50 protein-coding genes (2 of these 50 cut by a window edge) are annotated in these 57,671 nt (G+C 28.8%); 9 read left to right on the top strand and 41 right to left on the bottom strand.

The window, feature by feature from the left end; genetic code table 11:
* From XO11_RS03280 to aspS, 24 genes are all read right to left on the bottom strand, one after another.
* Nucleotides 1–982, bottom strand: the 5' portion of a protein-coding gene (locus XO11_RS03280) for a PQQ-binding-like beta-propeller repeat protein (RefSeq protein ID WP_175418157.1). Its footprint begins 2,384 nt before the window's first position; only the first 982 of its 3,366 coding nucleotides appear in the window; its start codon is at nucleotides 980–982; its stop codon lies off the left edge, out of view.
* Between the two features lie 105 nt (nucleotides 983–1,087).
* A complete protein-coding gene (locus XO11_RS03285) occupies nucleotides 1,088–2,299 on the bottom strand; it encodes a 6-phosphofructokinase (RefSeq protein ID WP_175418158.1) in 1,212 nt (403 codons plus the stop codon).
* 127 nt (nucleotides 2,300–2,426) lie between these two features.
* Nucleotides 2,427–3,599, bottom strand: coding sequence for an inorganic phosphate transporter (locus tag XO11_RS03290; protein ID WP_083635706.1), 1,173 nt, complete (start codon nucleotides 3,597–3,599; stop codon nucleotides 2,427–2,429).
* A gap of 56 nt (nucleotides 3,600–3,655) precedes the next feature.
* Nucleotides 3,656–4,333 carry a DUF47 domain-containing protein gene (locus XO11_RS03295; protein ID WP_014296158.1) on the bottom strand — a complete coding sequence of 226 codons (678 nt, stop codon included), beginning with the start codon at nucleotides 4,331–4,333 and terminating at the stop codon, nucleotides 3,656–3,658.
* Between the two features lie 11 nt (nucleotides 4,334–4,344).
* A complete protein-coding gene (locus XO11_RS03300; protein WP_014296159.1) occupies nucleotides 4,345–4,839 on the bottom strand; it encodes a J domain-containing protein in 495 nt (164 codons plus the stop codon).
* A 92-nt stretch (nucleotides 4,840–4,931) separates the two neighbouring features.
* Nucleotides 4,932–5,534 carry a CPBP family intramembrane glutamic endopeptidase gene (locus XO11_RS03305; RefSeq protein ID WP_175418159.1) on the bottom strand — a complete coding sequence of 201 codons (603 nt, stop codon included), beginning with the start codon at nucleotides 5,532–5,534 and terminating at the stop codon, nucleotides 4,932–4,934.
* Between the two features lie 7 nt (nucleotides 5,535–5,541).
* Nucleotides 5,542–7,125 carry a CTP synthase gene (locus XO11_RS03310; RefSeq protein WP_014296161.1) on the bottom strand — a complete coding sequence of 528 codons (1,584 nt, stop codon included), beginning with the start codon at nucleotides 7,123–7,125 and terminating at the stop codon, nucleotides 5,542–5,544.
* A gap of 86 nt (nucleotides 7,126–7,211) precedes the next feature.
* Nucleotides 7,212–7,466: an acyl carrier protein gene (acpP, locus tag XO11_RS03315; RefSeq protein ID WP_014296162.1), complete on the bottom strand. Its 255-nt coding sequence runs from the start codon at nucleotides 7,464–7,466 to the stop codon at nucleotides 7,212–7,214.
* Nucleotides 7,467–7,578: 112 nt separating this feature from the next.
* Entirely contained in the window at nucleotides 7,579–8,433 is an 855-nt protein-coding gene (locus tag XO11_RS03320) for a hypothetical protein (RefSeq protein WP_014296163.1), read from the bottom strand.
* A 4-nt stretch (nucleotides 8,434–8,437) separates the two neighbouring features.
* Entirely contained in the window at nucleotides 8,438–9,703 is a 1,266-nt protein-coding gene (gene hisS, locus XO11_RS03325) for a histidine--tRNA ligase (RefSeq protein WP_014296164.1), read from the bottom strand.
* A 10-nt stretch (nucleotides 9,704–9,713) separates the two neighbouring features.
* A complete protein-coding gene (locus XO11_RS03330; protein WP_014296165.1) occupies nucleotides 9,714–11,219 on the bottom strand; it encodes a TrkH family potassium uptake protein in 1,506 nt (501 codons plus the stop codon).
* A 6-nt stretch (nucleotides 11,220–11,225) separates the two neighbouring features.
* Nucleotides 11,226–11,909: a TrkA family potassium uptake protein gene (locus XO11_RS03335; RefSeq protein WP_014296166.1), complete on the bottom strand. Its 684-nt coding sequence runs from the start codon at nucleotides 11,907–11,909 to the stop codon at nucleotides 11,226–11,228.
* Complete coding sequence (locus XO11_RS03340; RefSeq protein ID WP_014296167.1) at nucleotides 11,906–12,337, bottom strand: NAD(P)-binding protein; 432 nt, start codon at nucleotides 12,335–12,337, stop codon at nucleotides 11,906–11,908. Before XO11_RS03340 ends, XO11_RS03335 begins: the two co-directional genes overlap by 4 nt.
* Nucleotides 12,327–13,013, bottom strand: coding sequence for a response regulator (locus XO11_RS03345; RefSeq protein ID WP_014296168.1), 687 nt, complete (start codon nucleotides 13,011–13,013; stop codon nucleotides 12,327–12,329). The genes XO11_RS03340 and XO11_RS03345 overlap by 11 nt, the downstream gene beginning before the upstream one ends.
* A gap of 26 nt (nucleotides 13,014–13,039) precedes the next feature.
* On the bottom strand, nucleotides 13,040–14,434 hold the full coding sequence (hslU, locus tag XO11_RS03350) for an ATP-dependent protease ATPase subunit HslU (protein WP_014296169.1): 1,395 nt from the start codon (nucleotides 14,432–14,434) through the stop codon (nucleotides 13,040–13,042).
* A 130-nt stretch (nucleotides 14,435–14,564) separates the two neighbouring features.
* Nucleotides 14,565–17,456, bottom strand: coding sequence for a polysaccharide biosynthesis/export family protein (locus XO11_RS03355; protein WP_014296170.1), 2,892 nt, complete (start codon nucleotides 17,454–17,456; stop codon nucleotides 14,565–14,567).
* A gap of 20 nt (nucleotides 17,457–17,476) precedes the next feature.
* A complete protein-coding gene (locus XO11_RS03360; protein ID WP_175418160.1) occupies nucleotides 17,477–17,935 on the bottom strand; it encodes a tetratricopeptide repeat protein in 459 nt (152 codons plus the stop codon).
* The gene (locus tag XO11_RS03365; protein WP_014296172.1) at nucleotides 17,925–19,679 is read right to left on the bottom strand and encodes a hypothetical protein; all 1,755 of its coding nucleotides are present in this window, start codon (nucleotides 19,677–19,679) and stop codon (nucleotides 17,925–17,927) included. The genes XO11_RS03360 and XO11_RS03365 overlap by 11 nt, the downstream gene beginning before the upstream one ends.
* Nucleotides 19,679–20,275, bottom strand: coding sequence for a glycerol-3-phosphate 1-O-acyltransferase PlsY (plsY, locus tag XO11_RS03370; protein ID WP_014296173.1), 597 nt, complete (start codon nucleotides 20,273–20,275; stop codon nucleotides 19,679–19,681). The genes XO11_RS03365 and plsY overlap by 1 nt, the downstream gene beginning before the upstream one ends.
* Before the next feature lie 13 nt (nucleotides 20,276–20,288).
* Complete coding sequence (der, locus tag XO11_RS03375; protein WP_014296174.1) at nucleotides 20,289–21,620, bottom strand: ribosome biogenesis GTPase Der; 1,332 nt, start codon at nucleotides 21,618–21,620, stop codon at nucleotides 20,289–20,291.
* 15 nt (nucleotides 21,621–21,635) lie between these two features.
* Nucleotides 21,636–23,195, bottom strand: coding sequence for a S1 RNA-binding domain-containing protein (locus tag XO11_RS03380; protein ID WP_014296175.1), 1,560 nt, complete (start codon nucleotides 23,193–23,195; stop codon nucleotides 21,636–21,638).
* Nucleotides 23,188–24,039 (bottom strand): 4-hydroxy-3-methylbut-2-enyl diphosphate reductase, encoded by an 852-nt coding sequence (gene ispH / locus XO11_RS03385; RefSeq protein WP_014296176.1) that lies wholly within the window; start codon nucleotides 24,037–24,039, stop codon nucleotides 23,188–23,190. The genes XO11_RS03380 and ispH overlap by 8 nt, the downstream gene beginning before the upstream one ends.
* Nucleotides 24,040–24,044: 5 nt before the next feature.
* The gene (gene cmk / locus XO11_RS03390) at nucleotides 24,045–24,713 is read right to left on the bottom strand and encodes a (d)CMP kinase (RefSeq protein WP_014296177.1); all 669 of its coding nucleotides are present in this window, start codon (nucleotides 24,711–24,713) and stop codon (nucleotides 24,045–24,047) included.
* An 11-nt stretch (nucleotides 24,714–24,724) separates the two neighbouring features.
* Nucleotides 24,725–26,485 carry an aspartate--tRNA ligase gene (gene aspS, locus XO11_RS03395; protein ID WP_014296178.1) on the bottom strand — a complete coding sequence of 587 codons (1,761 nt, stop codon included), beginning with the start codon at nucleotides 26,483–26,485 and terminating at the stop codon, nucleotides 24,725–24,727.
* Nucleotides 26,486–26,694: 209 nt separating this feature from the next.
* Here aspS and XO11_RS03400 point away from each other — a divergent pair, with 209 nt between their 5' ends.
* Nucleotides 26,695–27,876 (top strand): S-layer homology domain-containing protein, encoded by a 1,182-nt coding sequence (locus XO11_RS03400; RefSeq protein ID WP_014296179.1) that lies wholly within the window; start codon nucleotides 26,695–26,697, stop codon nucleotides 27,874–27,876.
* Between the two features lie 23 nt (nucleotides 27,877–27,899).
* Here XO11_RS03400 and XO11_RS03405 read toward each other — a convergent pair whose 3' ends face one another.
* Nucleotides 27,900–29,645: an HD-GYP domain-containing protein gene (locus XO11_RS03405; RefSeq protein WP_175418161.1), complete on the bottom strand. Its 1,746-nt coding sequence runs from the start codon at nucleotides 29,643–29,645 to the stop codon at nucleotides 27,900–27,902.
* Nucleotides 29,646–29,705: 60 nt separating this feature from the next.
* Here XO11_RS03405 and XO11_RS03410 point away from each other — a divergent pair, with 60 nt between their 5' ends.
* The 4 genes from XO11_RS03410 (at nucleotide 29,706) to glgB (ending at nucleotide 35,672) form a co-directional block, all read left to right on the top strand.
* Complete coding sequence (locus XO11_RS03410) at nucleotides 29,706–31,166, top strand: alpha-amylase family glycosyl hydrolase (RefSeq protein WP_175418162.1); 1,461 nt, start codon at nucleotides 29,706–29,708, stop codon at nucleotides 31,164–31,166.
* A 9-nt stretch (nucleotides 31,167–31,175) separates the two neighbouring features.
* Nucleotides 31,176–31,766 carry a transglycosylase SLT domain-containing protein gene (locus XO11_RS03415; protein ID WP_014296182.1) on the top strand — a complete coding sequence of 197 codons (591 nt, stop codon included), beginning with the start codon at nucleotides 31,176–31,178 and terminating at the stop codon, nucleotides 31,764–31,766.
* 68 nt (nucleotides 31,767–31,834) lie between these two features.
* Nucleotides 31,835–33,085 (top strand): glycerate kinase, encoded by a 1,251-nt coding sequence (locus XO11_RS03420; RefSeq protein ID WP_014296183.1) that lies wholly within the window; start codon nucleotides 31,835–31,837, stop codon nucleotides 33,083–33,085.
* Between the two features lie 388 nt (nucleotides 33,086–33,473).
* A complete protein-coding gene (glgB, locus tag XO11_RS03425; RefSeq protein ID WP_014296184.1) occupies nucleotides 33,474–35,672 on the top strand; it encodes a 1,4-alpha-glucan branching protein GlgB in 2,199 nt (732 codons plus the stop codon).
* Between the two features lie 37 nt (nucleotides 35,673–35,709).
* Here glgB and rbsK read toward each other — a convergent pair whose 3' ends face one another.
* Together rbsK and XO11_RS03435 are read right to left on the bottom strand one after the other, a co-directional pair.
* Nucleotides 35,710–36,630, bottom strand: coding sequence for a ribokinase (gene rbsK / locus XO11_RS03430; protein WP_014296185.1), 921 nt, complete (start codon nucleotides 36,628–36,630; stop codon nucleotides 35,710–35,712).
* Nucleotides 36,627–37,691, bottom strand: a complete 1,065-nt coding sequence (locus XO11_RS03435; RefSeq protein WP_075780383.1) for a hypothetical protein — start codon at nucleotides 37,689–37,691, stop codon at nucleotides 36,627–36,629. Before XO11_RS03435 ends, rbsK begins: the two co-directional genes overlap by 4 nt.
* Nucleotides 37,692–37,933: 242 nt before the next feature.
* Here XO11_RS03435 and argF point away from each other — a divergent pair, with 242 nt between their 5' ends.
* Together argF and arcC are read left to right on the top strand one after the other, a co-directional pair.
* Nucleotides 37,934–38,914 carry an ornithine carbamoyltransferase gene (gene argF, locus XO11_RS03440; RefSeq protein ID WP_175418163.1) on the top strand — a complete coding sequence of 327 codons (981 nt, stop codon included), beginning with the start codon at nucleotides 37,934–37,936 and terminating at the stop codon, nucleotides 38,912–38,914.
* Nucleotides 38,915–38,938: 24 nt separating this feature from the next.
* Nucleotides 38,939–39,880 carry a carbamate kinase gene (gene arcC, locus XO11_RS03445; protein WP_014296188.1) on the top strand — a complete coding sequence of 314 codons (942 nt, stop codon included), beginning with the start codon at nucleotides 38,939–38,941 and terminating at the stop codon, nucleotides 39,878–39,880.
* A gap of 115 nt (nucleotides 39,881–39,995) precedes the next feature.
* On the opposite strand, the gene XO11_RS03450 is transcribed toward arcC, so the two are convergent.
* From XO11_RS03450 to XO11_RS03480, 7 genes are all read right to left on the bottom strand, one after another.
* A complete protein-coding gene (locus tag XO11_RS03450; protein ID WP_175418164.1) occupies nucleotides 39,996–42,065 on the bottom strand; it encodes a metallophosphoesterase in 2,070 nt (689 codons plus the stop codon).
* A 5-nt stretch (nucleotides 42,066–42,070) separates the two neighbouring features.
* On the bottom strand, nucleotides 42,071–43,273 hold the full coding sequence (locus tag XO11_RS03455) for an NAD(P)/FAD-dependent oxidoreductase (RefSeq protein ID WP_014296190.1): 1,203 nt from the start codon (nucleotides 43,271–43,273) through the stop codon (nucleotides 42,071–42,073).
* A 54-nt stretch (nucleotides 43,274–43,327) separates the two neighbouring features.
* Nucleotides 43,328–44,026, bottom strand: a complete 699-nt coding sequence (locus tag XO11_RS03460) for a metal ABC transporter solute-binding protein, Zn/Mn family (RefSeq protein ID WP_014296191.1) — start codon at nucleotides 44,024–44,026, stop codon at nucleotides 43,328–43,330.
* 93 nt (nucleotides 44,027–44,119) lie between these two features.
* Nucleotides 44,120–44,452, bottom strand: coding sequence for a hypothetical protein (locus tag XO11_RS03465; RefSeq protein ID WP_014296192.1), 333 nt, complete (start codon nucleotides 44,450–44,452; stop codon nucleotides 44,120–44,122).
* A gap of 56 nt (nucleotides 44,453–44,508) precedes the next feature.
* Nucleotides 44,509–46,722 (bottom strand): AAA family ATPase, encoded by a 2,214-nt coding sequence (locus XO11_RS03470; RefSeq protein WP_014296193.1) that lies wholly within the window; start codon nucleotides 46,720–46,722, stop codon nucleotides 44,509–44,511.
* Nucleotides 46,723–47,205: 483 nt separating this feature from the next.
* A complete protein-coding gene (locus XO11_RS03475) occupies nucleotides 47,206–47,889 on the bottom strand; it encodes a hypothetical protein (protein WP_075780386.1) in 684 nt (227 codons plus the stop codon).
* A 153-nt stretch (nucleotides 47,890–48,042) separates the two neighbouring features.
* Nucleotides 48,043–49,236, bottom strand: coding sequence for an FprA family A-type flavoprotein (locus tag XO11_RS03480; protein WP_014296195.1), 1,194 nt, complete (start codon nucleotides 49,234–49,236; stop codon nucleotides 48,043–48,045).
* A 230-nt stretch (nucleotides 49,237–49,466) separates the two neighbouring features.
* On the opposite strand from XO11_RS03480, the gene XO11_RS03485 reads away from it, so the two are divergent.
* Nucleotides 49,467–50,114 (top strand): 4Fe-4S binding protein, encoded by a 648-nt coding sequence (locus tag XO11_RS03485; RefSeq protein ID WP_014296196.1) that lies wholly within the window; start codon nucleotides 49,467–49,469, stop codon nucleotides 50,112–50,114.
* A 34-nt stretch (nucleotides 50,115–50,148) separates the two neighbouring features.
* Here the strand turns inward: XO11_RS03485 and XO11_RS03490 are convergent, their stop codons facing one another.
* The 7 genes from XO11_RS03490 to XO11_RS03520 all read right to left on the bottom strand — a co-directional run bounded on the left by XO11_RS03490 (nucleotide 50,149) and on the right by XO11_RS03520 (nucleotide 56,828).
* A complete protein-coding gene (locus tag XO11_RS03490; RefSeq protein ID WP_014296197.1) occupies nucleotides 50,149–51,051 on the bottom strand; it encodes an MBL fold metallo-hydrolase in 903 nt (300 codons plus the stop codon).
* Nucleotides 51,052–51,077: 26 nt separating this feature from the next.
* The gene (locus XO11_RS03495) at nucleotides 51,078–51,965 is read right to left on the bottom strand and encodes a diguanylate cyclase (protein ID WP_014296198.1); all 888 of its coding nucleotides are present in this window, start codon (nucleotides 51,963–51,965) and stop codon (nucleotides 51,078–51,080) included.
* 22 nt (nucleotides 51,966–51,987) lie between these two features.
* Nucleotides 51,988–52,617: an N-glycosylase/DNA lyase gene (locus tag XO11_RS03500; RefSeq protein ID WP_041638477.1), complete on the bottom strand. Its 630-nt coding sequence runs from the start codon at nucleotides 52,615–52,617 to the stop codon at nucleotides 51,988–51,990.
* 10 nt (nucleotides 52,618–52,627) lie between these two features.
* Nucleotides 52,628–53,296, bottom strand: coding sequence for a DUF554 domain-containing protein (locus tag XO11_RS03505; RefSeq protein ID WP_014296200.1), 669 nt, complete (start codon nucleotides 53,294–53,296; stop codon nucleotides 52,628–52,630).
* Between the two features lie 22 nt (nucleotides 53,297–53,318).
* Complete coding sequence (locus XO11_RS03510; protein WP_014296201.1) at nucleotides 53,319–54,239, bottom strand: diacylglycerol kinase family protein; 921 nt, start codon at nucleotides 54,237–54,239, stop codon at nucleotides 53,319–53,321.
* Between the two features lie 68 nt (nucleotides 54,240–54,307).
* Nucleotides 54,308–54,952 carry an anaerobic ribonucleoside-triphosphate reductase activating protein gene (locus XO11_RS03515; RefSeq protein WP_075780390.1) on the bottom strand — a complete coding sequence of 215 codons (645 nt, stop codon included), beginning with the start codon at nucleotides 54,950–54,952 and terminating at the stop codon, nucleotides 54,308–54,310.
* A 4-nt stretch (nucleotides 54,953–54,956) separates the two neighbouring features.
* Nucleotides 54,957–56,828: a ribonucleoside triphosphate reductase gene (locus XO11_RS03520; protein WP_014296203.1), complete on the bottom strand. Its 1,872-nt coding sequence runs from the start codon at nucleotides 56,826–56,828 to the stop codon at nucleotides 54,957–54,959.
* 222 nt (nucleotides 56,829–57,050) lie between these two features.
* On the opposite strand from XO11_RS03520, the gene XO11_RS03525 reads away from it, so the two are divergent.
* Nucleotides 57,051–57,671, top strand: the 5' portion of a protein-coding gene (locus XO11_RS03525) for an amidohydrolase (RefSeq protein ID WP_014296204.1). Its footprint extends 513 nt past the window's final position; 621 of the gene's 1,134 nt are visible here — the first part of the coding sequence; the start codon lies at nucleotides 57,051–57,053; the stop codon falls past the right edge of the window.

Genomic DNA, 57,671 nt, shown 5'->3' on the forward strand with positions numbered 1-57,671 from the left:
GTTCTATAATAAAATAGTAAGTGTCAGACTCTGTTAATGCACCTCTGGAATCTTTTACCTGAATTCTCCAATAGTATTTTTTATTTTCTTTAAGATCTGATATTATTAAGCTTGTTGAATCATAATCCACTTTTATTAAAGAGGGTAAAGGAAAATCTCCAAAATATACATTATATGTTAATTTATCATTATCCGGATCTTTACTGTCCCAGATTATTTTTACTGTATTTGTACTTTCTAATGTTATATTATTTTCCGGAGATATTAAGTCTATAGCCGGCGAATGATTACCCGGAATTTCTACCTGTTTTGTATAAAAATATTGCGTTTTTGATTCCACAAATCCACCATCTTCACCATAAGATATTATTTTCCAATAATATCTCTTTCCAGGTTTTAAATGACTTAAATAAAAATATTTTTCTTTATAATGTTCTTTTACTAACGGTGGAATGGGATTATCTCCAAAATATATGCTATATTCTTTAACCTTAAAATCATCTTTATTCATTTTCCATTCCAAGGTTGCTTCATCTGTTTGAGATATTATTTGACCATTTTCTGGCGTCAAGAAAACGATTTCTAAGTTTTTATAAACATCATTTTCTTTTTCCTTTTCGCTTATTGTTTTAAAATACCATATTGGTCCTTCTGTAATCCCTCCTCTATTATCCTTTGCAACAACTTTCCATTTATATAATGTATCTGGATGTAAATTTGTGTATTTTATTTCAGTTTTTGGATAATCCACTTCTACTGGAGTTAAATTTCCATTGGATTCTGACAGATATACGTTATATAGTAATTTATCGTTATCTGAATCCTGGCAATTCCATTTTAATGTTATTTCCGTTGCAACATTTGTTGAATTATTTGCAGGAAATGGTTCATACGGTTTTAACGGTGCTGTATTTCTTAAAAAACATCCTGCTAATAATATCAATATCATACCCAGCCATACAATTTTATACAATCGTTTCATAATACCGCCCCCTAAAAATTATTAATACATCTTTAATTCAATTATATCACAAAATTAAAAAAATGGTCGATTTTTTATAATCGACCATTTTTTATTTATTATTTTTTAAATCCTATTTAATTTTAATCGTGCATATAATGGAATACCATTTAAATATGGTGGATAATATTCTCCTTCTATTAAAGGTAACGCATATTCAATGAATTTTTCATTTACAAACATTCCATCTTCTGTTATAAATTCTGGTGGAACAAGTTTTGTTTCATTTGCCACATTATCTAAAGGAATTAACTTTGTTGTGCTCATATATGGAGAATTCATTAATCTTTCAATTCCAACCATATATCCACTTTTGCCTTCTAATGCATATTTAACAGCCATTGCTCCAACTTCAATTGCTTCATTTACATCTACCTGACTTGAAATGTGTCTTCCACTTCTCTGTAAATAATCAGGCACTGCATAATGTGTTTTAATACCCAATTCGCTTCTTATAAGATTAGCAAGCGTTGAACCAATTCCACCTAATTGAACATTTCCAAAATTATCTTTATATCCTCGAGCTGCAACGAATGTTCCATCTACATATTTTATTCCTTCTGAAGCTGCAATTGAACAATAGCCGTATTTTTCAATTGTTTTTTCCACTTTTTCAAAAAACTTTTCTTTATTAAAAGGAACTTCTGGCAATAATATAATGTGTGGTCCGTCACTTTCATGCCTTTTGGCAAGCGCTGTAGAAGCCGCAACCCATCCTGCATGCCTTCCCATTGTTTCTAAAATAAATACTTTTGTAGAATCTGCAGCCATACTTTTTACATCTAATGTACCCTCCAAAATAGCGACAGAAAGATACTTTGCAATAGAACCAAAACCAGGAGTATGATCTGTTTCTGGTAAATCGTTATCTACTGTTTTTGGTACTCCCATTACTTTGATATCATATCCTATTTTTTGTGCATATTGATGGATTTTATTTGCTGTATCCATTGAATCATTTCCACCATTATAAAAGAAGTACTTTATGTTATACCTGTCAAATATTCTAAATATTTCCTCAAATTCACTTTCTTCTTTTAATTTTCTTCTACATGAACCAAAAGCACTTGATGGAGTAAACTTTAATAATTCTATTTGTTCTGGATCTTCTTTCCCCATATCTGCTAACTCTTCATTAAACACACCATTAATTCCATTGATTGCAACATAGATATTATCAATTTCTTCTGCATTTAATGCAGCTTTTATTACACCATATGCTGATGCATTTATTACACTGGTAACTCCTCCTGATTGTGCATATATAGCATTTTTCATACTAAAACCTCCCTCTCTATGTCAATAAAAATAATAGGCTCACCTTTAATGGTAAGCCTATTTTATCACATCTATAATTCAAAATTTTTAAACAGTATTAAAATTTGACGTCATATTTATTATGTATTTACATAAACATCGCAAATAATTTATACATCAAAAATGAAACTACTGCTGCCGCTGGAACTGTAAGGAACCATGAAACAAATATATCTTTTATAACTCCAAGATTTATTGAACCAACACCCCTTGCAAGTCCATTACCTATAACAGAACCAACTACAGTATGTGTTGTGGAAATTGGCATTCCCATGTTTGACGCTATTAATACTGTTGTTGCTGTAGAAAAGTCTATTGTAAACCCTCTTGAATTATTTAATTCTGTAATTTCTGTACCTACTGTTTTCATAACCCTCTGGCCCCAGATTGCAACACCAATTGCTATACCAAGCCCTCCCATTGCAAGTATATATCTTGGAATTTCTGCTTTTGCACCTACTGTTCCTGTTACAACAGCTGCATATATTGCAGCTACTGGCCCTATTGCATTTGCAACATCATTTGCGCCATGAGCTAAAGCAACATAACATGAAGTTACAACCTGAGATTTTCTAAATATTTCTTCGACATACTGATATGGATCATCTGTAACGTTTTTCATTTTGGCTATTATATAAATCATTATTATTACAGAAATAAATGCACCAAATAATGCGGCCCATATTATAGTTTTTAAAGTAATTGACATATGAAGGGTTTTTACAATAAATGAAAGTCCTATTATAAATGCGGCAAGGCCAAGAAAGAAAGGTATCCAGATTTTCGAATTTCTTTTTATGTCTTTACTGTGGAGAATAGTTGCAGAGATAGCTTTAAACATAAAGAAGGAAACCAGCAAACCAACAAGAGGTGAGATAATCCAGCTCAATGTAATGGTTACTATTTTACCCCAATTTACAACTGCTAGACCACCTGCGGCAATTCCATAACCCACCATACCTCCAACAATGGAATGAGTGGTTGAAACTGGCCATGAGAAATAGGTTGCTATCATTAACCATATTGTAGCCCCTATTAAAGCAGCCATTGACCCCCAGATAACCACTTTTGGATCAGCAAGTAAATCAAGGTGCAATATTCCCTTTCTTATTGTTTCAGTAACCTGTTTCCCAAAAAATGTAGCGCCAACAAATTCTAAAACCCCTGCAATTAATACAGCCTGTTTTGGTGTAATAGCCTTTGCACCAACAGCAGTAGCCATCGAATTAGCAACATCATTGGCACCAATTGCAAGTGCCATTCCAAATCCTATTAATAATCCTATAATTAATATTGTAGTCACGGATTTATCCTCCTTTACTCATTTATTAATATATGTACTCTATCACATACGTTTTGAGTAACATCAGCTATACGAGCAAGTAATAATATTAATTCCCTTAAGTAAAGGAAATCAATAGGATTCATTGTATTTTTCTGGGAATAAAGCCATTTCCCAAATTTAAATAATTTATTATCTACATCTTTTTCAAACCATTTCATTTCTTTTATATCCTGCTCTTCTATTGAAACTGTTTCTTTAGAAAAGTCAGAACTTAAGATTATTTTTAGATATTTTATGGTTTTTTTGAAATGATCAAGCATTTTTTCTATTTCATTTACAACAGAAAAAATAATTTCTTTATGTTCTTCTTCTAATTCTATTTGATTAAATGTCATTTTTTTCGCTACATCTTCAATGAGATCGATTATTGAATCCTGTAAATCTATAAATTCCAGGAGTTCAATACGTTCAAATCTGTAAAGATGCCCTTTTTTTAATAATTGCCTGAAATTTCTTTTAATGTCGTCTGCATCGTCCTCAAGTTTATCAATTTTTTCGACGAGATCTTCGATATTTTCCTGATTTAAATATCTTTTAAAAAGTTCAGGAAGATAATCCGATGCCTCTTCTACAATACGGGCATGTTTTATGATCTCATCAATAGGATTAAAACGTTGAAATACCTTTCCCCAGATAGTAATGGGAATCACCTCCTGTATGATTAATTATCTCTTGCATATTTAGACAGGAATTCATATGCTTCGTTAATCTGTTTAAACTTTTCTTCGCATATTTCTTTTCCATCTTTACATCTATCCGGATGATATTGCTTTGTTAAATCCCTGAATCTTTTTTTCAATTCATCTTTTGTGAAGTTTTCCGATAATCCAAATATATTTCTATAATAATCAAATTTTTGTCTTAATTCATAATAATTTTGAGAACCATAATATTGTCCTGAATCAGAAGAATTGCTGGTTTGTCTATATTGCCTGTAATTTCCGCCATATGTATTTCTCCTATACGGCCCATATCTATAGTATCTAACTCTTACATTTTTTGATAAAATATAGATCCCCAAAACAACAAAAAGCAATAATATAGGATTTCTCAGTATTAATACAAGAATTGATATGAAAAGTTTGAAAAAAATTGAAATTACAGAGAAAAAGCCTATTATTAATAATATTCCCAATATAAGCAGTATTCTGTCCATTTTTACCCTTCTTTCATAGTTCTTTTACAACAAGATAATAACATATAATTTTTGAAAGTTTATTGCTTTTATTTTTCAAAGAGAAAAAGGCATCAGAAAAATCTCTGATGCCTTTTATTATATATTCTGTATAATGCCGGAAAATCTATTAAAAAATGTAATAATATAGCATTTATAATTCCGTATTCAAAATAAATATAGGAAAAAAACAATCCAAAACCAAAACGCAAAGGAAAAGAAATAAAAAAATATTTTTTCTTTTCCATACCATTTATTACATTAAATATATGAACCATTGCAAATAAGAAAGAAGAGATTAAGACGCTATAAAATTCCATATTTAATATTTTTATTAAATATGTATTTAATATTCCTCTAAATAAAACCTCTTCTGTAATGGCTGCTGATAAAGGAATTAAAAAGACAAGATTTTTGTTTAAATATATTCTAAGTCCATCACTTTTTATTATTTTTTCTGGCAAAGTTATAATCGCTATTCCATAAACCACGAACACACTAAGCAATTTTAAATATTGCAGATTAAAAGTATATAATTTTAATCCCGCAATAGGAATTAAAATTAATGAAAATATTATTTTTATAGTCGAAGCTCTTTCTAACGAATACTTTTTTTCTATTAAGTATATAAATAAAAAGTATGCTGCTAATATTATTGCAAGAATTAGTATTTGCATGTATGAATTATTTCTCCTTCAATTTTATTATTGTTTCAACAAATGATTTAAATATTGGGTGAGGCACCCCAACTTTTGATTTTAATTCTGGATGATATTGAACGCCTATAAAGAATGGATGATTTTCTATTTCAACAGCTTCAACAAATTCAGATTTTGAGGATATTATTAATTTGTTTTCTTTGTTTTCTTCGTCTGGATATGCAAATAATTCTTTGAATTTTTCTAAATTAACTTCATATCTATGTCTATGTCTTTCGCTGATATTTTCTTTTTTATAAATTTCATATAATCTGGTATTTTTAAATACTTTTGTATCCTGAGCTCCCAATCTCATTGTCCCGCCTAATTTTAATACTTTTTTCTGTTCTTCCATTATGTCTATTACAGGATATGGGGTTTCAGGATTAAATTCAGAAGAATTTGCGTTTTCTAAATTTCCCACATTTCTTGCAAACTCAATTACAATAATCTGCATTCCAAGACATATTCCAAATAATGGTATTTTGTTTTCTCTTGCAATTTTTACCGCTTTTATCTTTCCTTCTATTCCTCTTTTTCCAAATCCACCCGGTATTATTATACCATCATATTTTAATAATAATTCCTTTGCTTCTTCTTCTGATAATTCTTCGAGTATTTGTGAATCTATAAGTTCAGGTTTTTCTGCTCCGCTTAAGAATATACTTTCTATTATGCTTTTATATGCATCATCTGTACCAAGATACTTACCAACCATGGCTATTTTTATTGGTGCAAATGTTTTTGGATAATTCCAGTTTAATGTGTCTTTTATTTTTAAATTTAATTTCTCTGCTATTATTTTTTGAATTCCCATGTAATATAATTTTTCCGGTACTTCATATACGTTATCTGCATCTGGAAGGTTTATAACATACTTTCTATCTATTCCAGCAAATAATGCTATTTTATCTAAACTCGGTGAATCTATTGTTTTTTCAGTTCTGATTATTAGCATGTTTGGATGAATACCTATTTTTCTTAATAATTGAACTGATTGTTGTGTTGGCTTCGTTTTAAATTCATTGGTAACTCTCAAATATGGTACAAAGGTTACATGAATAAAGAAAAAGTTTTCTATTCCTTCTTCAAGAGATAATTCTCTCACTGATTCAAGGAATATTTCTCCTTCAATATCCCCAACTGTTCCGCCTATCTCTATCATTAACAAATCAGCATCTATGCTTTTTATTCTATTTTTTATTTCTTCAGTTACGTGAGGTACCATCTGTACTGTTGCACCAAGATATTTACCTTCACGCTCTTTTTCTATTATTGATTTAAATATCTGTCCTGCTGTAATGTTATTAAAACGTTTCATATCAATTCCTAAAAATCTTTCATAATGCCCAAGATCAAGATCTGCTTCATATCCATCTTCAGTTACAAAAACTTCTCCGTGCTGATTTGGATTCATTGTTCCAGCATCAACGTTTAAATATGGATCAATTTTTAAGGAATTAACCTTTATTCCAGCATCTTTTAAAATTCTTCCTATGGATGCCGAAACAATTCCTTTACCTATTCCACTAAGAACTCCACCTGTTACTACAATATACTTTTTCGCCATTTTAAACCTCCTTCAAAATTTTATATTAATTTAAATTTTCTTTTACAAAAAAGAACAGGGGAAGCGACTGCTTCCCCTGTGAGGTATTATTCTTCGTCTATATTTAATTTTTCTGCAAGTGAGTTAACAACATCTTCTACAGTTCTTATATTTTCAAGTTCTTCGTCTTCGATAGATACTCCAAGTTCAGATTCAAATGCCATTGTTAAGTCAACAAGTTCTAATGAATCTGTATCTAAGTCGTCTGTAAAAGATGCATCGAGAGTTACGTCTTCTTCATCAACATTAAGTGTTTCAACTATAATTTCTTTTACCTTTTCAAAAAGTTCATCTCTTGTCATTTTTATACCTCCTTGATTGTTTTCACAAGACAGCCATTTTTTTAAGACTAAATCGGTATTATTATATTAATAATTTCAAAACATGTCAAGTAAATTTTTTGTAAATATAATTTTAAAATAATTTTTTTATCTTTTTAATATCTTCATCATCTATAATATCCTGATTTTTTAATTCTGATAATATTTTAAATTTCTCTGTTATATCAAGTTTTGAGATTTTTGAAAAGATATAGCTTAATAATTCATTTTTATTTTCAAATTTAATCTTCTTTATTTCTGAAACTATATCCTCTTTTTTACCTGTTGTTTTTTCATAATTATTATCTTCAATTGTTTTATTTTCAAATGATTCTTTTTTATATGTTTCACTTAATATATATAATGTGTTTGTTTCTTTTATTAAGGACAATAATAAAAACCATTCATAAAGATTAAAGGTTACTATTCTTAATATTACAACGGCATTGGCATCTCTATATTTTAATGGAGCTTTATCAATTAAGTTATGCTGAATCTCAAAGTTCTGCAATATAAACTGATCTCTTATTAATCTGTTAATTATTTTTATATAGGTTAGCCATAATAATAACAGAAATAAAACAAATAAAAATATTTCGCTATCAGGAATATATACATCTATATTTTTTAACTCTTCAATATTATGAACGCTTGCATACAATTTCTCAAACCTATTTGATATTTTTATAAAGATCAGTGTAAATCCAAGATAAGACAGTAGATATGCAATTAGATAAGATATAGAATTGTTTGTTTTTATTCTTTTTATATCTTCATTATCTATATTTGAGTTTTTAAAATATGCTTTTATTCTTTTTACATGTACATCCCTGTTTTTTAAAAGTATATGATATATAAACATTGTTATGGCAAAGCTTAATGGCCATAAGTATGGAATGATATACATTATCATCCCTAAAAAAACTATCATTGGGTTTAAAAGTATCATTGAATCACTCCATAGTATTTTTTTCTTTTAATATTTGAGGAACCCAATACCTTTCAACTTCAAATTGTTCCCCGGTTTTCATATTTTTTATTGAAACTGTTTCTTCATCTCTTTCTTTTTCTCCTATTATTGCTACAAATGTTGCTCCCATCTTATTTGCATGTTTTAATTGATTTCTTAAACTTCTATCTGAAATATTAAGGAAAACCCTCAAGCCTTCTTTTTTTAAGTTTCTTGAAAGTTTCAATGCTTCAATATCTGTATTTTCTCCGGAATATGCAACATATACATCGATTTCTTCTGGATTTTCGACTTCAACTTCTTCGCTTTTTAATGCAAGTATTATCCTTTCAACTCCCAGGGCAAATCCTATTGCTGGAGTTTCTTTTCCTCCTAATTCTTCAACAAGAGAATTGTATCTTCCACCACCAAGTATAGCAGATTGAGCTCCTAATCCATAATGAACAATTTCAAATGCTGTTCTTGAATAATAATCCAATCCTCTAACGATTTTTGGATCTATTTCATAACTAATTCCCATTTCATCAAGGTATTTTACTACACTTTCAAAATGTGATTTACATTCATCGCATAGATAATCTAAAATAGATGGTGCATCTTTTGATATTTCTCTATCTACTTTACAATCTAACAACCTCATTATATTGGTATCGTATCTAGTCTGACAATCCTTACACATATTTTCAAGATGTGGTTTAAAATATTTTTTTAATGCTTCCCTATATTTTGGACGGCATTTTGGACATCCTATACTGTTTATTTTTATTTTATAATTTTTCAACCCAAATGCTTTTAACAATTCATCAGCCAATATTATTGTTTCCGCATCAGAAATTGGTGTGTCTGTACCAAAAATTTCTACCCCTATTTGATGAAATTGTCTTTGACGTCCTGCTTGAGGTTTTTCATATCTAAACATTGGCCCCATATAATATAGTTTTATCGGTGAACCAAGATTTATCATGGAATTTTCTATATATGCTCTTACAACAGAAGCTGTGCCTTCTGGCCTTAATGTAACTGACCTTTTTCCTTTATCTTCAAATGTATACATTTCTTTTTTTACTATATCTGAAGTTTCACCTACACTCCTTGTAAATAATTCTGTTGGCTCTATTATAGGTGTTCTAATTTCTTTAAATCCATACTTTATAAATGTATCCCTTGCAATCTTTTCTATATAATACCAGTACTTTGTTTCATCACCAAATATATCCTGTGTTCCTTTAAACCGCTTATACTTCGCCATAAACTACCCTTTAAAAGGATTCACCTCCTCGAAATTCCTGTATCTTTATTTCTATTATATCTTTAATATCTCTTATCATTTTTATAATTGCAAAATATATTACAAAGAACTCAAGTCTACCTAAATACATACCTATTGTCTCAATCCAGATAACTCCAAGCGGAGAATCTGGAGTTGTTATTCCAATTGATAGTCCAACTGCTGATAATGCTGATGCATATTCAAAAAGAGAATCTTCCATTGAATAGCCGTATCCCAATAATACCATTACACCTATTGTATAAACAATAAAATACATAAATACAACCGCTATAACATCTTTTAATGTGTCATAGGAGATTCTTTTTTTGGATATTCCTTTGTAAACTTCTATATGAAATATGCTTCCTTCAGGTTTAAAGTATGTTTTAATTTGATGTACTATTATCTTCCATATAACAAATACCCTGAATAATTTCAATCCACCTGAAGTTGAATCCATCATACCACCAAGTATCATTAATATTGTCATAATCAATAATCCCATATTATTCCAGTTATTAAAGGTCACAGTTGAAAAACCTGTTCCCGTTAATGCCGAAATAGCCTGAAACGCAGAATGTCTTATACCATTTAAAGGGCCGTATAATTTATCTGTTGTAAAATAGGCTATCATGGGAATTGAAAATAATAAAATAAAAAACATTGTTTTGGGTTCCGGATTCTTTTTAAATAAATCTCCTCTTCTTAATGCTGCATAATGAACACCAAAGCCTGTTCCACCAGCTATCATTAATACCATTATTATTATTTCTGCAACAGGATTATTAAACTCTCCTACACTATCTATTTTTGTCGAAAATCCTCCTGTTGCTAAAGCTGTTAATGTATGATTAAATGCATCAAAGAAACTCATATGAGCTAAAATTGTTAATAATATTATTCCTATTCCAGCCCATGAAAGATAAATTCCAAAAATTATCTTTGCTGAATCTCGCAAATTCGGAACAACGTTATCCGTTCTTCCTTCCGCCTGGTATAAACCGACGCCAAGTGCTCCAGTTGCTATAACCATTATCAATGCAAAACCAGCACCACCAAAATATTGCATTAAACTTCGCCAGATAAGAAATATTTTGGGAATTTTTGTCACATCTACAAGGGTTAAACCTGTTGTGGTCCATCCGCTCGTAGATTCAAATATTGCATGATGTATATTTAATATTCCAGAAAATACAAATGGCAATGCTGAAAAGAATATTGATAATGTCCACACAAGAAATATTATTACTATTGCATCTTGAATGTTTATTGGTGCGTTTTCTGTTCCCCAGCTAAGCAATATAAAGAATGCACCTGTAAAAACAGTTATTAACCCTGTTTCAAAAAAACTATAAAATGATGGAAGATCTTTATATAAGATTATCGCTAATGTTCCAAATAACATCAAGGCTATCCCAAAGTATATTAGCATAGTGCCTGTGTTTTTAAATATTAATTTATATCTATGTTTTAGATTTGAAAGGTATTTTGGCATTTACTTTCATCCCTTCAAGAGTTTTAATTTTACTTCTGGAACTTTGTGTTTTAATGAGAATATAACAAGCTTATCTCCAGGTAATATTTCTGTATTTCCCTGAGGAACGAATATTTCTTCATTTCTTATTAGCATACTTACAATTGAGTTCTCTGGCAAATGAACATCTTTTAATTTTTTATTGGCTATATAATCCTGCTTTTTTATTCTAACTTCTATTATTGCCAGTTTATCTGCATATGGATTGAAGAAGCTTAAATTTGTTTGATACTCAATTGATGCCTCTATTAATTTTTCAATCCAATTTGTAATACTTACCGTTTCAATATGATTATTTAAAAATAGTTTTTCATTTTCTGGATAATTTACAAGAGATATTACTCTGATATCTTCATATAGGTTTTTTATTACCCACGAAACAACAAAATTAAGCGCATCATCATCAGATAAGGATATTACGCCTCCAACCCTATTTGGCGCCATATCAAGGCTTTCCAGAAAGCTAACTTCTGTTGGATCGTGCAAAATACCCTCAAGATTGGCATAATAGGCTTTTAAAGATAATATTCTATTAACATTTTGAGGTTTTGAGGATATATAATAAACGTTATGTCCCTGATATAAAAGATTTCTAACAATAGAATAGGCTATCGTATTTCCTTCAATTATATAAAAGATTTTGTTTTTCATAATGCAACACCTTCATTTCCTATTAATTCATCAACAGCATGTTCTATAGGACAGAATATATTGAGTCCTGCTTTTTCAAAAAGATTTTTTTTCTGCGGATCATTAACCCTTGCTATTATTTGAAGATTTGCATTTTTTGATTTGTATAATGTATTACATGCATTGGCAAGCATAAAGTTTAAATTATCATCAGGAGTTACTATATATATCAAATCTGCTTTTTCTGCTTTTACCTGTTCTAAAATAACTATATCAGAACTATCTACAACCATTGAAAATCCTGTAAAGTTGTATTTTTTTAATCTTTCCAATGCTTCTGGATCTTTGTCAACAACTATTACATTGTGTTCTTTAGAAAACTTTCTCGCTAATTCGGATCCCAATCTTCCACAGCCTATTATTATTATATATTTCATTTTATTTTTCATTTTCAAAATCCTCCAAAACACTTTCTATAGTATTTTGCAAATCTTTATCCTTAATAACCCCATCTGATAATGCCAATGCTGCTTTATAATGTTTTCTTAAAAGAGTTATGTTTTTCAATTTCTTCCAGTACAAAAAACCCAATAACATATGACTTTCATATCTATTGGGATTATCTCCCATTAATTTACTTATTTTATCTTCAAGGATAAAAAATTCAAGATTACTGTTTTCTGGAGAAAACTTCATTATTTCTCCTCTTAATTTTCTGTATTTCGATTCAAATGTTTCTCCTTGAAAGATAGATTCTGCCAGCATTATTGAAAATTCTTCGGGTACTATAGGCTTTTCTATCCAATCAACAACCCCTATTTTAAATGCCGATTTAATATAATTAAGATTCATTTTATTACTTACAACATATAATGGCGTTTTAGGTTGATATGCCCTTAATATTTCAAGGGAATTGACAATATTTTCACCGTGTAATTCTATTTCGCTAATTATAAGTGAAAATCTTTCTTTGAAATTTTCTTCTTCATTAATAAATTTGTTTAATTCTTCTGTGGTGTAAATTATCGTATTAATATATTCATCATCGCTTAAGAAGCTATGTATCATTTTTTCATACAACATAACAATTTCTGGCGAGTCGTCAATAATAAGAATTTTATGCATAATATTCCTCCTCTGGAATCATAAAACTATAAAACAAATTCGCTTAAATCCTTGTTATCTGCTAATTCTCCTATTCTCTGCCTTACATATTCTTTGGTTATCTGAATTTCAACTTCTGTTTCAAGTGGAGCTTCAAATGATACTTCTTCAAGCACTTTTTCAACTACTGTATATAGTCTTCTCGCGCCAATATTTTCAATTCTTTCGTTTAAATCAAAGGCAATTTTTGCAATTTCTTCAATTCCTTCTTCTGTAAATACAAGGTTCACTCCATCTGTTTCAAGCAATGCTTTGTACTGTTTTGTAATTGCATTTTCCGGTTCTACTAATATTCTTATAAAGTCTTTTTCTGTTAAAGCTTCAAGTTCTACTCTTATTGGAAATCTTCCCTGTATTTCCGGTATTAAATCAGATGGTTTTGCAACATGGAAAGCACCTGCTGCTATAAATAACATATAATCTGTTTTTATTGGGCCATGTTTTGTAATAACTGTAGTACCTTCTACTATAGGCAATAAATCTCTTTGAACGCCTTCTCTTGAAACATCGGGTCCTGATCCACCTGATCTTGCCGCTATTTTATCCATTTCATCAATAAATATTATACCTCTATTTTGAGCTCTATCTATTGCTTCCTGAATCATTTTTTCTTTATCTATTAATTTTTCTGCTTCAAGAGGTAATAATAATTTTCTTGCGTCTCTTATTTTTACTTTTTTTCTTTTGATTTTTTTAGGCATCATATTTGAGAACATTTCGCCAATTTGAATTCCCATATCTTCAAATTCAGGCCCCAATCCAGCAAACATAGGAGCTGGAGCTTCTTCAACCTCTATTTCTATTTCTATATCTTCTAATTCACCATTTCTTAATTTTTGTCTTAATGCTTCCCTTCTTTCAAAATTATCTACTGGTTCTTCTGGCTCTTCTCTTCTTGGCTGATTTTGACCAAACATATTAAGTAAGTCCATAAAATTACCTGCATTCATATTTTTCTTCTTTTTTACACCCATAATAGAGTCAAGAATAATTTCTTCAACCATTTTTTCTGCTTTATCCTGAACATTTTCCATCATTTCATTTCTGACCATATTTATTGAAACATCAACAAGTTCCCTTATCATTGATTCAACATTTTTTCCTACATATCCAACTTCTGTAAATCTTGTGGCTTCAACTTTTATAAATGGCGCATTTGCTATTTGAGCTAATCTTCTGGCTATTTCTGTTTTACCAACACCTGTTGGACCTATCATAAGTATATTTTTAGGCATAATTTCTTTTCTCATATTTTCTTCTAATTTTAATCTTCTATATCTGTTTCTTAAAGCAATAGCTACTGATTTTTTCGCTTCATTTTGCCCTATAATATATTTATCTAATTCTTTTACAATTTGTTTTGGGGTTAATTCAACTGCCATTTAATCCACCTCTTTCCTTAAATTAAAATTAATCAAGATAATTATACCATAAATATATTGTATTAATGGTAAAGAAAATATGAAAGTGGATGAAAAAAATGCCCGCAAAACGCGGGCATTAAAATCATTTTTACTTTCCTTGGATTATATTATTGATATTTGAATATGTTGCATAACCATTATTAAAGAAGCTCATAAAGTTGTTTACTATACTCATTACACCTAAAACATTTGTCATTGCATTTTTTGGAACAAAGATGATGTCTCCTGGTTCTAATAATTTATTCATTTCTTCTGGAACGTTTGATCCATTATAAAAATCTTTAAGATTTAATACAATCGGTGGTTGATCTGGACCATCTGTAAATAAATATACATTTGAAAGTTCTGCTGTTTGTTTATTAACCCCAGCTTTAAATAAAGCTTCTATAACATTTAATCCTTTTGTATAGGGTATCATTCCAGGTTTTAGAACCTCACCAAAGATATATACTACCTGATTGTGTGTACTTGGAATATATACTACTGTTCCTGGTTCCACTAATATTTTATTTAAATTTTCTACGGAATCTAAATTAATTTCTTTAACTTCTCCAGATTTCAAATACAATTTAATGACTTCTTGACTTCTCCAATCAATAGAAATTTGACCCAATAATTCTGTTAAAGGTATTGAGACCTCTGTTTTTATACTTCTTGGTGATGTATTACCAAGAATAGTTATATAATTTAGATTAACATCTGTTTCAACAGTTACATATGTTCCCATTGGAATTTTTGCCATTGGATTGTTAATTACGTCAGAATTTGTATATTCAGCTATTTTTTCATTGTTTTGATATATTGTTATAGTACCAGTTCTTGAAGGTGAGAACCCATCTACAGCACTATATAAATTAATTAGCGTTACATAATCTTGATTCTTAGGGGTTAATGTTTTTATCATACCATTTTTATATACAATTATGTTATCGTTTTGTGTTTTTACCACGTTTATATAAATAGGTTTAATAACAGGAATTATACTTAACTTTTCTTGAGCTTCTGCTCCATTTAATTTGTATACACCATTTTCATCCTTTATCACAATTTCATATTTTTTAGATGGAATAAATCCTGATTTTAACAAGATATCCCATATTGATTCACTGTATTTTGCAACATATGTTCCTGGAACTACACCTTCACCTAATATATATACATTTCTCTTAGAAGTTTCAGCTAATAAGGTCATTCCAGAATCTATAATATCGTTATATACTTTATTTTCTTCAATATAATATGTTTTAGAATAATTATCTCCCAATACTATTATTCTTCCGCTAAAATCGCTTCTAAAACCCCTTGCCCTTGCTATAATAGCTGATAAAGTCATTGGCTCTGAAAGGTTGAAATCCAATTTTCCATTATAATTAAATGCACCAAATAAATATACATAATTCTTTTTTATCTTTATTTTTATAATTGCTCCTGCTTTTAATTCTCCATTTTCAACTTCAAATGTTTTTACGTTATCCTCTAAAATACCAAGTTTTGCTAAGATTGTTTGTTTATCTATTTTTTCGTTTTTTGAAAATCTCATTGTTCTTGCAATATCACCTGTTATATATACAACTTTATCTATTGTTGTTACATCCACAAACATTCCTGGTTTAAAATCTATATTTTTTGTAGCTTCAATAGTTTCTTTTGTTTCAGGGTCAAATATTTTTATTATAGCTGAATCTTTATCTATTCCATATTTACCTATTAATGTATCTAAATCAAATTTTTCATTTTTTCTAAATACTATTTTTCCTCTTCCAGTCATATAAATATATTTTTCCTGAGAAATAAATTCTATGGACATATTATTTTTTAAATTTATATTTGTTGTAGCTTCAAAGGTTTCTTTTGTTTCTGGATCGTATATTTTAACCTTTGTTGTATCTTTATCAATACCTAATTTTCCAATTAATGTATTTAAATCAAATGATTCATTTGGTTCAAATATTATTTTTCCTCTTCCATTTACAAAAACATAATTTTCAATAGGAGTAAATTCTACAAATTGTCCAGGTGCAAATTCATAATTTTCTGTAACTTCTATTGGTTTTCCGGTTTTTTTATCATAAACTTTATATAAAACCTTTTTTGGATCTATTCCTAATTTTGCCATTAATGTTTTCAAATCAAAACTTTCATCTTTTTCAAATAATACTTTTCCACCTTTTTCATCAATTCCAAAAACATATACATATTTATCAAGCTTTTTTATAACAACTGTATCGCCTTTTTCAAGCATTATTTTTTTCGTTTTTAGCTCATCAAATGTTATGTTTAAGATATTATTTCCTCTTAAAATCATTATATTATTATCAAGCATTTGTAAATTTACTTCTGTTACAGATATTGCTTCAGAAATAATATCATTTAAAGTTATTCCATCATAAAATTGCAATGTTTTTATTCCAAAATCTGTATAAACAGTTATATCGTTATTATATTCAAAAGGAACAAGAATTGTAGAATTCTCTGGAATCATTGGATCGTCCTCAAGTAATAAACCTTTGAATAAATTTGTTATATCATATTTTTCTATCTTTCCATCAGGATATTTTACAATAACTTTAGAACTTTTCCATTCTACAGCAAATCCACCAGCTAACGCCAATACCTTTGAAAGACTTAACTGAGGTAAAGGCATTTCAACAATTCCCTGTTCTTTTACATTACCAATTATTTGAACTCTAAATGGAGCGTAATTGGTAATACCCAAAGTTATATTAGGTGATTTTATATAAATGGCCATTTTTTCTTTAATTTCATTTTCGAGCTGTGATATATCTTTACCTTCTGCTTTCATTCTTCCTATTGGTGGAACTGTTATCATGCCATCAGGACCAACAAGTATTTGTTGATTGGAATATTCTGGATATCCAAAAACCCATATTCCAAGAACATCTCCTTTTCTGATAGTATATTCTGAAAATGCAACTATAACCAATAATACAGTCAATAAAAGAACGAGTTTCTTCTTCATAAAAAAACCTCCCGCTATAATTATTTTTTTAATTTTATTATTTGCTCAATAAGATTTAATTCCTGATTTGAAAAGCCTTTTAATTTTAATAAATCTATTATTTCTTGTGCCTTAGAAAATTCCTTTAATTTTAAATATGATTTTAACAATAACATATTCATTTCCATAAAATATGATTTATTAGCCTTTACTTTAATACATTCATCATATTTACCGCTTTCAAACAGAGATTTCATTAGATAAAAAACTGTCTCCTCTGATTCAAGACCATTATCCATAGCCTTTTTAAAAAAATTCGTAGCTTTAAAATATTCATTTTTTATTAAATAACATACACCTAAATTATGTAAAGCTATCGTATTTTCAGGTTCTGCTTTTAAAGCTTTTTCATAATTTTCAATAGCAAAGTCTATATTATTTTCTTTTAATGCTAAATTAGCTATATTGATATAATAATTAATTTCCTTTTTATTCTGCAATCCCAACACCTTCCGAATAATAATACATAGTATCTGTTATCACTTTATTCCCAATATGTAAAAAGATTCTTACCGGTCTAATACCCGGTGCAATTGGAGGGAATATTTTATAATTTATTTTTTGAATAATCTTTTTTGAGTCTTTTATGTATTTTTCAAATAAACCAAAATCTTCTTTAGGAATAATTGCTCCACCTGTTAATTTTACCAAATTTTGAGTTTGTTCTGTTATATATTGATTTTTTACTATATATAACGATGTATTTGTAAATATAAACGGTATTATACTTGTTATATTAACATATTTATTTATGTCTGAATTTTCTTCATCATTTAAAATTACCACAGAATCATTTTTTATTTTTGGTAACATTTCAAGAAATAGATGTTCTGTATTATCAAAATAATAAAAATTCGGTTTCTCTAAACTTTTATTGTAATTAAACGCATACCTTCCCTCTGAATCGGTAATATAAATCTTTTTACTTATAAATTCTATAAAGTTATTTCCTGGATAAACAGTATTAATTTTTAAGTCTATTTTCATTTTTTCTGTATTAAATGCTATGCTATATATAAATATGTAAAACGGTAATGTTTCACTTTCAAAATCCACCATATCAAGCGAAGCCTGAAATTTGGTATAGTCAAATTTGGTTATTACACCATTTTTATATTTTAATAGATATGGAAATTTATAGAATTCTTTTAATTTTCCATCTTCAAATAAATATGTCTTATCATTCATAAAAGATATCAAAGTTATATTAAACGGCAAAGAGGCTATACTATATGGAAGGTGCTTGTTTTTTAAAATATATTGTTTTACAATCTTTTTTTCAAAAATAGAAAAATATAGCAATTTTTTGTTTTTTATATCTAAAAGCTTAATCTCACCATCAAATAATGAACCTGAAGTAATAAATTCATCATGAGACATTTTGAACTCTTCAATAACTTTTCCAGTATAATCTAACTCTAAAACACTATTTTTCTCATTTGAAAATACCCAGAACCTTCCCACTTTATCAATTCCAAACAATAATAGATTCTTTAAGGAACTAATTTTTGTAAACACATATTTATTCGATTTGGAAAAATTCTTCATTAAATATAATCCTGTATTTCCTGAAATATAAAAATAATCTGTTCTGTCATCATAATATATATTTATCGCTTCAAAATCATCGGAAATTATTTCATTTAATTTTATCCAGCCTTCAACTGTATTATTAGCATTTGTATAATATATCAATTTATTTTGAACATCAAGAAGATATATATACTCATTTATTATTTCAAAATCGTTTATAATATAAAACTTTTCGTTCGAATTAATTATATTTTTTACCTTAAATAATTCTTTTACTTTTAATTCAGGATGCTCTGCTACGCCAAATGTTTTAAGAGACGATATAAATTTGTTAAGCGATATTGTTTCGCTATTGGAGGGAGCAAAAAACAAAATATTGTTTAAATCTTCCTGTGCTTTATCAATCTGTCCAAGCAATAAATCTAATTTTGCTGCGTAATACCAGAAATATGGAACATCATTTAAATAAATTTCATTGGTCATTGCTTCAGATAACTTTAATCTTGCTTCATATCTATTACCAGAAAAAAAAGCCTGAAGGCTCTCCGAAAATAATTTTCGAGCCATTTTTTCGCTTTCTGTTAAATTTTGAGAATATGCAAAAATAGTTAGTACAATAAGAAATACCAGAACAATAAACTTATTTTTCATTATCTTACCGATTTCTTAATTATCTCTATGATATCTGTTTTTCTTTCATTTCCATTAATTAATCTCTGAATATTAGCTTTATGCATATATACACTTAACCCTGCAAGGGTAAGATTTAATATTCCCAATTCTTTTGAAAAAAGGAAACTAACAAATCCAAGTATTGTTAATGTAACTATAGAGGCCAGCGATACATATTTTGTAATTAACGTTATAGGAAGCCATATCATAAAAAACAACCATCCAATTGTAGGATTTAATGCAAAATACGTACCAACAGTGGAAGCCACTCCTTTACCACCTTTAAATCTTAACCATATCGGAAACAAATGCCCTAATACAGCAGCTAATGCCACTAAATAAGCTATACTTCCAGAAAATTTAAAGGCTAAAAATGTTGGACAAAATGCCTTAGCTGCATCAAGAACCATGCTTAATATTCCAGGCAAAGCCCCTGCACTTCTTAAAACATTTGTTCCTCCAACATTTCCACTTCCAACTTTGGTGATATCTATACCTTTTATTTTTGCCATAATATAACTAAAAGGTATAGAACCACATAAATATCCAAAAATTATCCATAATATCAAAGACAATTTAATCACCTCATTATTTCTTACGGTTTTTAAATTTTATAAATACAGGGGATCCAATAAATGGATCTATATATCTACGTATCATATTTTGAATAGCTCTTTGATATGATTTTGGTATTTCATGAGGCATATTGCTGAAAAATGTAAATACCGGTGGTTTTACATCAACCTGAGTTCCATAATATATCTTTATTCTTTTTCCTTTTCTAACTGGTGGTGGAGAAACCATCATAAATCTTTCCAATGCCGCATTTAAAGCGCTTGTTGGTATTCTTCTTGTATATGATTCATATGCGGTGTTAATTGCATCCATAAGTTTTTCTATTCCCCAATGTTTTACTGTAGAAGTGAATACAACAGGACTATAATTTACAAAATATAATTCTTTTTCAAACATTTTTAAATATTCTTCCACTCTTTTATCGTGATACTTTACTAAATCCCATTTATTAAATGCTATAACTGTAGCCTTACCTCTATTTTCAGCAGTTCCTATTACTTTTTTATCCTGTTGAGTAATTCCCTCTGTTGCATCAATTAAAAGAACCACCACATCTGAGTTTTCAATTGCACGTATAGTCCTAACAGTACTATACATTTCCACACTGCCGTATTTGGTTTTTGATTTTCTCTTTAATCCTGCTGTGTCAACAAAAAGATATTTCTGTCCATTTATTTCCACTAATTCATCTATTGTATCCCTTGTTGTCCCCGGAACATTTGAAACTATTGCTCTTTCAATACCTGTAATTGCATTAAATAATGAGGATTTACCGGCATTTGCTCTCCCAATTAGAGCAACCTTTATAATATCTTCATCATTTTCTTCTAACTCTTCCATATGCTCTGGAATTTTTTCAAATAATTTTTCTATTAATTCATCCAGATTTTTATTATGTTCAGCAGATATTGGAATTGGCTCTCCAAATCCTAATTTATAAATTTCTGGCAATACGTTTAATTCAAACTTTTCATATGATTCAACCTTATTTGCAACAAGAATTACTTTATCCTTTATTTTTCTAAGTGTGTTTGCAAGATAATAGTCTTCTGCGGTTAATCCATTTCTTCCATCAATTACAAATATTATTGAATCCGCTTCTTCAAGCGAATTCATAACTTTTTCTTTTGCAATAGCTTCTAATTCATTGGTAGGCTCTTCAAAAATACCACATGTATCAACTAAGGTGAAGGCACGCCCATCGTAGCGTGCCTCACTAAATATTTGATCTCTTGTTACACCTGGCATATCCATTACTATTGCTTTTTTTTCTTTTATCAACCTGTTAAATAAAGTTGATTTGCCTACATTTGGTTTCCCAATGATTAGTACAACTGGTTTCATTTATTTAATCACCTCTTATTCTTCTAATAAGCTAACAACCATACTTCCTTTTTGATCTTCAGCTTCAAATTCTATTTTAATTATTTTACCATTTACTGTACTTCCAATTTCCAATACATCTTTTATATCCTGATTTTCTTCAAGATTTATCTTTGATTTTGGAATAAATGCTTCTACTTCATATTCATCAACGATAATTACAGCACCTTTTCCAACATATTTTACCACTTTACCTGAAATTTCATCACCATTTTTTAATTCATTTGATACCTTTTTCCATGGATTTTCTTTTGCCTGTTTTACACTTAATTTTATTTTCCTATTTTCTTTATCTACATGTAAAACCTTTACTTTTACTTTATCTCCTTCTTTAAATAAATCTTCAACATTATCTACAAAATTCCAGGATAATTCTGAAACATGGGAAAATCCTGTTAATTCATTATCGAGTTTTATTATCAAACCATTTGGTAATATTTTTTCTACCACTCCATCTACAATATCGCCTTCATGCAATTTTTCATCAATATCTTTCCATGGATCTCCTAAAACCTGTTTATAGCTTAATGTGATTTTCTTTTTGTCTTTATCAATTGAGAGAACTTTTACTTTCACTTTATCTCCAACTGATACAACATCCTCAATTTTCCTTTTACCTGACCAGAAAATTTCTGATTCATGTACCAATCCTTCAATACCTTCACCTAATTTTACAGCAAATCCAAATGGGAATATTTCTATAACTTCCCCTTCTACAATTGAATCAACTGGATAATCTTTTTCTACTGTTTCCCATGGATCGTCTTTTAATCTTTTTACTGATACAGAAATTTTTCTATTTTCTTTATCAAGTTTTATAATTATACCTTTTACTTTGTCTCCTATTTTATACATTTCATTTATATCAACTTTTTTATCCCAGGAAATTTCGCTTTTTGGAACCAATGCTGTAATGTATGGATTTAAACTTATAAATAATCCAAATTCTTTTATTCCCGTAACTACACCTTCAACAAGTGTATTTAAATTATGTGTATTGAAAAATTCCTCGATATATTTATCTACCAATCCTTTTCTTGAAACTACAATATTTAATCTTCTTCTTCTCTCTTCTCTTTTAATTACAAGAAAATCCATTTCTTCTCTTGGAAATGGTTCATTTGGATTTAACATTGCAAGAGAGCCTGGCAAAAATGCTCTTACAACATTTTCAAGTTCTACTATATATCCTTTTTCAACTCTTTCTTTGATTTTTCCCTTTACTACTTTACCTTCTACAATTTCATCAATTATTTCGTCTTTCTTTGCAGCTTTTTCAGAACCAAAAGCCTGTCCTTCTGCATCATTAATTTTTAAAAGCTTTACCTTTATTTTTTCACCTTTTTTATATTCATCAATATTTTTTAATAAATAATCCTTTCCCACATAAACATCAAATGCTTTCCCTGGCGCAGAAACGTATACTCCATCAGAACTAATGGAAATAATCTCACCAGTTAATGTTTCCCCCTTTTTTATATGAAATTCACTTACTTCATCAAGCATCTTCTCAAACTCGTTTTTGTCTTCAACCATCAAAACCCCTCCTTAGATATTCAATGACTTCTTCTAATGATTTATTTGGTGTGGAAGTCCCTGTAAGAATTCCCACCCTATTATATTGTTTTGTAATCTGCATTTCTTTTAACTCATTAACCGAATCAATATGAACCGTATTTTCATTATATTTTTTTGAAATTTCATATAACTTTCGCGTATTGGAACTATGCTTTCCGCCTATTATTATAACAAATTCTGCCCAAATTGCAATATCTTTTGCTTCATTTTCTCTGATTTTCGTTTCATAACAAATTGTATCTTTAATTAAAATCTCATTATAATCGCATAATTTTACCATTTCTGAGGAAAAATTTTTGAAATTATTATAATCCATGGTTGTTTGAGTAATTATACATATTTTATCGCTTTTAACATATGTAGGTTCTCTTAAAATAATAACTTTTTCTTCATCTATGTTTCCTTTTAATCCTATCATTTCAGCATGTTCTTTTTTGCCATATGCAACTATAAAATATCCTTTTTTCTGCATTTCATATGCATATTTAAAAACATTTTCAACAATAGGGCAGGTTAAATCAACTATTTTTTTAAAATTCTTTTCTAAATATTCTTTATCTTTTTTGGGAACACCATGAGCCCTGATAATACAAATTGCTTCTCCGGAATCTTCCGGTAAAACATCCAAAGATTCAAAAGATAAAATTCCCCTATTTAACAAATCTTTTTTTACTTCATTATTATGAACAAGATCTCCATATAAATATACCTTTTCACCACTTTTTGAAAGCTCTACTGCTTTTTCGTATGCTCTTTGAACACCATAACAAAAACCTATTTTTGAGGCTAATTTTATTTCCACAAAATTCACTCCTGATTTATTTTTTTATTTATTATTTTACTAATTTCATCAACTACGGTTTTAATATCTTTCCCAGTAGTATCAACGGTTATTGCATCTTCAGCAGGTTTTAATGGAGCTATATCTCTTGTGGAATCAGCAATATCTCTTTTTTCTATTTCTTTATAAATTTCCTCATAATTTACATTTTTCCCTTTTTCAAGTAATTCTTTATATCTTCTTCTGGCTCTTTCTTCAATTGATGCTGTAAGAAAGATTTTCACGTCAGCATCAGGTAATACCACTGTTCCAATATCTCTTCCATCAATAACAACATTATGTATTTTCGAAAGTGATTTTAATATTTCATTAACCTTATTTCTTACTTTTTCATTTTTAGCTACTATAGAAGCTGCTTTTCCAATTTCAGGCGTTCGAATCTGCATTCCAAGCTTTTCGTCACCAAGATAATATTCACCATCAATTATTTTTATATCAAAGTCTTTCAATGCTTTTATTATATCATCTTCATTAAATAAATCAAAATTCATTTTTTTTACGAAATACCCAAAAGCTCTATATAATGCACCGCTATCAAGATAATATAAATTAAATATCTTTGCTATTTCCTTTGCTATAGTACTTTTTCCTGAACCCGCTGGTCCATCAATTGCCACTTTGAATGTTTTGCTCATTCCATGTCACCTCATAAATCTAATTTTATCTTTAATTCGTTTAATTGTTTTTCAGAAACTTCCGATGGAGCTTCTGTCATAGGATCTGAACCACTTGCTGTTTTCGGGAAGGCTATAACCTCTTTTATTGAATCCTCTCCTGCCATTACAGCAATTAATCTATCAAATCCTATTGCGGCTCCTCCATGTGGTGGAGGACCATATTTAAATGCTTCAATCAAGAATCCGAATTTTTCATTTATTTCTTCATCACTTAAACCTATCATTTCAAAGATTTTATTCTGAAGATCTTTTCTGTGAATTCTTATACTACCACTTGCCATTTCATACCCATTTATAACAAGATCATAACATTGAGCTCTTATTTTCAATGGATCTGAATCTGCATATTTTTCAAAATCATCAAGTTTTGGCATTGTGAAAGGATGATGCTCCGCAACAAGTCTGTTTTCTTCTTCATCCCATGCAAACATTGGAAAGTCTACAACCCATAATACATCAAATCCATCTTTCTTTTCCATCTCTTCTTTTATTAATTTAACCCTTATATGACCTAAAATCTTATTCACTTCTTCATTTTCTCCAACAATTAAGAAAGCTATATCGTTATCTTTTATAAGACCTTTATCAAATATATTTTTGATTTCATTTTCAGCTATTTTCTTAATTGAAGATTTTACTTCTCCTTTTTCATTTTTTATCCAGATAAGTCCACCTGCACCAACTGATTTTGCAAATTCTGTATATTCATCTATTCTTTTTCTTGAGAATTTATCTGCTTTTTCAGATAAAACTATTCCTTTGATTTTTCCACCATTTTCTATCACTTTTCTTATGAAATCTGCTTTTGTTTCTTTAAAGTCTTCGCTAAAATCATTAATTTCAAGGCCATATCTTGTGTCTGGTTTATCACTGCCATATTTATTCATCACTTCATCGTATGTAAATCTTCTTAAAGGTGTTTCAAGATCATAATCTAATAATTCTTTAAATAATTTTTTTAATAACCCTTCTGTAAGTGTTAAAATATCATCCATTTCAACAAATGACATTTCAAAGTCTATTTGTGAAAATTCAGGCTGTCTATCTGCTCTAAAGTCTTCATCTCTAAAACATCGTGCAATCTGGAAGTATCTATCAAATCCAGAAACCATTAACAATTGTTTAAACAATTGTGGTGACTGAGGTAATGCATAGAAATTACCTGGTTTTAATCTTGATGGCACTAAAAAGTCTCTTGCACCTTCAGGGGTACTTTTAGTTAAATATGGTGTTTCTATTTCCAAAAAGTCATTTTCAGAAAGGTATTGCCTTACAATTTGTAAAGCCTTATGCCTCATTACAAGATTTTTTTTCATTCTATCCTTTCTTAAATCAAGATATCTATATTTTAATCTTAGATTTTCTGAAATTTCCTCATCTTTATTTACATAAATAGGCGGAGTTTCTGATTCTGATAATACTTCCATATCATTTACGTCAATTTCAATTTCACCAGTTGGCATATTTTTATTAATCGCATCGTCAGGTCTTTTTCTTACAACACCTTTTATAGCTATTACATATTCATTTCCTATTGTTTTTGCAATTTCATAAATTTCTTTATTTTCAGGATCTATAACAAATTGAACCTTTCCAGAAATATCTCTCAACAATCCAAATTTAATTCCTCCAAGATCCCTTATTCTTTCAACCCAACCATTCAGGATAACTTCCTGACCTATATTTGATGAATTTAAATTCCCACACTTATGTGTTCTTTTTAATTTCATTTAAACACCTCCAGATAGATTTTTATATAATAAATTTAGGATTTTTCTTATATTTACAGGGAAAATAACAGTGAAGAAATTTTTCTTTATAAGTATATCATAAAAATATGTCTAAAAATACCAATTTATTTTACCATTTTTTTTGATTTTTGTGGTAAAATAAGATATGAGACTTAAGAAAATAATAAAATTTTTTGGAGGTGTATAGGATGAAAAAACTATTAATCATTCTTATGGCGTTAGCATTGGCAGTAGCATCATTTGCTGCAACAACATATAAAGATGTCCCTGTAAATCACTGGGCATACGATTCAATTGAAAGGTTATCTTCACTTGGAATTATAGAAGGCTTTCCAGATGGAACATATCAGGGATTATCTCAGGTAAACAGATATCAGTTAACTGTTGCTTTAGATAGAGCATTAAAGTATGTTGAACAACAGTTATTTGCAACTCTTGCTGAAAAGGTTGTTGAATTAGATAAAAAGGTTAACGAATTATCAAAACAACAGGGATTATCAAAAGATGAAATCAATGCAATGATAAAAGCTCAATTGTTAAATATGGATACAAAAGAATTCAACTCAAAAATTACACAACTCGAAAATTCCGTAAATGAATTAAAAAGTGCGTATGACGTATTAAGCTTTTTAAGTTCAAAAACAGATGCTGTAGAAAAAGAAGTTTCAACTTACGATGCAAGAATTAAATCTTTAGAATCACAGGTTGCAGAATTAAAAGCTCTTTATTCTTCAGTTGAAAGCGTTAAAAAAGATTTATCAGCAAATAAGTCAGCAATGGAAACTTTAGGAGTTCTCGCTAATAAAGTTGCTGCTTTAGAAGAAAAATATAATAATGAAATAATGAATTTAAATGACAAATTTGCAACAAAAGATGATGTTGAAGCAACAGTAAAAGAATATCTTTCCGATTACGCAAAAATTTCTGATTTAGAAACCAGATTTGTAAAATCAGAAGATTTCAAAGCTTTAGAAATGGAATTATCTTCTTTAAAATCAAAAGTTGATGAAAATGCTAATTCAATAAATGCATTTAATACAAAATTGGATAATTATGTTACTAAAGATACATTGAAAGATTATGCTATGCTTTCTGATCTTAAAAAATATGCAACTTTAGGAGACTTAAAAGATTATGCATTAAAAACAGATTTAACAAGATATCTTGAAGTTTCTGCTTTAGATACAAAATTATCAAATTATGTAACTGCAAAAACATTTAACGAAAAAATCGAAGAATTAAAAGCAGATATTTCAGATAGCACAAGCAATAATGATCAATTAAAGAAAGACGCTGGATTTGCCAAGACATTAGGAATTATCTCTGTATTAATTTCAATTGGAGCTGTTGTTATCGCTTTTACATTGTAATAAAAAAATAAAAAAGCCGTGTTTCACAACACGGCTTTTTTATTTTTTATTTCCTGGATTATATTTATTATTTCTTCTTTTGATTCAAGAAACACATCAACCAATTCCGGATCAAATTTCTTTCCTTTTTCATACTCTATTATTTTAAATGCTTCAGAATATGTATATGCTTTTCTATACGGTTTTTCTGTAATTAACGCAACAAATGTATCTATTATACTCACTATTCTACTTTCTATTGGAATACTCTCTCCTTCTATTCCATATGGATATCCCTTTCCATCCCATCTTTCATGATGAGAAATAATAATCATTGCAGCTGTTGAAAAAGGCTTTAAAGAAATTTCTTTTATCAATAAAAATCCTATTTTAGGATGTTTTTTTATTATTTCCCATTCTTCATCTGTTAGTTTTTCTTTTTTTAATAAAATGCTATCTGGAATATAGCTTTTTCCAAGATCATGTATTTTTGCACCTAAATACAGATTTTTTAATTGTAGCTCTTTCATTTTTATTTTTTTTCCTATTAAAATAGAAATTTCTCCCATTAATTCCACATGCTTATAATTATATTCTTTTATTTCAGCCAAAACACCAAGAACGCTAAACAAAATTTCCAGTTGTTCAAAATAATTTCTTTTTAAATTTTCATTTTCAATTGTTTTTATACTTAAATCATTAAAAAGAAAATTTAATGATTCTTTTAAAGGTTCAGATTCAAATGTCATATCTTCAATTATCTTTTTTACTTCAAATTTAAAATTTTGATATGTAATCTTTCCATATGAAAATTTTTTAAATGCCGATAAAAAGTTTATTATCCCTGCATTTTCTTTATATAATTTTTCATTTTCATTTCTTAAATACTTATTCTCTTTTAAAAGATTTTCAATAGGTTTCTCAAGCAAATAAATCTTCTCGTTAAATAAATTAAATATTTCATCAAATTCTTTTACTTTTGATGGTTCAAATTCATTTTTTAAAATTTTACCCGTATTATAATTTATATGTATCTCACTTATTTTTTTTACATTATCCTTAAAAACTCCTGTAATATATTTATAAATAATATAATGAAACACAAGTGCAAATAAAAATGCCAGAATAAAAGTATACAAAATAGTTTGTGCATAATCTCTTATAAACCCAAAAATATTCGGTTTATAAAACGTATAAATCTTTAATAAATTTTCATTTTTTAAATTAAAAAATTCAAAATCACTCAAATAAGTTCCATCTCTTCTACAAATTTTTTTTACACAAATTTCTTTTTTATTTTTTTCATATAAATCTCTGTTTCCATATATAAAATTTCCATAATTATCAACTATATAATAATCAAAAAACAGATTTATATTGAGAAATCTGTTATCAAATAACGTTTCAAAATTTAAACTAATATACTTATATGTATTTTTATATATTAAAAGAAATATAGGTTTAGGGTTTTCAGAAACTATATAATATAAATTAACATCATATATATTTTTAAGGAATTTTGTTTTTTCTATTCTTTCTGGTTTTTCCACTTCTTCAATAATATTTGTATTCTCTTGTGAATAAACAAAATCAATTATTTCATTTTCAAAATCATTTATAATTATGGAATCTACCACTTCTATTGTTAATTTGATATTTTCATAAAATTTATCTATTTGCTCCTTTTGTTTCAAAAAAGATGATATGATAAGGAAAGAGGAGAAAATTAAAATTAATAATGCGAGAATATATATAATCGTTATTTTATACATGGTCAATTTTTGTTTCATATTATCACCTCATAATAGTCTCAATATGTATTATATCATAAATTATGAAAGGGGATTTAAATGATTTTCTATGAATTATTTGTTCGTTCATTTTTTGATTCAAATGATGACGGAATTGGAGATTTAAATGGTATAACTCAAAAATTGGATTATTTACAAACACTGGGAATAGATGGAATATGGTTATTACCAATTATGAAATCAGCTTCTTTTCATGGCTATACTATTATTGACTTCTATTCGATAAATCCTTTATACGGTAATTTTGATGATTTAAAAAAATTAATAAAAATAGCACATGAAAAAAATATAAAAATTATTTTAGATATCCCAATTAATCACACTTCTGTAAAATGCCAGTGGTTTCAAAAAGCTATTAATGGAGATAAAAAATATGTCGACTATTATGTATGGCAAAATGAAAAAACAGATATAAACGAAAAGAGACATTGGGACAACAGTCCAATATGGTTTAAATACAAAGATAAATATTTCTATGGTTTATTTGGCTCTTCCTCGCCAGATTTAAATTTCGAAAATCCTGAGTTATGGGAAGAAATGAAAGGTATTTTTAAATTCTGGTTAGATCTTGGAATTGATGGATTCAGACTGGATGCAGCAAAACATATCTTTGATTACAATATAGAAAAAGGAAAATTTGAATATCAACATGAAAAAACCATTAAATTCTGGAAGGAAATGGTGGATTATATAAAATCTATAAATGAAAATTCCATTATTGTTAGTGAAATCTGGGATTCACCAGAGGTGGTTAAAAAATATCATGGACTATTTGATATCGAATTTAATTTTCCATTATCCTATGAAATAAAAGATGCTGTAAAGTTTCAAGATCCCCATTTATTGGTAAAAGGCATTAAAAATACATTATCCCATTATATAAAGGGGAATGTTGAATCTGTTTCGGGCAACTTTTTAACAAATCATGATATGAATCGCCTTGTTTCAGAATTAAATAACGACATCAATAAAGTTAAATTAGCTTATTCAATATTATTCACGCTTCCAGGATATCAATTTATATACTATGGCGAAGAGCTAGGAATGAAAGGATTAAACTTAGATGTAAACTTTACAGAAGATTCTCAAGAACCATTTCAATGGTATGAAAACGGATTTGGACCCGGTCAAACGGAATGGAAAGGTTGTAAATATAACCCGCCATATTCAAATATTTCATACGAATCAGAAAGAAATGATATAGACAGTCTTCTCAATTATATAAAAACATTAATTAAATTTAGAAAAGACAATATCTGGCTTTCTAATGCCAGAATAGATAATATAAGAAACAACAGATACTTTATTTCGTATTCATTAATAGGTAAAAACAACAAATTTGATGTTTATCATAATTTTAAAAATCAACCTATAAATATAAACATCAAAAATACCGAAATACAGCTATTAAATGGTTCTTTTGTAAAAAACAAAAACATTATAAAACTCAATGGACATTCTACAATAATTATAAAAAATATAAAAAATATAAAAAATTAAACGGAGGTGATGTTTATAAAAAAACATCTTATTATCATCTTAATACTTGTAGTAAGTATTCTCAATTTTGGAAATGATAAGAATTATAACCTTACAAACGAAACAAATTTAAAAATCTTTTTAATGGACTTTATGAACCGAGAATACAAACTTACTACAGGAAAAGAATTAAAACCAGAAAGAAAAGTAGCATTAGCAGAAGGCATTTTATTAGCATCAAAGGAATTTAACATTTCACCAATTCTCATAGCCTCTATTATCGATATTGAAACGAGTTTTAGAAACGTTATAGGAAAATATGGAGAGATTGGATACATGCAAATTCGTGCTGAAACAGCTAAATATATTATTGAAATGTATTATGACAGATTTGAAAAATACGGCTACAAATCCACAGATTTAAAATGGATAAAGGATAGATTATTATTTGATCCTAAATATAATATTCTTGTAGGAACTGCTTATTTATCTTATTTACAGGAAATACACGGTGATATAACCCATGCTGTAGGATGGTATAATGGCGGAGGTAATTCCTATTACTTAGAAAAGGTAGTATTTAAAATTGCACAAATTACAATAGAATATCCAATTATTTAAACAAAACCCTGCAAAAATGCAGGGTTTTTTATTATTATGTTATAATAAAGATGAAAGGGGGAATTGCTATGGCCGAGAAAGAACTAAGAGAAATTATTTCCCATACCATTAATTCTGTATTACCCGAAAATGCCGTAAAAAAACATATAAGTAAATTTTCAGAAATTCAAAACAATAATAAAATATTCTTATTATCAATTGGAAAGGCTGCATGGAGAATGGCTAATGCTGCTAAAGAAATATTAAAAGATAAAATAAAAGATGGTATAGTTATTACAAAATATAAGCATAGCCTGGGAAAAATCGATTCACTTGAAATCTTTGAAGCAGGACACCCAATACCAGATGAAAACAGTTTAAATGCCACAAAAATCGCAATTGAAAGAATTAAAAAGTTACCAGATGATTATATTATTTTATTTTTAATATCCGGTGGTGGTTCAGCGTTATTTGAAATGCCAGAAGATAATATTACATTACATGACATACAGAATATTACCGATCAACTTTTAAAATCTGGTGCTGAAATTAATGAAATAAACATGATAAGAAAAAGACTTTCTAGGGTAAAAGGTGGAAAATTTGCTAATTTAATTTATCCAAAAAATATATATGCTCTTGTATTGTCCGATGTACTTGGCGATAATCTTGAAAGTATTGCTTCCGGTCCAGCCTATCCTGATAAATATACATACAATGACGTGTTAAATGTAATAAAAAAATATGAGTTAAATATTAATGATAAAATACTTTCACTCCTGAAAAAAGAAACACCAAAAAATATTCAAAATGCCAAACATATAATAATTGGAAGTGTAAGACTCGCCTGTGAAGAAGCTATAAAAAAAGCTAAAGAATTGGGATATAATACATTATTGCTTACTTCCATATTAAATGCCGAAGCAAAGGAAGCTGGAAAAATCTTTGCTGGAATTGCCAAGGAAATAATTACAACGGGAAATCCCTTAAAACCTCCTGCTGCAATAATCGCTGGAGGAGAAACCATAGTTTATGTTAAAGGAACTGGTTATGGTGGAAGAAATCAGGAATTATCATATTCTTTTGCTATTGATATAGAAGGTTTTGAAAATGTTTATTTTTCTTCCTTTGGAACAGATGGAACAGATGGTCCTACAGATGCAGCAGGAGGAATTGTAAACGGAAAAACAATAACTAAAATTCGAAAAAAAGGGCTTGATCCTGAAATTTATTTAGAGAATAACGATACCTATAATGGGTTAAGTGAAGGTGAGGCTCTTTTAAAAACCGGTCCAACAGGAACCAATGTCAATGATATAATGATATTACTTGTTGATTGAAATATAAAATCCTCTGAAGAATATATTATTTTTACAGTGTCCAATAATTTAAAAAAGCGAAAACTCGCAGATTGCCTGAAAAAATAGCGAATGGAACCGGTCAAAATCACATGGATGTGATTTTGAGTGAAGACGAACATGGACGTGAGTCTGCAACGACCGGTGGGAATGAGCTATTTTTGAAGATTTGCAATCAAGGTTTGAGCGTTTTTAATTATTGGACACTCAAATATTATTTTCAGAGGATTTTATATTTTTTTTAATATTTTTTATACTTTCTATTGACAGCGCAAAAAAATGTGTTATAATTAAAGAAAGACAAGTAAAAGGAAAAATCTTCTTTTTTCTTTGATTTTCTCAAAAGCTAACCGTGTAAGGGGGTATTAATATGGGAAGCATGCTTAATGATGAAATGTTAAAAATAGTAAAAGCTGAGCATCATGACCCGTTTTCAGTTTTAGGAATTCATAAATTAAATGAAAAGGAAATTGTTATAAGAACATTTCACCCTTTTGCTGAAAAAATAGAAATAATCAATTTAGATACAAAAACAAAAAGAAAATACAAAATGGAAAAAATACATCCAGATGGATTATTTGAAAAAGTTTTAAAAAGAAAAACATTCTTTAAATATGAATTTTTATACACTGATTCAATTGGAAATAGCTGGAAGTCACGGGATCCATACAGTTTTCTACCTGTTCTTACAGACTATGATCTGTATCTTTTTAATGAAGGAAATAATCATAAGATTTATGAAAAGCTTGGTGCTCATCCAATGGAAATAGATGGTGCAAAAGGAACATATTTTGCAGTATGGGCACCAAATGCTAAGAGAGTAAGCGTAGTTGGTAATTTTAATAATTGGGATGGCAGAGTTCATCAAATGAGAGTTCTCGGAAGTTCTGGAGTCTGGGAAATTTTTATTCCATTGGTTCAAGAAGGAGATATTTATAAATTTGAAATAAAAACACAAACCGGGGAATTATTATTAAAGGCCGATCCATATGCAACATATACTGAATTGCGTCCTAAAAATGCTTCCATTGTTTATGATTTAAATAATAAACACAGATGGAATGACAAAAAATGGATGGATAAAAGAAGAGAAACAAATTGGTTTGAAAAACCTATTTCTATTTACGAAGTTCATCTTGGTTCATGGAAGAAAAAAAATAATGATGAATTCTTAAATTATAGAGAACTGGCACATCAGTTGGTTGAATACGTAAAAAAACATGGATACACTCATATTGAAATTATGCCAGTTTTAGAACACCCTCTTGATGAATCGTGGGGATATCAGGTAACAGGTTACTTTTCACCAACAAGTCGTTATGGAACACCTGAAGATTTTATGTACTTTGTTGATTATATGCATCAACATAATATTGGAGTTATACTTGATTGGGTTCCAGGGCATTTTCCAAAAGACGCACATGGCTTAGGAAAATTTGATGGAACAGCCTTATATGAACATATGGATCCTCGATTAGGAGAACATCCAGATTGGGGAACATATATATTCAATTATGGAAGAAATGAAGTTAAGAATTTCCTTATATCCAATGCACTTTATTGGCTCGATAAATTTCATATAGATGGCTTAAGAGTTGACGCTGTGGCTTCTATGTTATATCTTGATTTTAGTAGAAAAGAAGGAGAATGGATACCAAATATTTATGGCGGTAGAGAAAACCTTGAAGCAATAGAATTTTTAAAATACTTTAATTCAATTACTCATAAATACTTCCCTGGAATATTGACTATCGCTGAAGAATCAACTGCATGGCCAGGAGTATCTAAACCTGTAGATCTTGGCGGTCTCGGTTTTTCCATGAAATGGAATATGGGATGGATGAATGATTCATTGAGATATATGGCCAGAGATCCATTATTTAGAAAACATCATCAAAATGAATTGACTTTTTCACTGGTATATGCATTTTCGGAAAATTATATACTCGTTTTATCTCATGATGAAGTTGTTCACGGAAAAGGTTCTATGATAAATAAAATGCCCGGGGATTACTGGCAAAAATTTGCTAATTTAAGGTTATTCTATTCTTATATGTTCGCACATCCAGGAAAAAAATTATTGTTTATGGGCAATGATATAGCTCAATTTAATGAATGGAATTGTAAAAAAGCACTTGATTGGAATTTGTTAGAATTTGATTCTCATAAAAAGATGTTAAAATTAATCGATGATCTTAATAGGTTGTATAAAGAAAACCCCGAATTATATGAAGTTGATTATTCGCCTGAAGGATTTGAATGGATAGATTATAATGATGCTGAAAATAGTGTTATTTCATTTATTAGAAAGGGTAAAAATCCTGATGAATTTATTGTTGCAGTATTTAATTTCACACCTGTTGTAAGATATGATTATAGAATAGGTGTTCCAAAACCCGGATTTTATAAAGAAATATTAAATACAGATTCTGAAATATATTGGGGAAGTAATGTAGGAAACCAGGGCGGAATATATGCAGAGCATATTCCATTCCACGGAAGAGAATACTCAATTAATATTACCTTACCTCCTCTTGCAGGAATATATTTTAAATGGAAGAAACAATAATTTTAAAAGCCAGAGTTTTTAAAAACTCTGGCTTTTTTTATCTATCTATTGTTTCCAGAAATTCATCAACCTCTTTACGAGCAGGTATTGATGATTGAGCACCCTTTCTTGTAACAGACAATCCTGCTGCTGCACATGCAAAAACTATTGCCTCTTTAATATTTTTACCCTCTTCTAATGCAGTAGCCAATGCCCCATTAAAAACATCTCCAGCCGCTGTGGTATCAATTACATTTTCAAACTTAAATGCAGGAATTTTCAATATATAATTTCTATTATATAATATTACGTCTTCTGGCCCGCGTTTTAATATAATATTTTTTATTCCGAGATTAAAGAACTTTCTTAATATCTCTTTTAAATTTTTTTCTGGATCAAGGTTAAAAAATTTATTTGAAAGATACTTAAATTCTTCCTCATTTGGTGTAAAATAATCAACATACTTAAAAATTTCATCTGTTATGTTGGGAGCTGGTGCCGGATCAAATATAACTATCTTCTTTTTAGATTTTAATATTTTTGCTACATGCAATGTTGTTTCAAAAGGTATTTCATTTTGCAACAAAAAATATTTATATTCCTGCAAAATCCCTATCTTTTTTTCAACAATTTCAGGCGTAATAAAACCATTTGCTCCTTCAAATATAACTATTCTATTTTCTCCTTTTTTTGTTACTTCGATATATGCTCTTCCTGTTGGCAAATCTGTATAAACATATCCTTTTATATTTAATTCGTCAAAATTCCTGGCAAGCTTTTTCCCAAATTCATCATTTCCAAGCGCTGTAAAAAAGTATACTTCTTTATTTGAAAGTTTTGCTGCAGCAACAGCCTGATTTGCTCCTTTTCCTCCTGGAAAGTATTCCAATTCTTTTGCTTTTTGAGTTTCCCCGGGATTGGTGAAATGTTCTACAGTTAAAACAATATCCATATTTGAACTACCTATAACTCCTATCATTTTATAGCCTCCTTCACATCTACTATAAATTTTTGATAAAGCGAGTCTAAAAATATTAATTCATATAATATCGACCCACGAATTGTAATTAAGTCCCAATCTGAAAAATATGTTTCTTCATTTAAATTATTGCCAAGATAATAACTTGAAATTTGATTAAATTTATATTGTTTTATTATTCCATCACCAATATCATCATTAGATGAAGCGATATATAAAAAGTCTGCGTCTATTAATATATGGCTTAATCCAAATGAAATGGCATATATTTTATTATCCCTAATTTCTGCCCTAAATGTTCCAGGAAAGAATTTTGACTCCTGATATATTATTGCAAGAGCCAATTCAACAGGTATATGGTTTAGATATACTTTTGGAGGGTCATAAGATGTTTTGTTTTCCAGAATTATATTTGAATGCGTATATGTATATGCAACATCAACAATATATTCTGCATATTTTCGTATTTCTTCGTTGGTTAATTCTTCACTAAAATATTTATCATACCATGTTCTGAATAAATATTTATCATTATAATCTCTTGAAATAAGATTATAGACTCTTTCAACAAGAAAATCTCTTTTCTCATAACTGGATAATAATTCTGGATTTAAATTGGAAAAATCCCTATCTGTTTTTTGAGGATTTACAGGAATCTTTTCATCAAATGCATCTATAAGTTTAACAGAATTACTGTTATTTATATAATTATTCATAATATTTCCAACATAAATTTCTATCCTTTTATCTTCTGAATCTATATCTTTTAAGGTTAAATTCTTCGTTGGCATAATATTGCTTAATCCAGTGAAATATTTATAATTGCCCCATATATTTTCATCATAAGTATATGAAGTACTATAAACATAATTATTTAAAATATCTTTAAAATCCCTATTTTCCCCAGCATTATATGCTGCAGCCATTACTCTTATCAGGATTTCTTTTTGATTATCAGACAAATCAGAAAAATTGGTGTCAACAATCGGTTCAGCTTTTTTTATACAAGATGAAAAAAATAATACAAAAATCAGTAATATTATGATATAATTTTTCCACATAGCTTTACACCTCACTTTTTCTATTTTATTATATCATATATTTTTTCGAAATTAAGCATACTCACGCATACTCACGCATACTCAATCATACTTACGCATACTCAAAATAATAAATTATAATCATGAAATTTTCTTCATACTGGTTAAATTTAAAAAGATTTTTCGTTTTGAGAAAATCTCTTCAAGATGTATAATACATCTGAAAGGTTAAATACTTTTAAACATAAAGGAGGAGATTTAAAATGCCAGTAAATTTAAAAGGAAGAAGCTTATTATCATTAAAGGATTATACACCAGAAGAAATAAAATATTTATTAGATTTAGCTTTTGATTTAAAATCAAAAAAAAGAGCAGGTATTAGAACAGAAACATTAAAAGGAAAAAACATTGTTTTAATTTTTGATAAAACATCAACAAGAACAAGAACAGCTTTTGAAGTAGCTGCATTAGACGAAGGAGCACACGTTACATTCCTTACAAACAGTCAAATGGGTAAAAAAGAATCTATCGAAGACACTGCAAAGGTTTTAGGAAGAATGTATGATGGTATTGAATACAGAGGATTTGAACAAAAGGTTGTTGAAGATTTAGCTAAATATTCAGGTGTTCCTGTATGGAATGGTTTAACTGATGAAGCACATCCAACACAGGGATTGGCAGATGTTATGACAATGATGGAATTCATCCACAAACCATTAAATGAAATGAAAGTTGTATTTATTGGAGATACAAGAAATAATGTTGCAAATACATTAATGAGAATTTCTGCGAAAATGGGAATGCATTATGTAGCAGTAGGACCTGAAGCTTTAAAACCATCTGATGAAATGATGAATGAAGCTTTAGAAACAGCAAAAGAAACAGGAGCTGTTATTGAATATACTTCAGATCTTGATGGAGTAAAAGGAGCAGATGTAATTTACACAGATGTTTGGGTATCAATGGGTGAAGAAGATAAAATGCCTGAAAGAGTTGAATTATTAACTCCATATAGAGTTGACATGGACTTAATTAAGAGAACAGAAAATCCAAATGTAATTTTCTTACACTGTCTCCCTTCATTCCACGATTTTGAAACAAAGGTTGCAAGAGAAGCTAAAGAAAGAGGTCTTGATATTAGAGAAGTTACAGATGAAGTATTTAGAAGCAGACATTCAAAGGTATTCGATCAGGCAGAAAACAGAATGCACACAATAAAGGCTATTATGGTAGCTACATTATAAAACACCGCAAAAGGGGGAATTTACATGAAAAGACTCGCAGTTGTAGCCATAGGAGGTAATGCAGTTAACAGACCTGGTGAAAAGCCAACAGCAGAAAACATGTTTAAAAACATCAGAACAACTGCATCCTATCTGGCAGACATGATTGAAATGGGTTATGACCTGGTAATTACACATGGAAATGGTCCACAGGTTGGAAATTTGTTATTACAACAGGATATTGCTAAAGATACTATCCCACCATTTCCTATGGATGTATTGGGGGCTATGACACAGGGATATCTCGGTTATATGATTGTACAGGAATTGAAAAACATATTAAAGGAAAGAAACGTTGAAAGAGATGTTGCAGCAGTTGTTACTCAAATTGTTGTAGATAAAAATGATCCTGGATTTCAGAATCCTTCAAAACCAGTTGGTCCATTCTATAGTGAAGAAGAAGCTAAAAAAATGATGGAAGAAAAAGGCTGGATCTTTAAAGAAGATGCAGGAAGAGGATGGAGAAGAGTTGTTCCATCACCAATTCCTCTTGACGCTGTTGAAAAGAACACGATAAAAGAATTAATAGAAAAAGATGTTATTGTTGTAGCTGGTGGCGGTGGAGGAATTCCTGTAATTTATGATGAAAATGGTGAATTAAAAGGTGTTGAAGCTGTTATTGATAAAGATAGAGCATCTGCATTATTGGCAAAGGAATTAGGAGCTGATGAATTTATTATCTTAACAGCTGTTGAAAAGGTATATATTAACTTCAACAAACCTGATCAAAAAGCATTAGACACATTAACAATTGCAGAAGCTGAAAAATATATTGAAGAAGGACACTTTGCTAAAGGAAGCATGTTACCAAAAGTAGAATCATGTATTTCCTTTGTAAAGGACACAGGAAAACCTGCATTAATTACAGATATGGAAAAATTAAAAGAAGCTCTTGAAGGAAAAACAGGAACAAAAATTGTACCATAATAAAAAAGCGAGAGATATAAACTAAAACCATTGTCTGGATTGTGAATCTCTCCCTCTCCCCACAATCCAGGCCCTTTTAAAACAATATCCGGCAAGCTCAAAGCTTGCCGGTTTTTTATTTTATTTTTATTTCAAAAGTATCGATAATTTTATGGTGTTTTGTAATTTTTTCAGTATTGAGTTTATCGACAATATGGCCAACACCAATAACTTTAAATATAATTTTATCCTTTTCCACTTTTGCAATTATATAATGATATTCTCCATAATCAAGTTTTACCGTTGTTGGCTCTATATCTTTTTTATGTTCAACCTCCAAAGGAGCTCCCCCACCACCGGTAATAACATATATTATTCCATTCTTTTCATGTCTTTCATAACTGTGAACATGACCGTTAAATACAGCTTTAACATCATATTTTTCAAACAACGTTCTCCATATTTCTTCTAAATGTCTTTCTGAAGTGCTATAATAATCTACTGCATTATTCCAGAATGGATGATGGAAAAACACCAACTTTGTCGTATTTTTATTCTTTTCAAAAAGTTCTTTTAACCATTTTAATTGGGCGTCTTCCAGTTGCTTTGTACCAATTGCATTTGAATCAAGAAATACAAATAATAATTTTCCATATTTAAAAGAATACCATCTTTTATCATAATCTCCACTGCCTTGTGGAAGATAAAATGCTTCATAATAATATGTTGAATTTCTCTCATGATTTCCCAATAGTGGATAATATACTGATTTTTCAGCCAGATTAGATATTTCATTAAAGAAATGATCCCAATCAGGTAAGTAATCTCCTTTTTCAACAAGATCTCCAACATTTATTACAAATTCTGGATTTTCTTTAGCTATTTCATCACACACCATTTTATGTAGTTCATGATATGTTCTGGTATCTCCATAAACTGCAAAGATTAAATTATCTTCATTTAATGATTTTGTTTTAAATTCACCAACGGTTTTTATATTTGCAGGTACAAAATAATTATTAATATTCACCTCATAAACATATTTTTCCCCTGGAACTAATCCTGTTATTGGAACATGTTGTATTGTCATTGGATTTTTCACATAAATGGTTTTTATTAATTCGCCACGATTATAAACTTTAATATCTGCCGTTGCTGCAATCATAGTTTTCCAGTTTAGAATTACAGAATTTTCTGTGTGATTTGTCAAATAAACTGGCCATATATATATGTTTTTATTATAAATTGGGGACGTTTTCAATTCAAGAAATTTTTCAGGATTTTCTATTTTGATCTTTTTATTTGAAAAACCGGAATTTTGAATGGAAATATAATATCCTGACTCTACATTGCTAAATGAAAATTCGCCTTTGGAATTTGTATAAGTCAATGAAATCATATTTTCATCTGAGTCATATAATACAACTGGCAAATTTGCTAATGTACTTATCTTCTCAAATGGAATGATTTTTCCTTTAAATGTTTCCTCAGCATTTAAATTTTCTTTTCTTGTATCTTCTATATTTTTACTGATATATAATCTTCTTGAAAATACCTTTTCTTCATCTGGATTTATATATACTGGCTTATATATAACTGCTCCGAAATTTTTAGTAAATAATGTTCTAAATATTTTCGTATTTTCCGAAGATATACTATAAGATATAAAATTTTCCTGAATTTCCAATACCTTTTTTCCACTTTCATTTGTTTTAATTATTATTGGGAATAATTCTTTAAAAGAGACTATATCCTTTAACATTATTTTTATTTTCTTAGAAGATTTATTGTATATATAATTTTTTATCTCTATATACTTTTTATTATCTCCAAGGTAGTATTCCTGAATATTTCCATCATTCATTTCAAATTCTATTTTTGCATATTTGTTTGTTTTATATAATTTTATTTTTAATGGAGAGGATATTTTATTTTGAATAAATATCTTATATTCATCTATTAATGTTCTTTTTGTTTCATTGTCATAAGCTTCTATAATCTTTCCAGCCAATCCATCATCTCTATCCTTTGAACCAATTACAACAGATATATAATCATTTGCTATTATATAATCACCTGTTTTTGCTTTTGAGAAAAACGGTAAATCATAGATATTAATATCTGAAATCACATAAATATTAACTCTGGCAAATATACTTACCGAAATAATTAACAATAACATAATTAAAAACTTTAATTTTCTCAATTTTTTCAGCCTCCCTTTTCAATAATATTCTTAGCTGCAATATATGCTGATGAAAATGCCCATTGCAGGTTATATCCTCCTGTGTAGCCATCAACATCAACAACCTCTCCTATAAAATATAAATTTTCTACCAATTTTGATTCCATACTTTTTGAATTAATCTCTCTGGTGTCAATTCCCCCTTTAGTTACCATTGCAATGTTAAAATCACCTATTTTTTTCACTTTAAATTCATGATTAACAAGATATTGTATCACATTATTCCTTTCATGTCTAGAGAGATTATTTAATCTTTTATTTTTATCGATATTTAATATTCTAAACATCACAGCAATAAATCTTCTGGGAAAACGAAACTCTTTTTTCAAAAAATCGTATAATAACATATTTTTATTTTGATTGGATTTTTCAACAAAATATTTACGAAACTTTTCTTCATTATCAAAATCAACAAAGGAAATCTGAATTTTATCTCCATCATTTAAATATCTGGAAAAATTCAATACTACCGGACCTGAAAAACCTTTATGAGTAAATAATAAACTGCCATACATCTTATTTTTTGCTTTTTTTATCCATACATTAATAGAAATTCCCGCAAGATCTACAAATGGATAATTCTCTATCTCAATCGGGGTTAACGCTGGTCTGGGAGAAATTATTGTATGCCCAAAACTCTTTGCAATTTTATATCCATCTCCCGTACTTCCAGTCATTGGGAAGGATTTTCCACCTGTGGCTACTATTAAATTTTTTGCATTGAATATCCCGGATTCTGTATATACCTTAAAATATTCATCAGATTTAATAACCTTTTCAACCTTTGAGTTATATATAATTTCATGTTTTTTATCTTCAAGATATTCATCTAAAAGATAATTTAAAATTTCTTTTGCTCTCATTGATTCTGGAAATACCTTTCCAGAATCGTCAATATAAAAATTTATTTCAAAAAAATTAATTAAATCATCATTTGAAAAGGCATATATGGCTTTTTTTACAAAATTCTTTTTCTCACCGTAATGTGTAATAAATTCTGTAATTTTACCTGTATTTGTTATATTACATTTTCCTCCACCTGAAATTAATAATTTTCTTCCAGGTTTATCCTTTTTTTCTAATATAAGTACTTTTTTATTTTTTAAATTTATTCCTGCAAATAATCCAGCGGGTCCTGCTCCAATAATGATTACATCATATATTTCCATTTATAATTACCTCCATATTTTTAAAAATTGGACAGTCATTTGACTGTCCAATTTTTATTTTTCAAATTCTTTAAATATTGATTCATAAAAATCAATTAATGTGGAGTAATTCGTTGCAAATACATCTATTTTTATCTTTAAATTAGGCAATGCTTTTAAATTTAAATTATGGTAATCAACATTTGTCACCAGTGTATCTGAAGCGGTTATTATATAATCTTCCTTAGGAGTTTCATATTGAATTTTATATCTCTTGTAGAAATGTATCAACAATCCGTTAAGATCTATAACCTTCAATTGTTTTTTATCGACTATTTTGGCAAAATTATCTGACATCGATATTAATTTCTGTGTCATTTCAAGAAGGTTATTTCTATAATTCATCGCATTTTCCGGATCTATTTTTTCTAATTTCTTTTCTATCTTATACGCAATTACAACAGAATATAATGGATCTGTCCATAAAAAAGGGTTTTCATTATATGGATAAAATAATACACCTTCTGATAATACCACTTTTTGAATATTTTCAGGCGTTTTTATTTCATCGTTTAAAAGTATTACGAGATCAACATTATCTGTTATACTATATTTTTTAGAAAAATCAGAATTGGTTTTAAATAAACTGGTAATAGTTGAATCAGGAGCCAGTTCTTTTGTAATTAATTCGAGTGGTTTTATCGATGTAACTATGTTTAATCCATAAATTATAATGTTTACTGAAACAATAAATAAAAACAGAATTTTCTTCATATACAAACCTCCATAAATTTTCTATCCACAGAATTTTATTATATCATAAAACCTCAAAATAAAGAAACAAAATAATCCCTCTTTATAGAGGGATTATTCAGACTTATGATTATTAATTTTTCTTATTTTCGCTATTCTATCTGGATTAAGATAATTTAAACAGCAACCAGAACCAAACATTCTAACCTCTGCATTTATACTTTCTTCGTATTTTACAATTTCATCATATTTACTACATTTATTATCTTCTGTTAAAAATTTGCATTGTTGTTTTTCTTCATCCCACTCTCCATAAAAACATGGTGTGTGTTTACAACAGTATCCACATTGTACACAGGGGGGACATACTTCTGTATGCTGCATTTTGTCAAATACTTCCTCAAAATCATCAAAATCATCAAAAATTTCAAAATCATCAAAAAACATAAAATCACTCCACTTATTTTTTTTAATTATAATAGAATTTAAATACTTTTCCATTGCTAAACATTTACAAAAAACTTTTCAACGTTGCATTTTCTTTCAAATAGTGCTTTTTTTGCAAGTTTATCAGCAATTTCATTATAGTTGTTCCCGCTATGTGCTTTAACCTTCCTAAATATAACTTTTAAAGTATAATCATTTATATATTTATCAAATAATTCCTTATATCTTTTTGTTAAATAATTATTTGTCTTCCAATATCCCAAAGCCCAATTTTCAATCCCGGAATAATCATAATATATTTCCATACATTCAACATGATTTTGTTTAGCATATTCCAGAGCTATTAATGTTGCTATAATCTCTCCGGAAATATTTCTATATTTTAATAATTCTTCATTTTCACCATAACAATAATATTCACCTATGTTATTATCGTCTATAATCACAATTCCTGAACCATATCTTTTAATTTTATTATCATAACTTCCATCAACATATGCTTTAATACATTTATTGTTACTTTTAATTTCGTTATTTATCTCTTTTATTTGTATTTCACCTTTATTGAACAAATTAAGAAATTCATTTGCAACATTTTCATTGGTGCTTTCAATTATTTTCAAAGTGGTTGCTTCATATTTTTTGTTGTAATATAATTGAACAATTAAAAAGTCATTTTCCTTTTTTAAATAATAGACTTCCTGATATTGAAAATGTTTTACCCCAATTATCTGAAATCCCTCATTTGATATCATATTTCTAAATTCTTCGTATATATGCTTTGTTCCTTCGTCTTTAAAATATAAAGTATATTCAATTTTTATATTTTTCGAAATTTTATAATCCGTTAAAACCTTTATTTTATTCCAGTATCCACTTCTAAATGCAGGGATATTCTTTAAATATACCTTCTTTTTTGAACGCGTTATTGAAGTATATAACCATCTAAAGTATTCTTCAGTTTTATAATTATTATAATAGCGGCAATCTACATATACTGTATCCCATTCTCCTCCCTGAGCTTTATGAACTGTAACAGCATATCCATACTTCATATGCAGGGCATTAAAGTAAGGATTGCTTTTCAATTTTTCAATGATATCAAAATTAATATTCTTTACATCATCACCCAATATATATTTATATAATGCATAATACGTTAAATTATCAACGCTTAATTCTTTTGCTTTTAATGCATTTCCTAAAATCCAGACATCATATGTTTTTTCTTTTGAGTTTATTTTTTTTAGAGAAAGCTTATACAATTCAATTGGTATCACAAATTTATTCTTTATCTCCACATTCTCAGAAATATAATCATATATCTTAACAACTTCAAAAAACTCGCCATTAAAAACCTTGCCAAAAAATTTTGAATTCTTTGTATTTAATAGAATATCACCAATTTCAATATCTCTGAAATATCCCAATTTTTTTCTAATTATTTTATTATATTCAAGCGCTATTTTATTAGTTGAACATAAGATAATTTTATCCTTTAAATTTCCATTATTTTCCATATAATTTTCTATTATATTATCTTCTCTAAGAAAGTCATTTTCAAATACAAAATCTAAAAAATAATAGTTTTTTCTTTTTATTTTTTCCTTTAATATATTTGAATTCTTTAAAATTCCACTCTCTTTTTCCTGCCTAACAACATCTTCAAGGAATACCTTATTTCCTTTCAAATTAAATTGTTTTTCTAAATATACTCTATTTAAAGCTGGAGAAAATGATGAATTGACTGGAGGTAGTTGATTTTCATCACCTAAAAAAATAATTTTGTTATTTGAACCGTAATTAAACACATAAGATATTAAGTCTGTTAATAATTTTCCGCTTCCAAAAACTAAATGCCCATCATCTATTCCTTTTGAATCAGAAATCATAGAACTTTCATCTACTATAAAAATCATATCTTCTTTCCAATCTTCCTTTAAATTAAAAAACACCTGAAATATATCTTCTTCAAAATTAATTCTTTCATGACTAAAATCATATATAACACTATGAATAGTATATGATTGAAAGCCTGATTTATTCGATAATATATCAGCAGCCCTTCCAGTTGGCGCCAAAAAAACAAAATCTTTATTCTTTCTTTTTAAATATCGTGCAAATTGAGAGATTAAAAATGTCTTACCTGTTCCGGCACTTCCCTGAACAATAAGAAAATCCTTTTGATTATATAAAAATTTATCCAATTCTTCTGCAACAAAACTCTGGTCTTTTGTTAAGTCAAAATCATATAAAAAATCTATAAACATTATTATCACCTGTTTTTATATTTTTTTAGTATATCTATTAGGTTGTCCAATAATTAAAAACGCTCAAACCTTGATTGCAAATCTTCAAAAATAGCTCATTCTCACCGGTCGCTGCAGACTCACGTCCATGTTCGTCATTTTCGTTGTAGATTGAAAAAAATAAAAGTTCATTCATACGACTTGAGCACTAATCCTCAAAAACTGCTCATATACGCTGGGGCGCTCAGATTCCCCATCCCTGGGGAAGCTTCGCTCAAAAAAACATCCTGTTTTTTTGTCCCACTTCATTCGCAGTTTTTTTCGGGTGCTCTGCGAGTATTCATTCACTTTTATTTTTTTCAATCGTTTGTAATTTTGCCTCATGCAATCTGCGAGTTTTCGCTTTTTTTAATTATTGGACATCATATATATCTATTTTTATAATCGTAAAATCCAACTATCTTAATTATAACATAAAAAAGTCCCGGTTTCCCGGGACTTCCTTCACCATCTTGGAGCTCTTGGTCCATAATAGTTCCAATCATCGTGAGGGTATTTTGGTGTATATCCTGGTATTTCATTGTAATATCCTGAACCTGGATAATTATAATTCATCATGGGTCTTTCCCATGCACCCATAGGTGTTCTTCCATAATAATTCATAGGTATTCTGCTACCAGGTCTTCTAACTGGTGGTTTATTTGGTATTGGATTATATCCAAATGGTTTTCCTGCATATGGTCTAACATTTGCCCTTACAGCAGTTCTTCTGAAAAACTGATTTCTATTATATACTTCTTCTCCATTTACCTTTGCTTCAACAGGTCTGAATATTTTTTCATCTTTAAATTCTGCAATCCAACCTTTTAATTCTACACTGTCACCTTCTTTTAGATCTACAGCATATCTTGCATTTACATGTACTATGTAGCTATTTCCATCTTCTGTTTTTACAGTTACAAACAATATTCCTGGAAAATCTTCTTCTGTTGAAATACTTTCAACTGTTCCTTTTACTTCAATAAGATTTTCATCATTAAGCCAATATCCACCTTTCACCTGCTGGTAACGTTGATAAACTGGAGCATTTAGTGGTTGATATGCTCCTGGCAATGCTGCACCTCCAAATGCAAAGATTGAACCTGCCATCAATCCGCCAATCAATAATGTTGTTAAAAACTTTTTCATAGTAATTCACCTCCATAATTTTGGTTCTTTATTTTATTTATTTTCGACACCATTATAATACCTTATAAACCTTAAAGAAAACTTAGAACTTACTTAGAAAAAACTTAAAAAAAATCCTCTGCATTTTTTGCAGAGGATTTAAATTCAACTTATTCAATTTTCTTTTATTCTTTTTGCCATTGCTTTAGCCAATTCTCTTAATTTTTCATAACTTTCTTCTTTAGCTGAAAATTGAACTTCAACTGGATCTGCAACCATTTCCCATTTGTTTTTATTAATATATTCTACAATACCTTTTACTCCACCGCCACTCCATCCATATGTTCCAAATACTCCAAATACCCTGTTTTTAATACCTTTATGGGCTAAATTTATAATTACCTTTTCCATTGGTGGAAAGATATCATTATTATATGTATTTGTTCCTAAGATTACACCTTTAAATCTCCATATTTCATTTATAATATATGATTCATGAGTATTTGACGAATTCATAACTCTGATATTTTTAATTCCTTCATCAGCAAGGCAACGTGCAATATAGTCTGCCATTTTTTCTGTATTTCCATACATAGTTCCATATACTATTACAACACCTTCTTCTGTTTCATATTTACTCCATTTGTCGTATAATTCCAATATTCGGCCAGGGTTACTTCTCCATACAGGACCATGTGTTGGTGCAACTATTTCAATATCAAGTCCTCCAACCTTTTTCATTGCTCTTTGAACCATTGGACCAAATTTTCCAACTATATTAGAATAATATCTTCTTATTTCATTTTCATAATATTCAATATCAACTTCATCATCAAATACACCACCATCAAGTGAACCAAAACCTCCAAATGCGTCACCTGTAAATATTATTTTATCTGTTATTTCATATGTCATCATTGTTTCTGGCCAGTGTACCATAGGAGTTAAAAAGAATTTCAATTTATGTTTTCCTAAATCTATTTCATCTCCATCTTTAATTTCATATAGATTATCTTCAATATCATATAATGCCTTTAAAAATTCAAATGTTTTTTTGTTACCAACTATTTTCATTTCAGGAAATTCATGCATTATTGTTTCAATTGCTCCTGAATGGTCAGGTTCCATATGATTAATAACAAGATAATCAAGTTTTCCACCATCAAGAATATCATAAATCTTTTCAATAAATGCATTTACCTTTGAAATTTTTACAGTATCAATTAATACATTTTTTTCATCTTTTATTATATATGAGTTATAAGTTACACCTTTTGGCAATGGCCACATATTTTCAAATAAATGCGTGTCTCTATCATTTACACCTACATAATAAATTCCATCTGTTATTTTTAGAATTGTATCCATAATAACCCCTCCTAATTGAATTGATTTTAAATTTAAACATATTCTATAGAAATTATATCATATATTTAAGATAGTTGTGTATAAGTAATCGTTAATTTTATGTTTTAATTTAGACAAAAAATATCTGATTATATTCATTCTAACCGTGATTTTAATCACACATTTATATATATGTGAACATATATAATATATATAGGAAAATTTATAATATGCAGAAAGGAGCGTTTTTTATGAAAAAAAAGCTTAGTTTAACAATTATTTTGATGTATATTTCACAAATTGCGTTTTTTATATTATTTTTTATGCTTTTAAAGAATCATAAGCTTGTAAAATGGATGTTTGTATTTGTAGCTGGTTTATTAATTTCTCCATTTTTTGGCCGCTTTTATTGTGGGTGGGTATGTCCTATAAATACTGTATTTAAACCTATAGATTTTATATTTAAAAAACTTAAAATTAAACGTTTTAAAGCTCCTGCATTTTTAAAATCAAAGATTGTAAGGTATTTTATGTTAGCGTTGTTTATAGGCGCTTTTGCGGTTACAAAAATGCTTAAAATCAAAGTAAATATTTTATTGTATATTATAGGGACAGCTACATTAATTACTTTATTCTTTGAAGAAGAATTATGGCATAAACACCTCTGTCCTTATGGAACAATGCTTAGCTTCTTATCCCAAAAATCCTTCACAAAATTGAAAATCGATGAAGAAAAATGTATTGGCTGTGGATTGTGTCAGCAGGTTTGTCCAACAAATACAATTATAACCCTTGATAGTAAAAAAAGGAAAATAGAAGCAAGAGAATGTTTAATGTGTTTTCAATGTCAATCTGTTTGTCCTGTTAATGCTATTTCTCTTAAAAGTTTTAAACAATAATGCAATAAATAAAATAGCTACGGTTTAACCGTAGCTATTTTATTTTCCAGTAAACTGTATTATTTTTTACTATTAAGTCTATTTTTTTATTATCTCTTAAATGTCCAAGATACCCCATTATTGTAGTATTATATAAATAATATAATGTTGCATTTGTTATATTTAAATCATAACTATATAATAAGTAAGATACTATTTTTTCTGTGCTCTTTTCTGTATCCACAAATTCAAGGATTTTATTTTCTATTTCTTTTATTCTTTCATAATTTTTCTCTGCTAATGATTCTATATCTTCTATTAAAGTTCCATGAGCCGGAAGATAATATTTATAATTTGTTTCTTTCAGTTTTAATAATGTTTTTTTTGCATTTTCTATATTTACATTAACGGGTATTTTATGTTTTTCCAATAATTCTTCTGAAATTAATGCATCTCCACAGAATAATACATCTTCATAAACTATTCCCTTTTGAAATTCCGTATGACCATCAAGACGAATTATTCCTATTTCAGCATCTTCTACTTTCACAGTATTATCATCCATTCCAATAATATCCGTTATTTTAGATGGTTTTGCCAATAAGAATTTATTTCTTAAATCTCTTACAGGATATGCTCCCGAATAGAGAAAATAAGGCAAAAATATTGGATTTTCTATTATGCTCATTTCAGCTCTTGTTGAAATTATTCTTACTTCTGGATTGTGCTTTTGTATAAAGTGATTACCACCTATGTGATCCGCGTGCATATGTGTATTAATAATGTATTTTACCTGAAAACCATTTTCCTTTAATATTTTTACTATTCGTCTTCCTTTTGAATCATCACTACCACTATCTACAATTAACACATCATTATTATCGTTTATCCTTATTACACCAATATTTGTTGTATCGCTAATGTAATATACATTTTCCGTTATTTTATGAAATTCCATAATTCCCACCTTTCTTATATATAGAATTATTTATATATAATTCTATTTCTTCCTTCTTTTTTAGCTTCATATAAATTATCATCTGCAATTGCAAGAATCTGATCTATGTTATATTGACCATTATTTCTGGTTGCTCCTATACTTACAGTAACTTTTATTGATTGTCCTTCAAAGTTAAAATCATACATATATATTATATTTCTAATTTTTTCCAATATTTCAAGAGCCTGTGATTCTAAAATATTTCCTTTAAAAAATATTAAAAACTCTTCTCCACCAAATCTTCCAAATTCTCCAAAATCACCTACAATCTCTTTTACAATTTTCGCAAATTCACTTAATACATAATTACCGGCTAAATGTCCATATGTATCATTTATTTTTTTAAAAAAATCGAGATCAAGAATTGCAATAATTGGATTATTTGATAATTCGTTTTTCAATCTGGAATAAATCTCTTTTCTATTATAGATTTTTGTTAAATCATCATGAGTAGATTCATATTCAAGTTTTTTATTTAATTCCAATATTTTTTTATACATTGATACTATTCTCTCACCAACAGAAATACGTACTCTTAATTCATTTTCATCAAAAGGTTTAATTACATAATCATCTGCACCTATTTCCAGTCCTTTTATTATATCTTCTTTATCGGTTCTTCCTGTTAGCATGATTATATATGTATAATGATCTGAATCATTTTCTTTTTTCCTTATTTCTTCACACACTTCAAACCCGCTAATGCCTGGCATAATTAAATCCAGCACCATTAAATCGATATTCTGGTTATTATGTATTTCCAGTGCCTCGTATCCATCTGATGCCACCAACACATTATAATTAAATTTCTTAAAGAAATCCTTTAAATAAAGTCTTTCAAGCTTTGAATCTTCTACAACGAGAATATTCATGGTTAATCCCCCTACCTCTCGTTTATTTATCTACATCCTTTTTTACAAGATACCATAAATATAGATCTAATTTCCCTATTGGTTCGTTAAAATATTCTTCTAAAACCTTTAAGCGTTTTTCGTATTCCAGATATCTTTTCTTAGTCCATCCACCTTTTGGAATTTCATCAATTAATTGATTTTCAAGCATTAATCTCATAATATGCTTATCTAAAATAGCAACATCTCCATACCCAATATTTCTTAAAAAATGACTTGCTTCCTTCCAACCTATTCCTTTTATATTATTAACTATAAATTCTCTAAAATGATAATAAGGAAGGAAAAACAAAGGTTTTATCTTTCCAATAATCCATCTATTAGAAACAATATATTGGGCCCTCGCTCTTGGAAATCTATGTCCAACCTTTCTTAAAGCTAATTCCAATTCATCAAGAGGAAGTTCTATAAAACCATTTATTCCTATTTCTTTTTGAGCTTTTATACCTCCTTTGGCGCTCCAATTGGCTGTAAGAATACAAAAACATAATTCAGAAAATAATTCTTCTTCACTTCCATTTTTCCCAAGTTCAACAAATTCACTCCATCGTTTTTCCACAAGTGGTTTTGCTTCATCATATATATTTTTAATATCCTCAACTAATTTCATTATTACACCTCACTCATTTAAATAAGGTTACAATCCACACAAGAATTGGCGAAACAATTAATGCCGGTAAAAAATTACCTATTCTGGCATCTTTTATTTCCAATATTTTAAATCCAAGCCCTAATACCATTAATCCACCAACTGCTACAAGATCATTTAAATATATTTCATTTGTTAAAAAAGATAAAGTAGAGGCTAATAACACTATACTTCCCTGAACTACTAAAACAGAGCCGGCAGAAATCATAACCCCTAAACCATAAATTGATGCCAATACCATTGACGAGATTCCGTCTAATAAAGATTTGGTATAGATTAACGTTCCATCTCCAGTTAAGCCTGCTGTTATAGAACCTATAATTGTTAAAGGTCCAACTAAAAATAATATAGAGGACATTACAAATCCAGTTGAAAAATCTCCTTCATGCATGGAATCTCCTATTCTTTTCAACCAACCTTCTATATCTAAAATTTCGCCTATTAACCCTCCTATTGCCATTGAACCCAACACTATAAGAAAATTATTTACTTCCATTGTCATTTTAATACCAATTCCAAGAGTAGTCAAACCAACACCATAAAAGAGAATAGTCTTTAATCTATCAGGAATATTCTTTTTTGCGAATAATCCAATTAAGCTTCCTATAACAACGGCTATAGCATTTACCAATGTTGGTATCATAACATTTCCACCCCTATCTTTTTTATTTTACCAAAACATTTAATGCTTTCTTTATAATACCAAATTCAAATGGCGAATGCCCCAGACTTTCGCCATCAACTTCAAGATATATTTTTTCCTGAGAATTTATTGATAATTTTTCCGTTCTAAAATAATCCACCCATGGTTCCTTTATAAAACTTCCATCAAATAATTTTTTAATTTTTTGAACGACTACCCATTTTGGTAAATCATTTACTATTGTTACATCTAACTTACCGTCATCCGGAATTGCTTCTGGAACCATTTTCATTCCCCCGCCACTATATTTACATATACCAACCGCCATTGAAAAAATCTTTTTATTTAAACTTTTATTTTCATATGAAATAATTGCATTTTGCGATGTATATTTAAATAAAGAAGATAATAAATTTAAAAGATATGAAAAGGAAGAACTTTTATTTTTATCCTTAGAATTATTGGTTCTTCTGGTAACTTCAGCATCAAAAAACATGCCAGCAATATTCACAAAAAATCTTTTTTCTTCCTTTTCATCATTATAATATTTTACAAACCCAACATCCTGCGTATATACCTTTTCATGTTTTAAAACATCTATTGCTTCATATATATCCACTGGAATTCCTACTGTTTTCCCCCAATCATTTCCAGTTCCCGTTGGAATTAAACCTATTAATAAATTTTCTGTTTTTTCAAATTCTTGAGAAAAAAAACCGTTAACAACTTCATTTACCGTCCCATCTCCACCTACTATTAAAAAGCGTTTATATCCATCTTTTATTGCTTCAATTGTTAAAGAATATGCATGCATTCTTCTACTGGTAAAAACTTTCTCAAAATCTATCTTTAATTCTTTTAATTTTTTTTCAATTACTTTCCATTTTTCTTTTGCTTTTCCGCCAGAAGAATGTGGATTTACTATTATATAATATTTCTTCATATTTTCCTCCTACGAAATTTTATTCACATTATATTATATCATAAAAAAATAAGGTAACCCACAACGGATTACCTTAAAATTAATTTTTTTACATTAAGATCTATTCCTTTTTTATTTATTTCAAATATCTCTGTTGAATTGGCTATTGTTATATATCCTTTTTCATCTGGCAATAAAAATTCTTCAAAAAATTCAACATCTTCTTCCTTCGATAAACCAGGAACATATGTCATCCTGAATTCATAATTTATATTTAAATTTCTTAAAATATCTATACTTTCTTTTATTTCTTTTTCAAATGAATAATTCCTGCTAATTAACTTTGTATAATTCTTAAAATCTGCTTTTATATCCATTGCCACATAATCAATTAAATTACTTTCTACAAGTTCTCTTAACATTTCTGGATTGGTCCCATTAGTATCCAATTTAACACTATATCCAAGATTTTTTATTTTACGTATTAAATCTGGCAAATCCTTATGTATTGTAGGTTCACCACCTGTAATACATATTGCGTTTAATCTTTTTCTCAAACCCTTTAATTTATTTAATACTTCTTCCCCGTTTAATTTTTTATAATCATCGGCATATGCTATTTTCCAATTATGGCACCATGAACATCTGAAATTGCAACCACCTGTATATAAAACAGCTGAAATCTTTCCCGGATAATCCACAAAACTAAACGTTCTAATACCGGCAATAATCATTTTATCATCCCCTGATAATCTCTTTATTCAATCTGAACTGTATTCTTTCCATATATTCCTGTTGTTTACCGTCATTCCAATTTTGCACTGGTCTATAATATCCCACTACACGTGAATATACCTCTGTTTTCTTTCCACAATATGGACATTCAAAATGTTCTCCTGCAATATATCCGTGATCAGGACATATTGAAAATGTTGGCGTAATACTCATATATGGCAATGAATGGTTTTCAAAAGCTATCCTTATAAATTCCTTCAATGCTTCGCCATCTGTAATTTTTTCCCCAACAAATATATGTATTACCGTTCCACCAGTCCACTTGTTTTGCAACCCTTCCTGATGTTCAAGTAAGTCAAATGGATCTTCAAAATAATTCACAGGAGGATGCACAGAATTTGTATAATATGGATTTTCTTCAGTTCCGGCATGTTTTATATCCTTAAATTCATTTAAATCTATTTTTGCAAGTCTATATGTTGTTCCTTCAGCTGGTGAAGCTTCAAGATTATACAAATTACCTGTCTCTTTATTAAATTCATTTAATCTATCAAGCATGTAATTCATTATCTCTTCAGCAAATTTCTTTCCTTCTGGATTTACTATGCCATCTTCTATTCCAAAATTAAGCAATCCTTCATGCATACCAACAAACCCTATTGTGGAAAAGTGATTTGCCCAATATTGACCTGTCAATTGATATACATTATCAAGATAAACCTTTGTATATGGATACAATCCCTGTTTCGTCCATTCTTCAACATATTGCCTCTTTATTTCCAGACTTTCCTTTGCTATATTCATTACATCATCAAGTAATGAATAAAATTTTTCTTTATTTCCGTTAGACAAATACATCAACCTTGGCATGTTTACAGTAACAACACCTATAGAACCTGTTAATGGATTAGAACCAAATAACCCTCCTCTTCTCTTAACCTCTGTTTCTTCTTTTTCTCCTTTATCTGCATTAACAAAACCAAAAGACAATTCTTTCATATGATTGATTACCTGTCTATTATCAAGTTTTAACCTACAGCACATTGAACGTGCGTCTTCTGGATTCATGTCGGAATTAATATAATTGGCGAAATATGGCGTTCCATATTTCATTGTCATTGTCATTATCATTGTTGCAACTTCACTATCCCAATTAAAATCCTTTGTGATATTATATGTTGGAATAGGAAATGAAAATGGTCTTCCATCATAATCTCCCTCAAGCATTACCTCTATAAAAGCTTTATTTATCATATCCATTTCAATCTGGAACTCGCTATATGTTTCTTCTCTTTCCTTTCCACCAATAATTACATGTTTATCCTTATGAGTAGACGGAACTGTTAAATCCATTGTTATATTGCTAAATGGAGATTGAAATCCAACCCTTGTAGGCACATTCATGTTAAATATAAATTCCTGCATTGCCTGTTTTACCTGTTCATATGAAAGATTATCGTATTTTATAAATGGTGCCAATAAGGTATCAAAATTCGAGAAGGCGACTGCTCCAGCAGCTTCACCCTGCATTGTATATAAAAAATTAACTATCTGTCCCAATGCTGTTCTAAAATGTCTTGCTGGCCCTGATGCAACTTTGCCAGGAACCCCATTAAATCCTCGCCTCAATAAGTCTTCCAAATCCCATCCAACACAATATGCGGATAAAGCACCTAAATCATGTATATGCATAAATCCCCTTTTATGATACTCACTAATTTTTTTGTTGTATTTATCATATACTTCATTAAGCCAGAATTCCTTTGTTATTTCCTGATGTATATGATTATTCAATCCTTGAAGCGAATACTGCATATTGGAATTTTCCCTAACCTTCCAATCCCTGTTTTCAAGATAATCATAAATCAAATTCATTTCCCCACCTCCATTTTTCTCTATAGCACGATATATTGTATCATATTATATGTTAAAATACAATATGTATGCATTTCCGATAATTCGGGTAGAAAAAATTCAAAATCAATATAGATATATATTAGGTGTGAATGTTAATTTTTTGTAAGAAATTAATTTGCTTTACGAATTAAAATATGATATAATCAATATAAATATCTTATTCAAACAGGAGGGATTTTTATGAAGATTTTATTTAAAGGTGCAACTATCTATCCTATTACTTCAAAACCACTTAAAGGTGATTTACTTGTTGAAAATGGAAAAATCAAAAAAATTGCAGAAAAAATAGATGAAAAAGCAGATGAAATTGTAGATGTTTCTGGAAAATTTTTGTTTCCAGGATTTGTAGATGCTCATTCACATATTGGTGTATTCGAGGAAGGTGTGGGAATGTCATATCAGGACGGAAATGAAATGACAGATCCAAACACCGCACAGGTAAGGGTAATTGACGCTTTCTATCCAGAAGATGCTGCTATTAAAAGGGCTTTAGAAGGCGGTGTAACTACAGTAATGGTTTTACCTGGAAGTGCAAATCCAATCGGAGGACAGGGAGCAATTTTAAAGTTTAGATCAAATATAGTAGATGAAATGATAGTAAAAGAACCTGCAGGATTAAAAATGGCAATGGGGGAAAATCCTAAAAGAGTTTATGGAAATCAAAACAAAATGCCAGCAACAAGACTTGGAAGCGTTGCTGTAATAAGGGAATTCTTTTTAAAAGTTAAAAACTATATGAAAAAGAAAGAAAAAGAAGATTTTAATGAATATGATTTAAAGATGGAAATTGGTGAAAAAGTG

The sequence above is a fragment of the Marinitoga sp. 1138 genome (genome assembly GCF_013363265.1).
Taxonomy (GTDB): Bacteria; Thermotogota; Thermotogae; order Petrotogales; family Petrotogaceae; genus Marinitoga; species Marinitoga piezophila.

Coding starts and splice junctions, on each gene's coding strand:
- XO11_RS03285 (WP_175418158.1), bottom strand. CDS start 2,299: ATGAAAAATGCTATATATGCACAATCAGGAGGAGTTACCAGTGTAATA.
- XO11_RS03290 (WP_083635706.1), bottom strand. CDS start 3,599: ATGGCACTTGCAATTGGTGCCAATGATGTTGCTAATTCGATGGCTACT.
- XO11_RS03300 (WP_014296159.1), bottom strand. CDS start 4,839: ATGGACAGAATACTGCTTATATTGGGAATATTATTAATAATAGGCTTT.
- XO11_RS03305 (WP_175418159.1), bottom strand. CDS start 5,534: ATGCAAATACTAATTCTTGCAATAATATTAGCAGCATACTTTTTATTT.
- XO11_RS03310 (WP_014296161.1), bottom strand. CDS start 7,125: ATGGCGAAAAAGTATATTGTAGTAACAGGTGGAGTTCTTAGTGGAATA.
- acpP (WP_014296162.1), bottom strand. CDS start 7,466: ATGACAAGAGATGAACTTTTTGAAAAGGTAAAAGAAATTATAGTTGAA.
- XO11_RS03320 (WP_014296163.1), bottom strand. CDS start 8,433: ATGATACTTTTAAACCCAATGATAGTTTTTTTAGGGATGATAATGTAT.
- hisS (WP_014296164.1), bottom strand. CDS start 9,703: ATGGCGAAGTATAAGCGGTTTAAAGGAACACAGGATATATTTGGTGAT.
- XO11_RS03330 (WP_014296165.1), bottom strand. CDS start 11,219: ATGCCAAAATACCTTTCAAATCTAAAACATAGATATAAATTAATATTT.
- XO11_RS03335 (WP_014296166.1), bottom strand. CDS start 11,909: ATGAAAAACAAAATCTTTTATATAATTGAAGGAAATACGATAGCCTAT.
- XO11_RS03340 (WP_014296167.1), bottom strand. CDS start 12,337: ATGAAAAATAAAATGAAATATATAATAATAATAGGCTGTGGAAGATTG.
- XO11_RS03345 (WP_014296168.1), bottom strand. CDS start 13,013: ATGCATAAAATTCTTATTATTGACGACTCGCCAGAAATTGTTATGTTG.
- hslU (WP_014296169.1), bottom strand. CDS start 14,434: ATGGCAGTTGAATTAACCCCAAAACAAATTGTAAAAGAATTAGATAAA.
- XO11_RS03355 (WP_014296170.1), bottom strand. CDS start 17,456: ATGAAGAAGAAACTCGTTCTTTTATTGACTGTATTATTGGTTATAGTT.
- XO11_RS03365 (WP_014296172.1), bottom strand. CDS start 19,679: ATGAAAAATAAGTTTATTGTTCTGGTATTTCTTATTGTACTAACTATT.
- der (WP_014296174.1), bottom strand. CDS start 21,620: ATGAAACCAGTTGTACTAATCATTGGGAAACCAAATGTAGGCAAATCA.
- XO11_RS03380 (WP_014296175.1), bottom strand. CDS start 23,195: ATGGTTGAAGACAAAAACGAGTTTGAGAAGATGCTTGATGAAGTAAGT.
- cmk (WP_014296177.1), bottom strand. CDS start 24,713: ATGAGCAAAACATTCAAAGTGGCAATTGATGGACCAGCGGGTTCAGGA.
- aspS (WP_014296178.1), bottom strand. CDS start 26,485: ATGAAATTAAAAAGAACACATAAGTGTGGGAATTTAAATTCATCAAAT.
- XO11_RS03400 (WP_014296179.1), top strand. CDS start 26,695: ATGAAAAAACTATTAATCATTCTTATGGCGTTAGCATTGGCAGTAGCA.
- XO11_RS03405 (WP_175418161.1), bottom strand. CDS start 29,645: ATGAAACAAAAATTGACCATGTATAAAATAACGATTATATATATTCTC.
- XO11_RS03410 (WP_175418162.1), top strand. CDS start 29,706: ATGATTTTCTATGAATTATTTGTTCGTTCATTTTTTGATTCAAATGAT.
- XO11_RS03415 (WP_014296182.1), top strand. CDS start 31,176: ATGTTTATAAAAAAACATCTTATTATCATCTTAATACTTGTAGTAAGT.
- XO11_RS03420 (WP_014296183.1), top strand. CDS start 31,835: ATGGCCGAGAAAGAACTAAGAGAAATTATTTCCCATACCATTAATTCT.
- glgB (WP_014296184.1), top strand. CDS start 33,474: ATGGGAAGCATGCTTAATGATGAAATGTTAAAAATAGTAAAAGCTGAG.
- rbsK (WP_014296185.1), bottom strand. CDS start 36,630: ATGATAGGAGTTATAGGTAGTTCAAATATGGATATTGTTTTAACTGTA.
- XO11_RS03435 (WP_075780383.1), bottom strand. CDS start 37,691: ATGTGGAAAAATTATATCATAATATTACTGATTTTTGTATTATTTTTT.
- argF (WP_175418163.1), top strand. CDS start 37,934: ATGCCAGTAAATTTAAAAGGAAGAAGCTTATTATCATTAAAGGATTAT.
- arcC (WP_014296188.1), top strand. CDS start 38,939: ATGAAAAGACTCGCAGTTGTAGCCATAGGAGGTAATGCAGTTAACAGA.
- XO11_RS03455 (WP_014296190.1), bottom strand. CDS start 43,273: ATGGAAATATATGATGTAATCATTATTGGAGCAGGACCCGCTGGATTA.
- XO11_RS03460 (WP_014296191.1), bottom strand. CDS start 44,026: ATGAAGAAAATTCTGTTTTTATTTATTGTTTCAGTAAACATTATAATT.
- XO11_RS03465 (WP_014296192.1), bottom strand. CDS start 44,452: ATGTTTTTTGATGATTTTGAAATTTTTGATGATTTTGATGATTTTGAG.
- XO11_RS03470 (WP_014296193.1), bottom strand. CDS start 46,722: ATGTTTATAGATTTTTTATATGATTTTGACTTAACAAAAGACCAGAGT.
- XO11_RS03475 (WP_075780386.1), bottom strand. CDS start 47,889: ATGAAAAAGTTTTTAACAACATTATTGATTGGCGGATTGATGGCAGGT.
- XO11_RS03480 (WP_014296195.1), bottom strand. CDS start 49,236: ATGGATACAATTCTAAAAATAACAGATGGAATTTATTATGTAGGTGTA.
- XO11_RS03485 (WP_014296196.1), top strand. CDS start 49,467: ATGAAAAAAAAGCTTAGTTTAACAATTATTTTGATGTATATTTCACAA.
- XO11_RS03490 (WP_014296197.1), bottom strand. CDS start 51,051: ATGGAATTTCATAAAATAACGGAAAATGTATATTACATTAGCGATACA.
- XO11_RS03495 (WP_014296198.1), bottom strand. CDS start 51,965: ATGAATATTCTCGTTGTAGAAGATTCAAAGCTTGAAAGACTTTATTTA.
- XO11_RS03505 (WP_014296200.1), bottom strand. CDS start 53,296: ATGATACCAACATTGGTAAATGCTATAGCCGTTGTTATAGGAAGCTTA.
- XO11_RS03510 (WP_014296201.1), bottom strand. CDS start 54,239: ATGAAGAAATATTATATAATAGTAAATCCACATTCTTCTGGCGGAAAA.
- XO11_RS03515 (WP_075780390.1), bottom strand. CDS start 54,952: ATGATTATTGCCGGTATTAGAACGTTTAGTTTTGTGGATTATCCGGGA.
- XO11_RS03520 (WP_014296203.1), bottom strand. CDS start 56,828: ATGAATTTGATTTATGATTATCTTGAAAACAGGGATTGGAAGGTTAGG.